Source organism: Paenibacillus sp. J31R98, from assembly GCF_056269245.1.
The window spans coordinates 576,715-634,385 of sequence record NZ_JBWDNO010000003.1 but is presented as its reverse complement, the minus strand read 5'-3'; the positions used below and the strand labels follow the sequence as shown (position 1 = coordinate 634,385).

Sequence of the window (57,671 nt, the reverse complement as noted above, 5' to 3'; positions counted from 1 at the left end):
GCTGCTACATCTTGAGCGGCTGCTGGATACAATTCCGGAAACACAGCGGCTCAAATTCGTGGAGCAGGCGCTTAAGCGAAAGGATGCTTTTCTCGAGCCGGAGATCCTTACGACGCTTGAAACATTCTTCTCGCTCGATTGCAATGTTAGTGAAACAGCGAAGAAACTCTATATTCACCGCAATACACTGCTGTATAGGCTGGATAAGCTTAAACAGGAGACAGAACTCGACGTCAGGCAGTTCCGCGATGCGGTTCTCGTCAAAATTATATTGCTATTGTACAAAGTGACGAAAAGGGCGTAGTTTTTTTGTAAAGTATGTGCATAGTCATTGTGAGGGCGCTGATATACACTAAGTGTATTGAAAGACTACTACCGTTTAGGGGGAAATACAAATGGCTGGTGTACGCTTAGAGCATGTTTACAAAAAATACGCGGGTACTGATCTCGCTTCCGTAAAAGATTTCAACCTTGACATTAAAGACAAAGAATTCTTGGTTCTTGTCGGCCCATCCGGTTGCGGTAAATCCACAACACTTCGTATGATTGCTGGTCTGGAAGAAATCTCTGAAGGTAAACTGTTCATCGGCGAGCGTCTTGTAAATGACGTAGCACCTAAAGATCGCGATATCGCGATGGTATTCCAATCCTACGCGTTGTACCCACATATGAACGTATACCAAAACATGGCTTTTGGTCTGAAACTTCGTAAATTCAAAAAAGCAGAGATCGACAAACGTGTTCGTGAAGCTGCTAAAATTCTTGATATCGAGCACTTGCTTGAGCGTAAACCGAAAGCACTTTCCGGTGGTCAACGTCAGCGTGTTGCCCTAGGCCGTGCGATCGTTCGTGAACCACAAGTATTCTTGATGGATGAGCCGCTTTCCAACTTGGATGCGAAACTCCGTGGCCAAATGCGCGCAGAGATCTCCAAGCTTGCTAAACGTCTTGAAACAACTGTTATCTACGTAACGCATGACCAAATCGAAGCTATGACAATGGGTGATCGTATCGTCGTTATGAAAGACGGTATCATTCAACAAGCTGCTTCCCCGGAAGAGCTGTACAACCACCCAGTAAACATCTTCGTAGCAGGCTTTATCGGTGCACCTTCGATGAACTTCATCACAGGTACAGTAGCTGAAGCTGGCGGCGTTGTTCGCTTCAAATCGACCAACATTGATGTTCTTGTTCCAGACGGCAAAGCAGCGCAATTGCGTGAAAAAGGCCTGATCGGCAAAGAAATCATCCTTGGTATTCGTCCAGAGGATCTGCACGAAGAGCCAGTATTCCACGAGGCTTCCCCGCAAACAATCGTGAATGCTCACGTTGAAGTTGCTGAGAACCTTGGTCACGAAATGTTCCTGTACCTGAACGGTCTTGGCAAAGACACTGTAATCGCACGTGTTGACGGCCGCTCCGGTGTTAAAGAAGGTACAAACGTGAAGCTTGCTCTTGATATGAACAAAGTTCATGTCTTCGACAAAGAGACAGAACTGAACGTATTCGAAGCATAATTGATAAGGCGCTGAGCCTTTACAGACAACCGCCCGATCACAAATCGGGCGGTTGTTTTTATTGCGTTTTTTCGTTACGATAACAATAGCTGAATGAGAAAGAAATTACATATTAAATTCGTAGCTGGCTGCGACTGTTGAGGAGGCCAACCGATGGCTAAAAAGGTAAAAGTATCTGAGCTAATCAGTCAATTCCAGCTCGAAATATTAAGCGGTGAAGATGGGCTGCGCCGCAGCATTAGTGTTGATGACTTATCACGCCCAGGCCTTGAGATGGCAGGCTATTTTGAGTATTATCCGAAAGAACGGGTGCAAATTCTCGGAAGAACCGAACTGACTTTCATCGATACGCTGAGCAAACAAGAGCGGATGGATCGCATGGAACGGCTATGTGATGAGGAAACGCCTTGTTTCATCATTACACGCGGTATGGAAGCGCCAGCTGAGCTGCTTGAGCTGTCGAATCAGAAGCAAATTCCGGTACTTCGCAGCAATGCGGCAACGACGATTTTCTTAAGCCGGATTACGAACTTCCTGGAGCGTAAGCTCGCACCATCCGCTACCATTCACGGCGTTCTTGTCGATGTGTACGGTGTTGGAATGCTTATCACCGGCGGCAGCGGCATTGGTAAGAGTGAAACAGCGCTTGAGCTTGTGAAACGGAGCCATCGCCTGGTTGCGGATGATGCGGTTGAAATCCGCCAAACTTCGGATGGTCAATTGCACGGAACAGCGCCTGAGCTCATTCGGCATTTGCTTGAAATTCGCGGTCTAGGCATCATTAACGTTATGACATTGTTCGGCGCTGGTGCTGTCCGTAATATGAAGCGAATTAGCGTTGTCATTAAGCTTGAGAACTGGCAGGCGGACAAGCAGTACGACCGCCTCGGACTTGATGAAGAAACGACACGCATCATTGACACAGATGTACCGATTGTTACCGTTCCCGTTCGCCCAGGTCGAAACTTAGCGGTCATTATTGAAGTGGCAGCGATGAACTTCCGTTTGAAGCGGATGGGCTACAACGCGGCGCTCCAATTTACGAACAAGCTGACGGAGACAATTGCGGAAGATGCGGACGACTTTGATTGACCTGCATAAGCGCTAATTGCCTTGCGTTCTGTATGATTATTCATGTGAGAGAAGGAGCCTGTGACGTATGTTTGGATTACGGTTAGATCCTATTGCTTTTTCCATTGGCGCTATTAGCGTGCACTGGTACGGTATCATTCTTGGAACCGCGGCGCTCGTAGGCTTGCTCCTTGCCGTTCGCGAAGGCAAGCGGTTCGGCTTGTCGCCTGACTTCTTTATGGACTTGCTGCTGCTTGGCGTTCCATCAGCAATTGTAGGCGCCCGAATATACTATGTTATGTTCACTTGGGATGAATATAAGAGCAACCCGCTGGACGTATTCAAGATTTGGCATGGCGGTATTGCGATCTATGGCGCGCTTATTGGCGCATTCGTCTGTGGTATTATTTATTTCCGCGTTAAAGGATACAGCTTCTGGCGTGTTGCTGATATCTGTGCGCCATCGCTTATTGCGGGTCAAATGATCGGCCGTTGGGGCAACTTCGTCAATCAGGAAGCGTTCGGCGGACCTGTAGAAGAATCTTTTCTACGTCACACACTTCACCTGCCGAACTGGATAGTCGACCAGATGTTAGTCGATACAGACAGCTTGTATCATCATCCGACATTCCTGTATGAGTCGCTGTGGAACCTGCTCGGCTTGATCCTGCTGCTCGTTATTCGCCGCCGTCCATTCTTGCGTGCCGGTGAATTGCTGTTCAGCTACTTTATCTGGTATTCAATCGGGCGCTTCTTCATCGAAGGCCTTCGTACAGATAGCCTTGCATTCCATGGCGCGGCATGGGCTGCGAATGTAATGGATGCACTTTGGTCGCCGATGAAACTGTTCGGATTCGATCCTGGTTTCTTGAATCCGGCTGAAGGCAATATTCGAATTTCTCAGCTTATTTCCGTTCTGCTTATCATTGCAGCAGTCATTCTCATTATTGGCCGTCGTACGACTGGCGAAGCGAGGGTGCGGTACAGCGATCCGATTATTAACTTCAAATCTGGCCTGCCTGCTGGTGCAGAAGTAACTGCGAAGCAGACAGCCGCTCCTGCTGTAAGCCGTGAAGACGTGAAAGATCAATCGGACGATGCGGGCAATGACTCATCAATAAAGGAGTAACACAATTAGCATGACAACAACGATTAAGACAATGCTGTTTGATCTGGACGGCACGATTATGGATACGAATGAACTGATTATTCAATCGTTCATTCACTCGCTGAAGGGAATCGTGCCTCCAGAGTTCGATCGTGAGCACATTATTCCGAGCATGGGACAGCCGCTGACGAAACAGATGCAGCTGTTCTCCGGCCGCGAAGATGTGACTGATTTGGTTGCCGCATATCGCGAGATCAATCTGAAGATGCACGATGATTATGTAACAGCCTTTCCCTATGTTCGGGAAGTGTTTGCCAAGCTGCATGAAGCGGGTATTAGAATCGGAATTGTGACGACGAAGATGCGGCTCACGACAGAGCGCGGACTGCGTTATGTCGGATTGTATGAATATGTGGAGCCAGGCGCAATCGTGACGATTGAAGATGTCGAGCATCCGAAACCACACCCTGAGCCGGTGCAGAAGGCGCTTGAGCTGCTTGGGGCTGATCCGAAGACGGCGATGATGGTCGGGGACAGCGGCGTAGACATCGAATCCGCTGAAGCCGCCGGTGTTGTGTCAGTCGGCGTTGCATGGTCGCTCAAGGGTGAAGCGAAGCTGAGGGAGAGCGGAGCGCGTCATATTATTCATGACATGCGCGATTTGTACGCATTCGTGGGATTGGAGTAAAGCTCCATGAGAAATGTTGAACGCTATCCGGTCGAAGGGCCGAACGCTTTATGGCAAGTGTATCGTACAGTCAGCCGGGTCAAAGCAATACGTAATTTCGTGTTTATACAAGTGGCGCGCTACTGTCCGTCTCTGCCGGTGAAAAATTGGATCTACCGGCATGTGCTCGGCATGCAGGTAGGGCGCCACTGCGCTTTTGCGCTCATGGTGATGGTGGACGTGTTCTTCCCCGAGAAGATATCTGTCGGAGAGAATTCAATCATAGGCTACAATACGACGATACTGACGCATGAGTATTTGATTAAGGAGTACCGGCTCGGTGAAGTGCGGATTGGCGCTAACGTGATGATCGGAGCGAATACGACGATTCTGCCCGGCGTGACCATTGGCGACGGTGCGATTGTAGCAGCAGGATCAGTCGTGCATAAAGATGTACCGGCAGGCGCTTTTGTCGGAGGCAATCCCATCAGAGACATTCGGAAGTCATAAGGAGTATGGTTTCATCATGAATCGTAAAATTATTGCCGTATCGGTATTGTTCATTGTTGCAGCGTTGTTTACAGGCGGCTATTACATGCATGTTAGAGGACGCAATCATTCGGCGAATACAACGAGTCAGGCTAACCAGGGCAGCGCTGCAAGAAGAGCAGAATCAGGGACAGCAAGGCGCAGAAGCGGTACGTCCACACAGCCGGGGGCGTACTACAGCAATAAGGTTATTGTGTTGATGTATCATGAGGTTGCTGCAGTGCCGAAGGACGACAAGGCGTTACCGCTGAAGAAGTTCGAGCAGCAACTGGTTATGATGAAAGCAGACGATTTCCACTGGATTACGATGAAACAGTATGAACAGTTTATTTTGCATGGAGCTCCTATTCCGAATAATGCCGTCCTGATGACCTTCGATGATGGTTATGAATCGTATTACACGGATACGTATCCGGTTCTGAAGAAGTATCATGTACCGGCGACGAATTTCTTGATTGTGAACACGATCGGCAATCCGCATCATATCGGCATCCCGAAGCTGAACTGGCAGCAGGTCGAGGAGATGCACAAGAACGGTTATGATTTCTTCAACCATACGTTTGATTCCCATCTCTACGTCGCCTATGACGCCACTGGCAAAAAGCAGAAGCCTGCGCTCGCGTCACCGATGTATCTGAAAGCCAAGCATCGCAAGGAAACGGCAAAGGAATATCGGAAGCGGGTCACGTCGGATTTGGCGGAAGCCAATACGATTCTGGCACAGAAGCTTGGGGATGATGAGGATAAAATTGTCGCATTCCCGTACGGAGCCTTCAACAAGCAGGTGCTGGGTATTTGTCGTAAGCTTGGCATTCGCATTACATTCACAGTGAAGAGCGGCATAAACGCGGAGGGCCAAACGAATGGTTATCGTGTCAACGCCGGAGGTATCGACGATAATCCGGACACCTTGATCCAAGTCATGAAACAGGGGGGTCACTCTTCGGAGACGGAGAAGGGGACGCCCCTTTTCCTTATCCAATTAGGGGTATTCGGAACGGGCATAATCGGCCTGGTGCTGATACGGATGCTAATTGGCGCATGGGAAGACAAGCATGGACGCCGGCTATTCAGGAAGCGTGCCAGCTAAAGCCAGCAATTGGGCATGGTATACAGGAAAATGCTGTATTGACGGATAGATGGGTGCATGGTATTATTACGACTAATCCTTTATTTTGGTAGTAAGGTAACATGGTAACACGTTAACAAACTAAAGTGTCGGTGGTGAATATCGTGTCCAAACCGAAGGTGTTTGAGAAACCGATTGGGGTTAAAGATTATTTGCCGCATGCGGTTGTGAAACTAAGACAAATCGAGAATCAGGTGCTGGCTTGCATGAGCTCATGGGGTTACGAGCAAATCATGACGCCTACGATGGAATATTACGATACAGTTGGCGTTGCGAGTTCGACGTCAGATCAGAAGCTGTTCAAGTTGCTTAATAACCGGGGTACAACACTCGTGCTCCGCTCCGATATGACGGCTCCGATTGCGCGGGTTGTCGCATCTGTATTGAAAGACGTGCAATTCCCGATCCGCTTGTCCTATCATTCGAATGTGTTTCGCGCGATTGAGGAGGAAGCGGGACGTGAGGCGGAGTTCTTCCAGACTGGCGTGGAGCTTGTCGGCGACGCCTCTGCGGAGGCGGATGCCGAGGTTGTCGCGCTTGCGATTGCTTCGCTTAAAGCAGCCGGTGTCAGCCGCTTCAAAATTGCAATTGGTCACGTTGGTTTCTTGAACGGGCTGTTCGAAGAGGCGCTCCCTGGGCAACCGGAAGCGCAGGAAGAGCTGAAAGCTTATCTGCTCGGCCGCGATTATGTGGGCTACAGAGAATGCTTGCGAGGCCTTACGCTGCCTTGGCAGATGCGCCTCGAGCTTGAAGGCATTATCCGCTTGCGCGGCGGGCAGGAGATCTGTGATCAAGCGATGGCGCTTAGCCTTGATGCAACGGCTCAGGCATCGATCAAGCATCTGTGCGAGATGTGGGATGTGCTCGATGCGTACGGCGTTCGCGAGCATGTGCTGATCGATCTGACGATGATTGGTGATTTTAAATACTATACAGGCATGACATTCGAAGGCTATGCGGCGGATCTTGGATTCCCGGTAGCAAGCGGCGGCCGTTATGATAATCTGCTGCAGCAGTTCGGACGTCCTGCGCCGGCAACAGGGTTCGCGCTTAAGACAACGCGCATTCTGGAGCTTATCGGAGATGCGGCTGGCGAAACGACAGAGCAGAAGATTCTCATTGGCTATGATGCAGAGGGACGTCAGGCTGCATTGGCAAAAGCACGTGAATTGCGTGAATCAACGGCTGCGTCGGAATCTGCAGCAGTCGTTGTCGTGACTGAACGTATGGATACAGCGGCTCAGCAAGCAACACAAGATGCCGTTAATGCGGCGGACGGCGGTCCATTGCAATATAAAGGCGTTACGTTTACGAAGCTGCTAACCTACTTTGGCGGCGCACAAGGAGGGACAGCGAAATGAGTACAAACGGAGAGCGCGAGCTGCTGAAGGTTGCGATGCCGAAGGGCCGCATCTATAAAGTGGCGTCAAAGCTGTTCCGCGAAGCGGGCGTGCCGATTCCGAGCGACTTCGACGATACGCGCAAGCTCATTATCGAGCTGCCGGAAGCGGGCATGTCGTTCATTATGGCGAAGCCGGTCGATGTTCCGACGTACGTGGAGTATGGCGTTGCCGATATCGGTATCGTCGGTAAGGACGTCTTGATGGAAGAGAACAAGGACGTCTACGAGCTGCTTGACCTTGGCATAGCCAAATGCCGCATGTCCGTTATTGGACTGCCGGATTGGAAGCCGGTCATTCATCCACGAGTGGCAACGAAGTATCCGAACGTAGCATCGCAATACTTCCGTGAGCTGGGGCAGCAGGTTGAAGTGATCAAGCTGAACGGCTCGATCGAGCTGGCGCCATTAATCGGGCTTGCTGATCGGATCGTCGATATGGTGGAGACTGGTCAGACGCTCCGCGAGAACGGACTTGTGGAGATGGAACAGATCTTCGGCATTACGAGCCGCCTCATCGCAAACCGGGTCAGCTACCGGATGAAGAACGATGCGATTCAGAGTTTATGCGATAAGCTGCAGCATGCGATTGCGGCGAATGCAGTTAGATAGCAGGGAAGCGTGAAGGGAGAGAATGCGTATGCGTAAGCTTCGTGCGGAGCAGTTTGGCTTAACGCGCAAGGTGGACTACGGGTCACCGGAGCAAAATGAATCGGTTCGCCAAATCGTCGAAGGGGTGCGAACCGAAGGAGATGCGGCACTGCTGCGCTATACGGAGCTGCATGACCGCGTAAGCTTGACCGCGGCGGAGCTGCGCGTAACGGATAGCGAAATCCAGGCCGCTTATGACCATGTCGATGCGGCGTTCCTGACCGCGATCCGTGAAGCTGCGGAGAACATCCGCAAGTTTCACGAGAAGCAGCTGCGCCAGTCATGGGTGGACGTTCAACCGGACGGCACGATGCTCGGTCAGCTGCTGAGACCGCTGAAGCGCGTCGGCGTCTATGTGCCTGGCGGCAAGGCGGCGTACCCTTCCTCGGTGCTGATGAATGTCATTCCAGCACAGGTTGCGGGCGTGCCTGAGATCGTCATGGTGACGCCTCCGGCAACAGGCGGCAAATCTGGTATTGACCCGTACATTCTCGTCGCGGCTGCGGAAGCGGGCGTGAAGGAGATGTACCGCGTTGGCGGCGCGCAAGCGGTGGCCGCGCTCGCATACGGCACGGACACGATTCCGCCGGTGGACAAGATCTGCGGTCCCGGCAACATCTATGTCGCGCTTGCGAAACGCTCGGTATACGGCGTTGTCGCAATCGACAGCATCGCCGGCCCGAGCGAAATCGTCGTGCTGGCGGATGAGACGGCTGACCCTGCGTACGTCGCAGCTGATCTGCTGTCGCAGGCGGAGCATGACGAGATGGCGTCGGCGATTCTCGTGACGACATCGGAGAAGCTCGGCGATGCCGTTGCTGCAGAAGTGGAGCGCCAGCTTGCGACGCTTCCTCGCGAAGGAACGGCTAGACAGTCCATTAACGACTACGGCGCGATTCTGATCGCCGAGTCGATGAATGAAGCGATCGACGCCGTCAACCGGATGGCTCCGGAGCATCTGGAGATTATGACGGCAGAGCCGATGGCGCTGCTTGGCCGAATCGAGAACGCGGGTGCGATCTTCGTTGGCCCGTACAGCTCGGAGCCGGTTGGGGATTATTTTGCCGGACCGAATCATATTCTGCCGACGAATGGTACAGCGCGGTTCTCCTCGCCGGTGAACGTGGACGATTTCGTCAAGAAGTCGAGTCTGATCTATTACAGCAAGGACGCGCTGCTTGCGAGCGGCGACCAAATCATGACCCTTGCCCGGCATGAAGGGCTCGAAGCGCATGCGAGAGCGATTGAAATTCGTTTGGAGCGGGAGCGTTAAGCGATAAGCTTGTGCGCCCCGTCAAAATATAGGCTATCTGGAAAGAAGGATGCATTCATGGCAGAGAACGTGATCCGTGCCTCCGAAGTGGCGCGCAAAACGAATGAAACGGATATTAAACTGGCGTTTGCAGTTGACGGCAGCGGCACAGCGAAGCTCGAAACGGACGTACCTTTCCTGAACCACATGCTGGATCTGTTCACGAAACACGGCCAATTCGACCTGACGGTTGAAGCGACAGGCGACGTGGATATCGACGATCACCATACGGTTGAGGATATCGGTATCTGCCTCGGCCAGACGATCCGCGAGGCGCTTGGCGACAAACGCGGCATCAAGCGGTATGCTTCGGTATTCGTGCCGATGGACGAGGCGCTTGCACAAGTCGTCATCGACATCAGCAACCGTCCGCATTTTGAGTACCGTGCGCAGTATCCGTCCCAGCAAGTGGGCAGCTTCCAAGTGGAGCTTGTGCATGAGTTTCTGTGGAAGCTTGCGCTTGAAGCGCGCATGACGCTGCACGTCATCGTGCACTACGGAGCGAACACGCATCACATGATCGAAGCGGTATTCAAGGCGCTTGGCCGCGCGCTCGATGAAGCGACAAGCATTGACCCGCGCGTGCAAGGAGTGCCTTCGACGAAAGGAGTGCTGTAGGATGATCGCGATCATCGATTACGGCATGGGGAACCTCCACAGCGTTAGCAAAGCGGTTGAACGGCTCGGCTACGAGACGATCATTACGGCGGACGCCAAAGAGATCATGGAGGCGGACGGAGCTATTCTGCCAGGCGTGGGCGCTTTCGGCGATGCGATGCAGAATTTGCAGAACACCGGTCTTGATGAAGTGACCAAGTTCTACGCTGCTTCCGGCAAGCCGCTGCTCGGCATTTGCCTCGGCATGCAGCTGCTGTTCAGCGAGAGCGAGGAGTATGGCCGCCACGAAGGGCTTAACCTGCTGCCTGGAACGGTCATCCGTTTCCAAGGTGATTTCAAGGTCCCTCATATGGGCTGGAACAAGCTCGACTTCAAGCAGCAACAAAGCCCATTGTTCGAGGATCTGGCTCCGGGCCATGTCTACTTCGTGCACTCGTTCCACGCAAAGCCAGAGCGTTCTTCGGACCTGCTCGCCACAACAGACTACAATGGTCAGGTGACGGCGATTGTCGGCCGCGGCAACGTGTACGGCATGCAGTTTCATCCGGAGAAAAGCGGCGAGCTCGGCATGAGCCTGCTGCGTAATTTTCTTGCATTAACGGTAGCGCGAGAAACGGTTCGTTAACGCGTGAAGGCTATTTTCCACTTTCGCGCAAACGAACCTGTAAGAGAAGGGAGGCGGCATATTCATGCTAGCCAAACGTATTATTCCATGTCTTGATGTCAAAGACGGTCGCGTCGTCAAAGGGGTTAATTTCGTCAATTTGCGCGATGCCGGCGATCCGGTGGAGCTTGCGGCGACTTATGACAAGGAAGGCGCGGACGAGCTTGTATTCCTTGATATTTCCGCATCGGTAGAAGGCCGGGCGACGATGATCGAAGTGGTCAAACGGACAGCCGGCGAAATTACGATTCCGTTCACCGTAGGCGGGGGCATCTCGCATGTTGATGACATGAAGCGGCTGCTTCGCGCAGGCGCTGATAAGATCGGCATTAACACGGCAGCTGTGAAGAACCGCGATCTCGTGAAGGACGGCGCACGCAAGTTCGGTTCGCAGTGCATCGTCGTTGCGATCGACGCGAAGTTCAATCCGGCGTGGGGCGAATGGGAAGTGTACACGCACGGCGGACGGACGGCGACGGGCATTAAGGCGCTTGCTTGGGCGAAGGAAGTCGAGTTGCTCGGAGCGGGAGAGATTCTGCTGACGAGCATGGATGCGGACGGTACGAAGGACGGCTTCGACATTAAGCTGACGCAGGCGGTGTCCGATTCGCTCAGCATTCCGGTTATCGCCTCAGGCGGTGCGGGTAAGGTCGAGCATTTCTATGATGTATTCCAGCAGGGGCACGCGGATGCAGGCCTTGCAGCAACGATATTCCACTACAAAGAGATGACGATCCGCGAAGTGAAGGATGATTTGCGGTTGAAAGGAGTCGAGATCCGGTGAGTACGAATACGAATTCGATTAAATGGAACGAAGCGGGACTGGTCCCAGCCATCGTGCAGGACGCAATCAGCAAAGAAGTGCTGATGATGGCTTATATGAATGAGGAATCCTATGCTCGTTCCATCGAGACAGGAGAGACGTGGTTCTGGAGCCGTTCACGCGGCGAGCTGTGGCACAAAGGCGCAACGAGTGGAAACACGCAGCGCATCGTATCGATGCATTATGATTGCGATGGTGATACACTGCTTGTACGCGTTGCACAGAACGGGCCGGCTTGCCATAACGGTACGTACAGCTGCTTCACGAATGCAGTGGAAGGCGTGAAAGACGCTGCTACTGCCGGTGGTGAGCCGCTGCAGACGGGCGATCGCTTCGCGATGCTGAACCAACTGGAAGCGACGATTGCGCAGCGTTATATCGAGCGTCCGGAAGGCGCTTATACGACGTATCTGTTCGAGAAAGGCGTCGATAAGATCCTGAAGAAGGTTGGCGAAGAGTCGGCGGAAGTTATTATTGCCGCGAAGAACAAAGATAATGACGAGCTGCGCTGCGAAGCCAGTGACCTTGTCTTCCATCTGATGGTTCTGCTCCGCGAACGCGGACTGTCGCTCGATGAAGTCATGGCCGAACTCAATCGTCGCCATAATAAATCAAAGCAGTCTTCCTAGGACAAGGACAGGCAGCTGCTTCTTATGAGACCGAGCCTCCATGACGAGCGCTCGGTTTTCTATGGCATTTGCCATACAATGTTCATACAATGCGGACAAACCGCGTGAGATGTTGCATGAGGTCGAGTGCAGGCAAATAGCGGAGATAAGCCCGTCTATAGTGCTTTTGTTCGTTTTTTGAATTATGAAGATTTCCATGTATAATGAAGGGTGTCGAAAGAAGCGGTTTTTGTTAGCATATAAATTAAAGTGGTCTAATCGCTCAGGAGGGTATAATTTTGTTTAGCGACAAGCTACGTATTTTCTCGGGTTCCTCGAATCCCAAACTAGCTGCACAGATCTGTGAGAATCTTGGTGTGCAGCTCGGTAAGATCAAACTGTCTCGTTTCAAAAGCGGTGAAATTTACGTTCACTATGAGGAAACGATCCGTAACTGTGACGTTTTCCTTGTACAGTCGTTCTCCCACCCGATCAATGATCATTTTGTCGAGCTGCTCGTGATGATCGATGCGGCGAAGCGTGCTTCCGCACGTACCGTCAACATCATCGTTCCGTATTACGGCTATGCACGTCAAGAGCGCAAGGCTGCTCCGCGTGAACCGATCTCGGCTAAAATGCTTGCGGACGTGCTTACGACTGTTGGTGCGAACCGCGTCATCACGATCGATCTACATGCACCTGCTATCCAAGGGTTCTTCAATATCCCTGTGGATCATCTGACGGGTCTTGATCTGATCAGTGACTATTTGAAAACGAAAAACATTAAAAATCCGGTTGTTGTTTCTCCGGATGCTGGCCGCGCCTCGACTGCCGAGAAGCTGGCTAACTATCTGGATGCACCGTTCGCTATCATGATTAAGAAACGTCCGGCGCATAACGAATCTGTCATCACGCACGTTATCGGTGATGTAACAGGTCAAACACCGATTATTATCGAGGACCTGATTGATACGGGCACAACGATCGTGAACGTCGTTGAAGGTCTGAAGGAACGCGGTGCTGAAGATGTGTATGTGTGCGCGACGCACCCTCTCTTCTCCGGCCCTGCACTGCAGCGATTGGATCACCCGAATATTAAAGAAGTCGTCGTAACGGACACGATTGCATTGCCAGAGGATCATTCCGATCGGTTTACCGTCCTTTCGGTAGCGCCGATTCTGGCAGAGACAACACGCATCATTCTTGAGGGCGGCTCAATCAGCACACTCTTCAAGAATGCTGGAATCTAGAACACATAGGGGCTCGCGTTCATCGCGGCCGATAATCGAAATCGCGGGCCTATGCCCGCGATTTCCACATATTCTTTCGTGTAAGGATAGGTCGCGCTATGGTATAATCGTAGAATCTTTGATGTACCGGGGAGGTGCCTTGTGCTATGAAGGAAAAGAAAATTGCGATAGCCAGCCACAGCACGAAAATTATTCCGATCCAATGGGACGCAACGTTCTTCTTCGAGCGAGCGGTCCGGTCAATGGATCGTTATCACTATGACAAGGCACTGAAATATTTCCGCCGCGCGGCCGAATACGAGCCGGAGAATCCAGTGAACCATTGCAATATGGCGGGAATTTTGTCGGAGATGGGGAATTACGAGGAATCCAATCGCATTCTGCTGTCGATTGTGAGCGAGCTCGATCCCGAGATGACAGAATGCCACTTCTATATGGCGAACAACTACGCCAACATGGAGAATTATGAAGCGGCCGAGGAGTCGCTCATTCGATATCTAGAGGAAGACCCCGATGGTCAATTCCTTGAAGAATCGGAAGAGATGATGGAACTGCTGCATTATGAGCTGGAGCGTCCGACGAAGCTTGCCTTTATTAAGGCACGCGAAGGATTCTTCGAGCATGACCAGGCGAGATCGATGCTGGAGGAAGGCAAATTTGTCGAAGCGGTAAGATTGCTTGAGAGCATTGTGGAGAAGAACGGCGAGTTTATGGCAGCACGCAATAACTTGGCGCTTGCCTACTACTATATGGGCATGTTCGAAAAGGCCATGGTAACGATCCAGCAGGTGCTGGAGCTCGAACCGGGCAATTTGCATGCGCTCTGCAACCTTGCGATCTTCTATCAGCATGCTGGAGATAATGAGCAGTTGAAGCCTCTTGTTGAGCTGCTTTGCAAGACAGTGCCTTTCCACCAGGAGCATGTGTTTAAGCTAGCGACCACTATGGGTATTCTAGGGGAACACGGGGAAGCTTACCGTCACTTTACTCGCTTGCTGAAGGATAACGGGCTGAAGTCCGATCCTTGCTTGTATCATTATGCAGCAGTCGCTGCTTGCAACATCGGGCGCTATGAAGAAGCGAGACGATTGTGGCAGCAAGTGAGCAAGCTGGACAGCGAATCGCATGTACCGGGCTACTACTTGGAGCAGCTGGCTCTGATGGAGAGCGGACAGCATACGGCTCCAACGAGCTACCATTATCATCTCCCGTTCGAAGAACAGTTCAAGCTGTGGGAGAAACGCTCTGAATCGCTGCCTGATCATATGAAGCGGGATCCGCTCGTCCGCTCGTCCTTCTTCTGGGCGCTGCGTCACGGCGATCGCCATACGAAGCTGCAAGTCATTCAAGCGCTTGGCATGATTGCGGACAACGAAGTGAAGGATGCCCTGCGCGATTTCATCGTGGAGCCGCAAGAAGATGACTATTTGAAACGGATTGCGATCTTCGTACTCCGTTCGATAGGCGTGCATGAATCGCTGAATGCCGTGCTTGAAGGCAAAGAGACGGTCATCGAGCATAGCCGGATGCCTTCGCGTCTGCCGGTTTGGGAAGATAAATGGCAGTCCGTGCTTGAAGCGGCGCTCGTTCGCATGAATAAGCATTACGACCTCGTGCAGCAGCATGATCTGCTAACGCTTTGGATTGAGTTTCTGTCGCGGATTTATCCGAACGTGCCGAAGCTCGGCAAAGTGGAAGGCTGGGCGGCTGCGCTTGAATATCTGACGGCGAAGATGCACCGCAGAGAAATCTCTTATCATGAAGTATCTCAGCGTTACGGTACTTCGATCGCGACCGTTAGTAAATGCGCGAAACGCATTGATGAGATTTGCGGTATTAAGGAAAAGATGCGTAATATTTTGCCATCACTCGAGGCTCCGGTTTAAGGTGCCAACTGTGCTCCTATTGGTGACTCCGCTGCAGTACCGGCTAATTCGATGATCACTCCCGTGGTGCTTCGCACCAAAGTCGTTCTCATTCGAATTGCCGGAGCTTCCGCTCCGAACCAAAGGTCGCAAAAATGGCAAAACCTACGCTATGCAGATAAGCATCAGAAGAAATTAATTGTAGGAGGCACCAAAAGTGTACAAAGCAATTATTATCGGAACAGGTCCTGCGGGACTGACAGCTGCGATTTACTTGGCACGCGCGAATATGAATCCGCTTGTGATTGAAGGTCCAGAGCCAGGCGGTCAATTGACTACAACGACAGAAGTCGAGAACTTCCCAGGCTTTCCTGAAGGCATTATGGGCCCAGATCTGATGGCTAATATGCGTAAGCAAGCAGAGCGTTTCGGCGCGGAATTCCGTACAGGCTGGGTGAACTCGGTCGATACGTCGAACCGTCCGTTCACGCTTCAAGTGGAAGGACAAGGCGAGCTGCAAGCAGAGTCGCTGATTATTTCTACTGGTGCATCCGCGAAGTATCTCGGCATTCCGAACGAGCGCGAGAACGTGGGCAAAGGCGTCAGCACATGTGCAACTTGCGACGGCTTCTTCTTCCGCGGCAAGAAAATCATCGTTGTTGGCGGTGGAGACTCCGCGATGGAAGAAGCGAACTTCTTGACTCGCTTCGCTACCGAGGTTGTGCTTGTGCACCGCCGCCCGGAGATGCGCGCTTCGAAGATCATGCAAGACCGCGCTCGCGAGAACAGCAAGATCAGCTGGGCGCTCGACCGTACGCCGCTTGAAGTCGTTGCGACTGGCATGGGCGTAACCGGCCTTAAAGTGCGCAACAACGCAACGGGCGAAGAAGAAGTCATTGAGACGAATGGGATCTTCGTCGCAATCGGTCACACGCCGAACACGAAGTTCCTTGGCGGCCAGTTGGAAACAGACGAGACAGGCTATCTGCTCGTGAAGCCGGGTACGTCCGAGACGAACATTCCAGGCATCTTCGCTTGTGGCGACGTACAGGACAACAAGTACCGCCAGGCGATTACAGCTGCGGGAAGCGGTTGTATGGCAGCTCTCGATTGCGAGAAATTCCTTGAAGGTCATGCGGTGCATGACTGGAGCAAGACGCTCTAGTATGACCGCCATATAAGCGGTGCATTTATAGCAATTGCCGCATGGATGACGCTGTCCGTAACTATCGGACAGCGTCGCTTCATGTACAAGCGGCAAGCATTGCTGCCCTATGACTAGTGTAGTTTTTCGCTGGAATTGGCTGAGGCGGGTTTGTCCTTGACCAGTTGGAAGCGTTCGCTTATAGTTTTAGTTGCAAGCAAATGAACGAAAGTAATACTAACTCCCTATATTATAGAGGTGGCCTAATATGTCAGAGAAAATTGTCGTAGGTGTAGATATCGGCGGTACTGCAATTAAAGTGGGAATTTGCAGCATGGAAGGCGAATTGCTGCATACATTTGAAGGACCGACAGAAGTTGAGAAGGGCTCAGACGTCGTTTGCGAGAACATTGCAAAATACGCGAAGCAAATCGTTGAGGACTCCTCGTACACTTGGGAGCAAGTTGAAGGCGTAGGTATCGGCATTGCTGGTTTCTTGGACATCCCGAACGGTATTGTCAAGAAATCGGTCAACCTGTTCTTCGACAATGTGCCATTGAAGGCGATTCTTGAAGAAAAACTCGGCAAACATGTTCTAGTAAACAATGACGCGAACGTTGCGGCGCTTGGCGAAGCATGGGCTGGCGCAGGTCGCGGCATCAATGATTGCGTATGCTACACGCTTGGTACAGGCGTTGGCGGCGGCGTAATCGTTAGCGGCAAAATCGTAGAAGGCTTCGCTGGCATGGCTGGTGAGCTTGGACATATGGTTACGGTTCCTGATCTGGAAGCTATTCAATGTAACTGCGGCCAAATGGGCTGCCTTGAGACGGTATCGTCTGCGACAGGCATCATTCGCATGGCGAAGGATGCAGTTGCTCGTGGTGACCGTACATCGCTATCCTTCGTTGAAGAAATTACAGCGAAAGACGTTATCGATGCGGCAAAAGCCGGCGACGAAGTTGCAGCTCGCATCGTAACACGTGCCGCATTCTACTTGGGCAAATCGCTCGGTACGATGGCGGTTGTTCTGAACCCGCAGCGCTTCATCATCGGCGGCGGCGTATCCAAAGCAGGCGAGTTCCTGTTTGAACAAATCCGTGAAGCATTCAAAAAATCGGCTCCAGCAATGGCGCAAGAGGGCGTTGAGATCGTCCCTGCAATTCTCGGCAATGATGCCGGTGTTGTTGGCGCAGCTGGCCTTATTATTCGTTCATAGATGAATGGTTGCTGGTAGGGAGGGATAGACGATGGACGTGGGAACAGCGATGGCAAGGCTGGTCATTATTACAGGCATGTCCGGAGCGGGTAAGACGATTGCAGTTCAGAGCCTCGAGGATCTTGGGTTCTTCTGCGTCGATAATTTGCCTCCGGTGCTTATACCGAAGTTTGCCGAGCTGATTGAGCAGTCGAATGGCAAAATCGGCAAAGTAGCGCTCGTAATCGACCTGCGTGGGCGCGAGTTTTTCACCGCATTGTCGGAGTCTCTAGCCTACGTGAAAGAGCATTATACGATCGGGTACGAAATTCTGTTCCTCGATGCGACGGACGGCGTGCTCGTTCAGCGTTACAAGGAGAGCCGTCGTCTGCACCCGCTGGCGGCGGAAGGTCTTCCGCTTGAAGGCATTAAGCTGGAGCGGCGGTTGCTCGAAGACTTGAAGGGCTGGGCGACACAGGTTATTGATACCAGCAGCTTGAAGCCGGCGCAGCTCAAGGAACGAATTATAGCCCGTTTCACCAACTCCGATGTGAGCAAAATATCCGTTAATGTCATTTCATTCGGGTTTAAATACGGCATTCCAATTGATGCCGATTTGATTTATGATGTTAGATTCCTGCCTAATCCGCATTATATTGATCATCTTAGGCCGAATACGGGGCAAGACGCTGAAGTATACGAGTATGTCATGAAATGGCCGGAGACGCAGACCTTTCTGACAAAGCTGCTTGATATGCTCCAGTTCCTTATTCCGCTGTATCACAAGGAAGGCAAGAGCCAGGTTGTTATTGGCATTGGCTGCACCGGGGGCAAACACCGTTCGGTTGCGATTGCCGAATATTTAGGCCGTATCCTGGGAAGCAGCGATACGGAGCATGTTCGTGTCAGCCATCGAGATTCAGAGCGTGATCGGAGCTGAGGCGTAAATGACAGAACGTCGTAAGGAACAATTGCCCCGTATCGTCGTCATTGGCGGCGGTACGGGTCTTTCCGTCATGTTGCGCGGATTGAAGGAGAAGCCACTCGATATCACAGCCATTGTTACAGTGGCGGATGACGGTGGCAGCTCCGGCATTCTGCGTAATGAACTGCAGATGCCGCCTCCGGGCGATATTCGCAACGTGCTCATCGCACTTGCGGATGTGGAGCCGCTGCTGTCAGACATGCTGCAATATCGGTTTAACTCAGGCACAGGTCTTGCAGGCCACAGCTTGGGCAACTTGATGCTTGCAGCGATGACGGACATCTCGGGTGATTTCGTCTCTGGCGTACGTATGCTGAGCAAAGTATTGGCGGTACGCGGGCGTGTGCTCCCGGCTGCTGGGGAAGCGATTGTGCTCAAAGCAGAAACGGAAGACGGAATGATTATTACCGGAGAATCGAACATTCCCAAGGCAGGCAAAGCAATCAAGCGGGTCTTCATTGAGCCGCCCGATGTGGAGCCGCTGGAGGAAGCGGTGGAAGCCATCAAACAGGCTGACGCCATTCTCATTGGACCAGGTAGCTTATACACCAGCATTATTCCGAATTTGCTCGTGCCGAAGCTGGCGGAGAGCATCGTGGATTCGAATGCGGTCAAGATGTTCGTCTGCAACGTGATGACACAGCCAGGCGAAACGGACAATTATTCGGTCGGCGATCATCTAGCCGCTGTGCATGCGCATATTGGACATCATCTGTTCGACTATGTCATCGTCAACGATGGCGAGATACCGGAGCAGGTGCAGATGAAATATGCTGAACGTGGTGCGAAGGCGGTCCATCTCGATTTAGAAGAAGTGAAACGGCGCGGCTATGAAGTCATTGCCGACCGGCTCGTGCTGTTCCGAACGTATCTGCGTCATGATGCGGTGCGGCTCAGCCATCATATTTATCAGCTTGTGGAAAACTGGATGGAACGAAAGAGGTGAGTTACATTGTCTTTTGCGGGACAAACCAAAAAAGAATTGACGCTCATCGAAGCGGATCCGTGCTGTGAGAAAGCGGAACTATCGGCGCTCATCCGAATGAACGGTTCGGTATCGCTGTCTAGCCGTAAAGTCATCCTCGATATCTCCACCGAGAATGCCGCGATTGCACGTCGAATCTATTCGCTCATCAAGAAGCAGTTTGCCGTTCATACGGAGCTGCTCGTGCGCAAGAAGATGAGACTGAAGAAGAACAACGTCTATATCGTACGGATTCCGACAAAGGTGCAGGAAATATTGGCTGATCTCAAGATCGTTTCCGAAGGCTTTATGTTCAATCAAGGCATCGACAAAGAGATCATTCGCAAGTCCTGCTGCAAACGCTCGTATTTGCGCGGCGCGTTTCTAGCTGGCGGTTCGGTCAACAATCCGGAAGGGTCGTCTTATCACCTTGAAATTGCGACCATGTATGAAGAACACTGTCAGTCACTTGTAGAGCTGGCGAACAAGTTCGATTTGAATGCCCGCTGTATCGAGCGCAAGAAGGGGTTCATCTTCTACATGAAAGAGGGCGAGAAGATTATCGAGCTCCTCAGCATCATCGGCGCGCATCAAGCATTGTTCAAGTTCGAGGATGTCCGCATCATGCGGGATATGCGCAACTCCGTGAACCGGATTGTCAACTGCGAGACGGCCAATCTGAACAAGACGATTGGCGCGGCAGTACGGCAGATTGATAATATTAAGCTGCTCGATCGGGAAGTGGGCCTCAATTCCTTGCCAGATAAGCTTCGGGAAGTCGCGCAAGTTCGGCTTACGCATCCTGATTTGAATCTGACGGAAGTCGGCGAAATGCTTAGCGGTAAAGTGAGCAAGTCCGGTGTGAACCACCGATTGCGCAAAATCGATGAGCTTGCCGAAAAAATAAGGAACGCTGTAGCGGAAGGCTAGTGTAGACTTAATTAAAGTGTTATAATGGTGAGTAAGTGTAAACGGCTGTTGCCGTCTATTGGCGGTCAAAGCTTACGTTTCGCGAAAGACATTATAGAAATTCATACAGATGCAGTATATAAATTCTATAATGTAATAAACGACGTTAGTAAATGTCTCAATCGTTGGATTGAATTTCGTATAGGGGGTAAGGTTTCCATGACAAGACACCCGGTTGTCGTTCGACTGAAGACGGGTCTTCATGCAAGACCAGCCGCACTTTTTGTTCAGGAAGCGAACAAGTTTTCTTCTGAGGTGTTCGTAGAGAAGGATGATAAAAAAGTGAATGCTAAATCGATTATGGGCATTATGAGCCTCGCAATCAGTTCCGGTACTGAGGTTACAATTAGTGCAGAAGGTTCGGACGCCGATCAGGCTGTAACCGCTTTAGTCAATTTGGTAAGCAAGGAAGAGTTAGAGAACCAATAAGATCGGCTGCGATCACATGAAGAAGCTCCCTTGCGGGGGTTTTTTCTTTTTTCGGAACAATTTTCCGTTCAGCCCGCAACAAACATTCAGCTCGCAGCGTCTGAATAGACAGAATCGCATTTAAGAAGAAAAGGGGCTGCGAGAATCATGATGTGGAATCGGAAATGGGTGCTTGTGCCTGTGTTGGCACTGGCAGTAGGAGTTGGAACGGTGTTTGGAGCAGCGGGACACAATGGCAATGAAGTGTATGCAGTAGACAACGCAGCAATTGTACAGAAGAGCACGATTACGGTAGCGGGTACAGGCAAGCTGCAGGTTACACCTGACGTTGCTTATGTAAACGTTGCCGTGGAGACGCGTGCAACAGCGGCGAAGGATGCGCAAGCGCAGAACGCGAATCAGTTTGCCGGCTTAAAGAAAGTGCTGTTCACAACGTACAAGATGGCAGAGAAAGATGTGAAGACGACAGGCTTCTACGTTCAACCGGAATATACCTACGACCAGAAGACAGGCGAAAGCAAAGTCAAAGGTTATGTAGCGACGCACAGCGTTCAAATTACGACGCGTAATCTGGATGGCATCGGCCAGCTGCTGGATGCACTGTCTACATCGGGCGCTAACCGTGTAGATGGCGTTCAGTTCGATACGGAGAAACAAGACCAGTACGAGCTTGGGGCGCTGGATAAAGCAATGGCGAATGCGAGAGCGAAGGCAGATACGCTTGCGAAGGCAGCAGGCAAGCAAGTGAAGGAAGTTATCTCGATCTCGCAAAACAATGTGAATTCCGGCCCGATCTACTACGGTCAAGGCGGAATGGCGTCGGCAGACAGCGCGATGTCGAACGCAAAAGCGCCAACGAGTGTAGAAACAGGCGTTATTAATGTCTCGACCGACATTACTGTCGTGTATGAGATGCAATAAGCGGATATGAAACAGAAAAGGCAGGCCATTCTCCTTAAGGAGAGCGGCCTGCCTTTATTAAGTTGAATTACGCTTATGCCAGCGTCTTGTGTTCGTTGTTGGTCGTCAAGCCTCGCTGCTCGATGGCATGTTCAATAAGGGCAATGAATTCTTCGGACAAGCGCATTGCAATGGCTTCGTGGTAGACTTCAATCAGATGGGTATCGCTAAGCGGTCGCAGCAGGAGTGACTTGTCCTGTATCGGCAAGAATAGATTCTGTGTATCTCCAGCAGTCGAATGTGCAAAGCCCGGCTCATAGGCAGGTGTGTACTGTGCGTATGCGCTTACCGCATCGCCTGACCGAATAAAATTTCGCACGCTTGCGAATGGATTCGTAAGTTTCATGCGTGTGCAACTCCGATATTATAGATTTCCAAAGCATAGCCTAAGGGACGGTGGATATGGAATCATTTAGTACATAGTAACATGATTTTTAGAGCCAGTCCGCACCGATTCAGCGCGTTAAATGACTGTTGACATAACTACTAATTTATGATAATTAATAGCAATTGCATCAACGAATGTAATGAAATTAACGGACTTAATGAACGTAATGAACCTAATGAATAAAGCAAAGAGCGAACTTCCCTGGTGAGGGAAGTTCGCTCTTTCACATGGTACATCATTAAGTTGGTTAGACTTTCTGGATTACATCTTCTCAATTACTTTATCAACGAGGCCGTATGCAGCAGCTTCAGCAGCTGACATGAAGTAATCGCGGTCTGTATCGCGCTCGATCTTCTCAAGCGGCTGACCTGTGTTCGCGGATAGAATTCCGTTCAGCGTATCGCGAGTCTTCAAGATATGCTTCGCGCGAATCTCGATATCGCTTGCTTGGCCTTGCGCACCGCCGAGCGGTTGATGAATCATCACTTCGCTGTTAGGCAGTGCATAACGCTTGCCTTTGGCGCCTGCCGCGAGCAGGAACGCGCCCATCGAAGCGGCCATACCGACACAGATCGTCGACACTTGCGGTTTAATGAAGTGCATTGTATCAAAAATAGCGAGACCAGCGGATACCGAACCGCCAGGGCTGTTAATGTAAAGTGAGATGTCCTTGTCCGGATCATCGGCTGCTAGGAACAACAGCTGTGCGATAATGGAGTTTGCGACCATATCGTTGACCGGTGTGCCGAGGAAAACAATTCGATCCTTCAGCAAACGGGAGTAGATGTCGTAAGCACGTTCGCCGCGGTTGTTCTGTTCAATAACCATTGGTACGAAATTCATCATTTCCATCGTAAGACCTCCTTAGGGAACATGGATTAAAATTGGTGAGCTGTGTATTCATCATAACGGATAGATCAGGAAAAGTCAAAGATGGTCAGAGTGGCGCAAAAGTCAGTCAATTTCGCGAGGAAACAAGGTTACTTTGCTGCAGAATTGGAGATGCTGTATGAGGTGCAGGGCAGGGCGTACGTGCAAGTACAATGCAAGAAGGACCCTCCGATTATCGGAAGGTCCTTTGTTATGAAAGCATATGTTGCGTATTTGTAAATGGCGCGCCCGCGAGGAATTGAACCTCGATCTCAGGCTCCGGAGGCCTACGTCATATCCATTGGACCACGGGCGCGAATTGTGACAGCGAAGATAAGTATATGTGATTGCACATAGAAATGCAAGTGCTTGCAGGAAATTAAATTTTCAGAAATCGTCACAGTAAACGTTTTCACCGGGCAAAGTGATCTTGCCCCTGCCTGAAGTTTGGAGTACAATAAACGTGGGACTTAAAAAGTGCAGCCGGGACATAACGCGTCCACGTACTTGTCCCCGTGAATCGCGCTCTACTCGTAACAGGAGTTGATGTTGAAGGATGCAATCTCTCATCGAAATACAGCAGCAACTTCTGCCGGACTTGCTCGTTGTGATGAGAAAACGGTACCTCATACTCCGCCAGGTAATGCTCTCGGATATGATCGGCCGGCGCACATTAGCAGCATCATTGGATATGACAGAGCGTGTGCTCCGAGCGGAGACCGATTTCTTGAAAGCCCAAGGGCTTCTTATGATTGATACGGCAGGCATGCGCATCAGCGAAGCCGGGAAGCGACTGCTGGAGGATATGGAGCCGTTCTACAAAGCGATGTTTGGCTTGTCGGAGCTGGAAGAGCGAATCCGCCATTATTTTGGGCTGAAACAAGTTGTTATTGTCTCCGGCGATTCCGATTCATCCCCGCATACGAAGCGGGAGCTTGGCAAAGCCGGCTGTGCCGTGCTAAGTAAGGCGATGAAGCAGAATGACGTCATAGCTGTAACAGGCGGCTCGACGATGGCGCAGGTTGCGAATCAGCTGACGACACAAACGCCGTTCAAGGGTAATTGGTTCGTACCGGCTAGAGGCGGACTTGGCGAAAGCCTTGATTATCAAGCGAACACCATCGCCTCGACAATGGCGAAACGAACCGGCGCACAGTACCGAATGCTCCATGTACCGGACCATCTAGGCGAGGATGCTTATACATCCTTGATGCAAGAACCGAACGTGAGGGAGATTGTGGAAGTGATCCGCAGTAGCCGCATCGTCATACACGGGATCGGGGACGCTATGGTTATGGCGCGGCGCAGACGCGTAGACGCTACTGTAGTGGAAGCCATGCATGCGGAAGGCGCGCTTGCGGAATCGTTCGGCTACTATTTCGATAGAAATGGTGCCGTTGTTCACAAGATGCTAACCGCTGGCCTCAGACTTGAGGATATTATGGCAACAGAAGTCGTCATCGCTATCGCAGGCGGCCGCAGCAAAGGCGAAGCTATCGCAGCGGTCATGCATTTCGGGAACGACGATGTGCTCGTCACGGATGAAGCTGCAGCGCTTGAGATTGCTGCAATCATCGACAAGGAACAACAAGAAGCGAAGTGAATCACAAGCAAGTGATCTTGACGAAAGCGGCTTGCTTCAAGCGGCTGATACTCGTCTTGAGATAAATGAAATTATGTCTAGGAGGAATTTACAATGGTAAAAGTTGGTATTAACGGATTTGGTCGTATCGGTCGTAACGTGTTCCGCGCAGCTCTGAATAACCCGAATGTTGAAGTGGTGGCTGTTAACGATTTGACAGACACAAACACACTGGCTCACCTGCTGAAGTACGACACGACTCACGGTCAACTGGACGGTACAGTTGAAGCAAAAGAAGGCGCGCTGATCGTGAACGGCCGCGAAATCAAAGTTTTTGCTGAACGCAACCCAGAGAACCTTCCTTGGGCATCTGTAGGCGCTGAAATCGTTGTTGAATCCACTGGTATTTTCACAGCGAAAGAAAAAGCTGAGCTTCACTTGAAAGGCGGCGCGAAGAAAGTTATCATCTCCGCACCAGCTTCCAATGAAGACATCACAATCGTTATGGGCGTTAACGAAGACAAATACGATGCAGCAGCTCACACTGTTATCTCCAATGCATCTTGTACGACGAACTGCCTAGCTCCATTCGCAAAAGTTCTTAACGACAAATTCGGTATCGTTAAAGGTATGATGACTACAATTCACTCGTACACTAACGACCAATCCGTTCTTGACGTTCCACATAAAGACCTGCGCCGTGCTCGTGCTGCTGCAGAAAACATCATTCCTTCTTCGACAGGCGCTGCTAAAGCAGTATCCCTTGTACTGCCTGAGCTGAAAGGCAAATTGAACGGTATGGCTATGCGTGTTCCTACACCTAACGTTTCTGTAACTGACCTGGTTGCTGAACTGAAAGTGAACGTAACCGTTGAAGAAGTTAACGCAGCTCTGAAAGACGCTGCTAACACTTCCCTTAAAGGCATCTTGAACTACTCCGATGAGCCGCTTGTATCGAGCGACTACAATGGTGACCCAGCTTCCTCCACAATCGACGCACTGTCGACTATGGTTGTTGAAGGCAACATGGTAAAAGTAATTTCCTGGTACGACAACGAGTGGGGCTACTCCAACCGTGTAGTTGACCTGGCTGCTTACATCGCATCCAAAGGCCTGTAAGACATAGATAAGACCCTTACTAAACGTGAAGGAGCTGCTTGCTGCAGCTCCTTCTCGATAGTTTTCGGGACACTATAGCATCATCTAAACCTATAAATATAAACCTGCAGCGGGACTGTGGGATGGATAGCAAGTGGAGAATTTTTAATATACTTAGACCTTTATCCTGGGATGAACGGATTAGCAGCATTCATCTTAGTGAACTTAGGTACCCCGGGAGGATTTCTACTTATGAACAAGAAGAGTGTACGTGACGTTGAAGTAGCCGGCAAACGCGTATTTGTCCGCGTAGATTTTAACGTGCCAATGGAAAACGGTGCAATTACCGATGATACACGGATCCGCGAAACACTTCCAACCATTAAGTATTTGATCGAGAACGGCGCGAAAGTTATTTTGGCGAGCCACCTGGGACGTCCAAAAGGTCAAGTTGTTGAGAGCATGCGTCTGACAGAAGCTGGCGTGCGTCTGTCCCAATTGCTCGGCAAGCCTGTTGTAAAAACCGACGAAGCGATCGGAGACTCCGTGAAGGCGCAAGTAGCTGCTCTGCAAGAGGGCGACGTGCTTCTTCTGGAGAACGTGCGGTTCTACGAAGGCGAAGAGAAGAACGATCCGGAACTGGCGAAAGCTTTTGCCGAGCTGGCTGATCTGTTCGTCAACGATGCATTCGGTGCAGCTCACCGTGCACATGCATCCACAGAGGGCATTGCTCACCACCTGCCGGCTGTTTCAGGCCTCTTGATGGAGAAGGAGCTTGACGTGCTTGGTCGTGCGCTGCTGAAGCCAGAGCGTCCATTCACAGCAATCGTCGGCGGTTCCAAAGTTAAAGACAAGATCGACGTTATCAACAAAATGATCGAAATCGCAGACAACATCATCATCGGTGGCGGTCTGTCCTATACATTCTTCAAAGCGCAAGGCCACGAAATCGGCCAATCGCTGTGCGACAACTCCAAGCTGGATCTGGCACTCGAGTTCATCGAGAAAGCGAAGTCCCTTGGCAAGCAATTCCTGCTGCCGGTTGATATCGTTGTAACAGACGAATTCAGCGCGAAAGCAAACACGAATATCGTTGACGTTGACGGCATCCCTGCTGACTGGGAAGGCATCGACATCGGACCGAAGACTCGTGAAATCTATGCAAATGTGATCAAAGAATCTAAATTGGTTGTTTGGAACGGACCAATGGGCGTATTCGAGATCGAGCCGTTCTCCCATGGCACACGTGCTGTAGCACAAGCTTGCGCAGAGACTTCCGCTTACACCGTAATCGGCGGCGGCGACTCGGCTGCAGCTGCTGAGAAATTCGGCCTCGCTGACAAGATGGACCACATCTCCACTGGTGGCGGCGCATCGCTTGAATTTATGGAAGGCAAAGCGCTCCCGGGCGTTGTTGCACTGAACGATAAGTAAGATCGTAAGACAAGTTAAAGGTTAAGGAGCGATATCGACATGCGTACACCGATTATTGCAGGCAACTGGAAAATGTTCAAAACGGTTTCGGAAGCGACTGCTTTCTTCTCTGAAGTAAAAGGTAAAGCAGAAGTAAGCGGCGTAGAAGCGGTTATCTGCGCACCATTTACGACACTGCCAGCGCTTGTAGAAGCGGCACAAGGCACAAGCATCGCAATTGGCGCACAGAACCTTCACTTCGAAGACAACGGTGCATTCACAGGCGAAATCAGCGGCGTTATGCTGAAGGACCTGGGCGTGAAATATGTGATTATCGGCCACTCGGAGCGCCGCGCATATTTTGCAGAAACGGATGAAATCGTAAATAAGAAAGTGCAAGCAGCGTTCAAGCACGGTCTTACACCAATCGTATGTGTTGGCGAGAAGCTCGAAGAGCGCGAAGCAGAACAAACGAAGAGCGTTTGCCAAGTGCAAACAGAAGCGGCTTTCGCTGGCCTTTCCGCGGCTCAAGCCGTTGAAGTGGTTGTTGCTTATGAGCCGATCTGGGCAATTGGAACAGGCAAATCGTCGACAGCGGCAGATGCAGAGGACGTTATCGCGTTCATCCGCGGCGTTATTGCTGGCTTGTACGATGCAGCTACAGCGAACGCGGTTCGTATTCAATACGGCGGCAGCGTGAAGCCAAACAACGTAAGCGAATATCTTGGTCAATCCAATATCGACGGCGCTTTGGTCGGCGGTGCAAGCCTTGAGCCTGCATCCTTCATCGCATTGGTCGAGGGGGCGAAGTAAGATATGACAGCACCTGTAGCGCTTATTATCTTGGACGGATTCGGCCTTCGTAACGATGTGACGGGCAACGCCGTGGCACAAGCGAATAAGCCGAATTACGACCGTTACTGGGCGACTTACCCGCATACGACGCTGACAGCTTGCGGCGAAGCGGTTGGCTTGCCGGAAGGTCAAATGGGCAACTCCGAAGTTGGCCACTTGAACATCGGTGCAGGTCGGGTTGTCTATCAGGATCTGACTCGCATCAGCAAGTCAATCCGTGATCTGGATTTCTTCGACAACCAAACACTCCATGGCGCAATTAAGCATGTGAAAGAGAAAGGCACGAAGCTGCACCTGTACGGACTGCTGTCCGACGGCGGCGTACACAGCCATATCGCTCACTTGTTCGCGCTGCTTGAGCTGGCGAAGAAAGAAAATCTCGAAGAAGTGTACATTCACGCGTTCCTCGATGGACGCGACGTATCGCCTGACAGCGCGAAAGGTTATCTGGAGCAGCTTACAGCGAAGATCGCAGAAGTTGGCGTAGGCAAGATCGCGACTGTACAAGGCCGCTACTACGCAATGGATCGCGATAAGCGTTGGGAGCGTACGGAGAAGTCGTACCGCGCGATGGTGTACGGAGAAGGTCCTCAGTATACAGACCCGATCCAAGCGGTTGTAGAATCGTACGAGAAATCGGTATACGACGAGTTCGTCATGCCGACGGTAATCGTGAAGGAAGACGGCAGCCCAGTCGGCGTTGTGGAGTCGGATGATGCCGTTATCTTCTTTAACTTCCGTCCTGACCGTGCGATCCAGCTGTCACAGGTGTTCACGAACACAGACTTCCGCGGATTCGATCGTGGCCCGAAAGCGCCAGAGAACCTTTACTTCGTCTGCTTGACGCTGTTCAGTGAAACGGTAGGCGGATTCGTAGCGTATAAGCCTAAGAATCTCGATAACACGCTCGGTGAAGTGCTTGTACAGAACAACAAGCGCCAGCTGCGTATTGCCGAGACGGAGAAGTACCCGCACGTGACGTTCTTCTTCAGCGGCGGACGTGATGCAGAGCTGCCAGGCGAGACACGTATTCTGATCCCTTCGCCGAAGGTTGCGACTTATGACCTTCAGCCGGAGATGAGCGCGTATGAAGTGGCGGCAGCTGCGGTGAAAGAAATCGAAGCGGATCGTCAAGATGTCATCATCTTGAACTTCGCGAATCCGGACATGGTCGGTCACTCCGGCATGCTGGAGCCGACGATCAAAGCGGTAGAAGCAACAGACGAGTGCCTTGGCAAGGTCGTTGAAGCGGTTCTTGCAAAAGGCGGCGTATGCCTTATTACAGCGGATCACGGAAATGCCGATATGGTTATTGATGAGAATGGTCGTCCGTTCACAGCGCATACGACAAACCCGGTTCCGTTCATCGTAACGAGACAGGTTGGCCCACTGCGCGAAGACGGCATTCTCGCTGATATCGCACCGACGATTCTTGCGCTCTCGGGACTGCAAAAGCCTGAAGAGATGACAGGAACATCGCTTGTCCAAGGTTAAGCGGCGCAATTTTAAGAAATACCTTAAGTAGGTTTAATTTTATCCTTAATGCGGTGAATGATTGAGGTCGTTTAGGTTTGATGATCGCCGCATGAGGGATGCAACTTTTACACAAAACATATTGAAGGAGTGTTTCGTACATGTCTATCATTACTGACGTTTATGCACGCGAAGTGCTTGATTCCCGCGGTAACCCTACCGTTGAAGTTGAAGTTATGCTGGAGTCCGGCGGCAAAGGCCGTGCAATCGTTCCATCCGGCGCATCCACTGGCGCATACGAAGCCGTTGAGCTTCGCGACGGCGACAAATCCCGTTACCTCGGCAAAGGCGTTCTGACAGCTGTCGATAACGTTAACACAATCATCGCTCCTGAGATCATCGGTCTGGACGCGCTTGATCAAGTATTGATCGACCGCAAAATGATCCAACTTGACGGAACACACAACAAAGGCAAACTCGGTGCAAACGCAATTCTTGCGGTTTCGATGGCTTGCGCACGTGCAGCTGCAGACGCGCTTGACGTACCTTTGTACACATACCTTGGCGGATTCAACGCTAAGACGCTTCCAGTTCCAATGATGAACATCGTTAATGGCGGCGAGCACGCTGACAACAACATCGACGTTCAAGAGTTCATGGTTCTGCCAGTTGGCGCAGAGAGCTTCAAAGAAGCGCTTCGCATCGGCGCAGAAATCTTCCACAACCTGAAATCGGTTCTGAAAGATAAAGGCCTGAACACAGCAGTTGGCGACGAAGGCGGCTTCGCACCGAACCTTGGTTCCAATGAAGAAGCAATCACAACAATCATCTCCGCTATCGAGCGCGCAGGCTACAAGCCAGGCGTTGACGTATTCCTCGGTATGGACGTTGCTTCCACTGAGTTCTACAAAGACGGCAAGTACCACCTTGAAGGCGAAGGCCGTTCCTTCACTTCCGCAGAATTCGTTGACCTGCTTGCTTCGTGGGTTGAGAAGTACCCAATCATCACAATCGAAGACGGCTGCTCCGAAGACGACTGGGAAGGTTGGAAATTGCTCACTGACAAATTGGGCGGCAAAGTACAACTCGTTGGTGACGACCTGTTCGTAACGAACACAGAGCGTCTGTCTGATGGTATCGACAAAGGCGTAGGTAACTCGATCCTGGTTAAAGTAAACCAAATCGGTTCCCTGACTGAAACATTCGATGCGATCGAAATGGCAAAACGCGCGGGTTACACAGCAGTTATCTCTCACCGTTCCGGTGAGTCCGAAGACAGCACAATCGCAGACATCGCTGTTGCGACAAACGCTGGCCAAATCAAAACAGGCGCTCCGTCCCGTACGGACCGCGTTGCGAAATACAACCAATTGCTTCGTATCGAAGATCAATTGGGCTCGACTGCTCAATACGCAGGCAAGAGCGCGTTCTACAACTTGAAGAACTTTAGCAAGTAATTCGAGTTTGCTGGATCGTAATACCAAAATGACAAAAGAATGTCCCAAAAGCTGAGGTAGTTTAAGCTTGGGCGTTCGCTATAATTAGGGAGAGATGACATGGCGCAAGGACATGTCGCTCTCCCTTTTTTGCATCGTTATCCAATAATCCGATTATGAGGTGGAAGCAGTGGCAAAACCAGTAGTCGCTCTACAGTTGTATACGCTCCGTGACCAAACGGAAAAGGATTTTCTCGGTACGATTCGCAAGGTAGCGGAAATGGGCTATCAAGCGGTTGAGTTTGCAGGTTACTTCAACACACCGGCGAAAGAATTGAAAGCACTTCTGGATGAGCTCGGCTTGCAGGCGCCATCTGCGCATGTCGGTTTGAACTTCGGCGAGCCGGAGAAGATTGAAGCGGATCTCGAGAAGCAAATCGAATATGCAAAGGAGCTTGGCCTCCAATATATCATTACGCCTTGGGCGCCATTGCCTGAGAATCCGACGATCGACGATGTAACGAGACTGGCAGGCATCCTCGAAGCAGCGGGCAAGCAAGTGAAGGAAGCGGGCCTGATCTACGGCTATCATAACCATGATTTTGAATTCAAGCTCGTTGACGGCAAGCCGATCATGGATCTGCTGCTCGAGAAGGTTCCGGCTGAATATCTGCAGGCGGAATTCGATTTCGGCTGGGTGCATATGGGCGGACAGAATCCGGTTGATTATGCAACTCGTTATGCAGGCCGCGTGCCTCTCGCGCACTTCAAAGACTTCGGCGTTGGCCGCAGCGACACGGAAGTGGGCAAAGGCGTTGTCGATCTGAAGGGTGTGCTTGATGTAGCGGAGCAAGTCGGCATCCAGTACGTCATCGTGGAACAAGAGCAGTTCGCGAACTCTTCGCTGGAAAGCGCGAAGCTGAGCCTGGAGTTCTTCCGCGAGAACGGCTATCTATAGGAAATAATAGATAACGAACCGCCATCTGACAGTCAGATGGCGGTTCGTTTATTTGTGATTCAGTTGTTGCTTATTCGCCTTTCTGAAATCCCCGGGAGTCAGCCCCTCGTACCTTTTGAAAAAGCGTATGAAGCTATTTGCGTTGTTATAGCCTATATTAGCAGCTATCTCATTAATCGTTTGCTCCGTTTCCATGAGCAGCGCCTTGCTCGCTTCAATCCGCTTAATCGTTAAATACTCCAACATGGTCTTGCCTACGTCTTGTTTAAACATACGGCTTAAATAGGCATGATGCAGATTCACCTGCTCCGATATCGTCTCTACGGATAGATCCAAATAATAATATTGATCCATGTACGCCATAACGGTCTCGATATAGCTGTTCTTCTTGGGCTGCTGCTGCAGCGCTTCGCTAATTTTGTTCACCATAGCGGAAATCCAATGATGAATCGCATGAATCGTCTCTTTGGAGGCTAGCTCTCGGAACAGATTATGGTTGTGTCCAAATATATGTTCCGTATTAACGTTCAAATCGTGTAGATTTCTCAGCATATCTTCAACAATAAGACTATACGTACGGAAAATAACTTCTTCGTTTAACTTCGAGCGCGATCTCATTTGCTGATACAGCTCGTTCAAGCTACTAAGCGCTTCTTCAAGCTGCCCAGCCTTCAAGAAATTGATCATATGCGTTGAGAAATAAGGCGGCAATTCAAATTGATAATCAGCTTCCTTGACCAGATCTTCATAGAAGAGCACGATATTCATGCCAGCCACGATTTTGGCCCGAATAACCTCACTGGCTTCTTTAAAGGAGTAATAGGTTTGCATCATTTGCGAATATGCGCTTCCGATACCGATCGTAACGGAGATGTTAAGCAGCTGATAGATCACATTTTTAATTTCCTCGCCAAGTACGGCCAACTTTTCTTTGGTCTCTTCGTTCGTTGTAGGATCGCCTTCCAGATTGATCAGGAGGACAAGCTGGTTCTCATCCGACTCCGCCGCCAAGCAGGTGTAATTCTTCGCAGCCAGCTCCTCGGCAATATTCATCATGGCGTACTTGTACAAGTTCTGATCTTTGGAAGAATAGCTGTCCACCAGCAAGCTGTATTCGTCAATTTCAATGATGAAAACAACAAAATTAGGATCTGGAAAGTGAATATGCAAAAATTCAAGCTTAGCGTTTAATTCGTGAAGGTCGCTGTATTTGTTGTTAATCAGCGCGAGTAGAAATCTTTCGCGAAGGACGGGCAGATTCATGCGGAATTGCTTTTCCCATGCGTCGTTTTTGCTAAAAACATGGTCTAGTATATGAGAAATGGTTTCCAATTCATTCTTTCGCCTAACAAGTTGCGAAGCCTCGCCTCTGTTATTATAAGGCAACGTTTTGTCGATTAACGATTTGATGGGCGTATACATTCTTCTGGACATGAAATAGGACAAAATAATGCCCAGCAAGACAAGCAGGATGCAAGTGATCCAAGCAACATTGCGTATATATGAAAACTTGGAAACCACATATTGCAGGGGAGTTTCGGAAACGATGCTCCACTTGTTGCTAAACGTCTTTACATAAGTGATGAGTTCCTTATCTCCATCTTCTTTCATGATCTGATAGCCAACCTCTGACGGATCGCCGCTGCTTTCCGTAAATAGTCGATGGACATGATCGGGGTTAGGTTCTTCCGGCGCGGAAGAAGAAACGATGTTGCCTTGCGGATCCAGAATAAAGGTCGTGGTATACGGATTTCCTTCCATCTTCTTCAGCATGTTCATGAGCGCCGATTCGTGCATGTGAATGGCCAGTAATCCAGTAAAGCTGCTTTTCCGCAGTACAGGGATCTTGATGACGTACGTAACGATTTTGTCCATTTCGTAATCGCCAGCACGGGAGCTTAGCCAAAATCCCGCTTTTGACGATGTAAGTCCTTCACTAATCCAGATATCCTTAGGCGAATTCGCGTATTGCCTTGTATAGCCGTTCGAAGCAATAATTTGATGCGATTCTATCGAATATAAATCGATGGATTCAACGGCTTCATTCTCCGTGGCCGTTGTCTTTAATATATCTCGCGTGTCATTGAGAAGAAATTGATTGCCCGGATCATTCAAATAGCTAGTCATTCTTCCGTCCATGCCAATGCGCACGCCAATGGATTGCATATCCACAATTATTTTCTCAATGGAAGCGCTTTTCTGTTTGGATGCATGAAGAGTTGCTTGACTTAATTCGTCCTCAAGCGTTGAAACGGTAAAGCTATAAGCAGCATAGCTCAGCAAAACAATAGGAAGAAGAATCACGATTAAGTAAGAAAGAAAATAGGTCCAAAATACCCGTGGCAATTCTTTAACGTATCTCTTTACCGAGCTGAATGGAGTCAGCGTCATCACCTGCTTGAGATTATAGTGATTTCATTATGCCATAAATGAATAGTTTCCGATGCAATAATAGGGATGAAAGTCATAAAAACGAGATGAATGTCACAACTTGATGATCCCGAAGTCACGAATTATGAACAACTGTCTTGGATTGGAGATATTCATTACCGTTCTATTTTTACATAATGAAGGTGTGAAAGAGACAATCTGCCACACCATACTAGGGAGGATGTCAACATGAAGAAAATGAATAAAGCCGCTTATCTCGTTCTAACAACTGTAATGCTTGCAAGCATGCTTACTGCATGTGGGGGGAACAACGCAAACACAAGCGGCAACAATGCGAAAGACGGAGCTGCAAACACCAAGGCTGCTGATACAGGAGCCAAGGAACCAATTAAATTAACATTTGCCTCATGGAGTATCAGCGAGGAAGCAACCAAGCCTGCACTTGAAGAAATGGTAAAAAACTATGAAGCGAAGAACCCGAATGTAAGTATTGAGTTTGTCCCGATTCCGTTCTCGGACATTAAACAGCAAACCTTCGTTATGGCCTCGACGGACAATGCGCCGGATGTCATCCAGACATTCCCGGCATGGTTCGGCTCTTACGCAGCTTCCGATATCGTTGCACCGCTTGACGATTTGATGGGCAAAGATTATGTAGACGATTTGCTGCCAAGCTTCAAAGAGGACTTCTCCTACGACGGCAAGCTGATGGGCGTGCCTTGGGCGGCCACACCGTATATCCTGTACTACAATAAAGAGCTATTTAAGAAAGCCGGACTGGCTGATAAAGCCCCTGCGACAATTGATGAATTGTTGAAGGATGCCGAGGCGCTGTCCAAATTGAAAACCGACAGCGGGGAGCAAATTTACGGCTTCGGCGAGCCAACAGATAAACTCGCCATCAATGGCGAAATTGCTCTACGGAACTTGTACGGAAACGGCGGCTCGATCTTGGATAAAGACGGCAATGTCAACGCCAATACTCCTGAAATGGTTAAAACATTGGAATTCTATAAAAACATCGTAAGCAGCGGCGTTTCCCCATCCGGTGCGAAGCTGAAAGATTTGCGTAACCTCTTCTCTATCGGCCGTCTGGGTATGTATGTGGACGGCTACTATGGAAAAGCCGCATTCCGCAGCATGAGCGGCAAAGGCGCCGACTTTGACAAGGTATGGGGGACTGCCATGATTCCTGCAGGCGCCACAGGCAAAAGCGTATCGATCGGTGAAGCGCATGGCCTTGTCATCTCTGCAGGTTCCAAGCATAAAGAAGCTGCTGCAGACTTCATCAAATACTTGACGGACAAAGACGCAATGACGATCTATAACAAAAATAACTTTGTCCTTTCTGCGCGCAAATCGCTCAGCAGCCTGTTCACTTCAAGTGATTTCGAGAAAGTGATGATGGAGCAAATGAACAATCTTCAGCCTCTGCCGAAGAATGATCCTGGTATGGAACAAGCATACATCGATATCGCTGACGCCCTGCTCAAGGTAGCCTCAAATGCCGCTACACCGGCCAAAGCAGCGGAAGAACTAGATGCAGCGCTTAAAACTTCGTTGAAATAACAATGAGACGATTCGGAAGGACGCCTTGCTGCAAGAAGGCGTCCTCGACCGAAAGAGAGATAGGAGTGGAGAACATATGAATGGTAAACGATTATCAGAACTGGCGAAGGATCGTATGTTTCTTCTTGTCTTAGTTCTGCCTGCCTTGGCGATGTTGGCGTTTTCCATCGGCATTCCGATTGTCAAATCGCTTTCTATGAGCTTCTTCAACGTATCGTTGCTGAGTATGAAGCATCAGCCGTGGAATGATTTTGCGAATTATAAGAGCATTTTGCAGGACGGGGAGTTTTTCGGAGCGCTTCGTGTAACGCTGACGTATGTAGTCTGCATTGTCAGCGTCCAATTCGTGCTTGGCATGTTTCTGGCGTTGCTGCTTAACTCCGGCATTCGATTCAAAAGAATATTCCGTACTTTAATTCTCATCCCGTGGATCGTGCCAACGATTGTTTCCGCTTTGCTATGGATGTGGTTATTCCAACCGCAATACGGGTTGGTTAACTATATTCTTCAACAATTGCATATTATCAGCGGACCGCAGGAGTGGCTCACCAGTCTCGACCTGGCGCTGCCAGCCGTTATCGTTACCGCGTTATGGCGCCAACTGCCGTTTATGAGCACCATGCTGCTTGCCGGCATGCAGGGCATATCCGAGGATATGTACGAAGCTGCCAGAATCGATGGCGCAAGCAAGGCGCAAATTCTGCTGTACATTACATTACCAATGCTCAAAAGCAACATTAAAACGGTTACGCTGATTTCAATCATTGAGAATTTCAAAATGTTCCCGCTCTTCTGGATTATGACGGGCGGAGGACCGCTCGATAAGACGACAACACTAGCCATTTACAGCTATAAAGCTGCGTTTGTTCAGATGGACCTAGGCAAGGGAGCCGCAATTGGAGCGTTATGGCTCATCATTATGATTCTGATCTCCGGCCTATACAACAAGTTGTTCTCCATTGGCGAAGACGAATCCGGAAAGGGGAAAAACCATGCAAAGTCAAAGCCAGCCAAACAACAAGCTGCTGCCTAACCTTGGGCTATATGCGGGCTTGCTCGTATTTCTCCTCTTTCTTATATTTCCGCTTTACTGGATGCTTGTAACGTCTTTCAAAGATAATTCGGTGTTGTTCAATATACCGCCCCAGTGGATTCCGGCTAAGCCTGTCATTTCCCACTATACGAAACTGTTCTCGGACAACTACTTCCTGATCTACTACAAGAACAGCTTGCTGGTCAGTGGCTGCACAACGCTAATTACACTGTTGTTCGCCATGTTTGCCGGATACGGGTTCTCCAGATTTCATTTCAGATTCAAAAATTTCCTGTTGTTCTCGATCTTGTCGACACAAATGCTGCCGGTCGTGTCACTGCTTATCGCGCTATACTCGCTTTATAAGTCTACTGGACTGATTAATACCCAGCTAGGTCTAATCATTGCTTTAACTACGGCTTCCCTGCCATTCTCAATCTGGATGATCAAAGTGTTTTTTGACAACATTCCAGGGACGCTTGAAGAAGCGGCAAAAATTGACGGATCCAGCCGATTCGGCATCTTGTTTCGTATTATCTTCCCGCTCTCCAAACCAGGGATTTTCTCAGTAGGCATCTATACGTTCATACTCTCATGGGATGATCTGCTTTATTCCTTAACGCTCATTAACAAGGATAACCTCCGTACACTGAATCCGGGGATTTCCATCCGATACATGGGAGAGGTCTCCTATGATTGGGCGAACATAATGACGGTATGCGTAACGGCAACAGTCCCAATTGTTATCTTGTTCTTGTTCTTCCAGAAATACATGGTGGCTGGTTTGACAGCAGGTGCCGTGAAAGAATAATGCTCCAGAAGCAAATTAACCGCCTCCAGATTACTTATTCCTTTTCTATTGCTTATATAAAGCGAGACTGCTTGCGGAACCTGCCGGGCGGCAAGCCGGCGTGCTGCTTGAACCATTTGGTGAAATTGTGGATGGTGCCTGAATGAAGCTCATCAGCGATGGAGAGCAGAGACAGCTCCGAATGCGCGAGCAGCTCCTTGGCGAGCCTCAGCTTGCAGGACATGAAGTAGTCGTGAGGGGTAGTGCCGAGCTCGGAGCGAAACAATCTAGCGATATGGTCTGGGTGGTAGGCGCTCCACTCGCCAAGCCAGCTATGGTTGTACCGTTCGCGTGCATGCTCGGCCAGCCTACTCGATATGGAACTAATCAGCGGAGAAGCCAATTTTCTCGATCGTTCGCGCTCCTCATGCTGTTTGATGGCAGCGATTAGCTCAAGCAGCAGGCCGTTCAGAAGCGGTTGCTTGAATGCCCGCTCTTCCATGCCATACGCTTCCGCAAGCCGAATGAAGCGGGGCTCGAACCGATGCGTCGGCAGTTGTCTGACATCGTCTATGAGCAGATTATCAGGAGAAGGCGATTCATCCACGTCGCCGATCAGCATCCGGTTGTCTTTCTTCCTATCAATGGCGGGGTCGAACTTGGCATCGCGGATAAGAAGTCCCGAACCATGGCGCTCTTGCACCTCGCTTGGTATCCAGCTGAAGTGTAGGCCATATAGCAGGAAAGGCTCCGCTTCATCCGCAATAAAGTGATGTACGGTATCCGGGCCGTAATAGAACAGGCAACCGGGAGAGCCATCATAGCGCTCGCCTTGAATCCATGCAGTCCCTTTGCCTGCTGCCACGAATATAAATTGATGTTCTTCAATGATACGCGGTCCAAAAGCAAAACCAGGCAAGCATTGCAGTCTATTCGCGTAATGTACGTGAGGCTGCAACGACTGCCAAGGGAGCGATTCCGGAATACGGTCAGGCATAGGAATAGACGCCTCCTGCCACTGTAATAGGTCGGTTAAAGTTAAAAACTCGTCGAGCTCTCATAAATACAGCTATTCAACAAGAGCATACAATGAGAATAGAAGGTCGGCAATCGACAATTCGCTTGAGAGGGGACTTTAGCGTATGGATCCTGCAATCAAACCGGCAACACGAGATTTCGAGGATGCGACGCCGCTGCTTGCGGCACCGGAGGAGCTGCGCCTTGAAGCGGCGCGGAAAGGCTACCTGTTCTTCAAGCATTTCTTCACGCGAGAGGAAATTATGGCTCTGCGCCTTGAGATTCTGAATGTGCTGCATGAAGAGAATCTGCTTGATCCGTCTAAGCCTCTCATGGATGGCTACGGCAATCAGCCGCTCATCGACGGGATGACGATGGAGGAGCTGAACTGGAACGGGATTGGAACGACGCAGCAGGTGTATCACAAGGTGCAGAAGCTGGAGTCATTTCACGCTTTCGCCCATCATCCGAAGCTGATTGGCTTGTTCGATACGCTGTTCGGCGAGCGGACATTCCCACATCCGCGCAATATCGCGCGCATCATGCTGCCGAGCGACAAGCTGAACGTAACGCCGCCGCATCAGGATTTTCTCCATATTCAAGGCAGCAGTAATACGTGGACCTGCTGGGCGCCGATCGGTGACGTGCCGCTTACGCTCGGTACGCTCTCGATGCTCGAAGGCAGCCATGACGGGGGACTGCTCCAAGTAACAGGCAACCCCGGTGCCGGCGGACTTGAGTCCATTCTGTGCGGGCTTGGCTACGAGTGGGCCGAGGGTGATTATGAAGCGGGAGATATCGTTATTTTTCACAGCATGATGGTGCATAAGGCGCTTCCGAATAAGCAGCCCGGACGTGTGCGCTTGTCATTAGACCTTCGTTTCCAGCCGGCTAGCCAGCCGATCGAGAATGCTTCGCTGCTGCCGCATGGCCCTTTTGAATGGGATGAATTGTACGAGGGATGGACGCGGGAGGAGCTGCAGTATTACTGGAAGAAAGAGCAGTTCACATTCCTTCCTTTCGACGAGAGCATTCGCTGGCAGAAGGACAAAATTTGCTAATGGAGCTTGGCCTGTTCCCCTTCTGCAGTGTCTTGTATTCGCTTCCTTGCTATGCTACAATGATAATGCTGTTTCTAGGTCTTGTCTCCTTGTATGCGACAAGGCAGCGAACAAAGTACAAATTTGCTCCTTGTGCAGGAGGTGGAACTTTTGGCAATTACGTTTAAAATTTTGCTTATGATTTTTGCGCTTGCTCTAATCTCTGTTGTTCTATTGCAGAAAGGTAAGAGCGCAGGCTTGTCTGGTGCGATTTCCGGTGGCGCTGAGCATTTGTTCGGTAAGACGAAGGCACGCGGACTTGATCTGTTCTTGCAGCGTCTAACAATTGGGGTTGCTGCGGGCTTCTTTATTACAGCACTCATTTGTGCATACTTGGTTAAAGTATAGTAACAAACGCAGGAAGCGGGCTTATAGCTCGCTTTTTTTGTTGCATGCTTTTTATGGTACAATATGGCAGATTTGATACCGCAGGTGAAAAATGTTAATTTTGCGGGGTTGTCCGCGGATGCTGACTGCCCCTTTCGTGTATACTATATAGTATATGAGAATCTATCAACCGACGGCTGTACATGGGATTGACGGCAACGCGGTACATGAGGTGAGAAAGTTATGGTAACAGAGCAGCAGCTGCTGGCTTACATGCGTGAACCGGCGTACAAGCCGATGACCTACCAAGAGCTTGATAAGCAGCTGGGCGGGGGAGGCAATGCGGAGTCGTTCCGCAATTTCCTTGTGGTCTTAAATGAGCTGGAGAATGAGGGCAAGATTGTACGGAATTCCAGTGACCGCTATGGCCTTCCAGAACGGATGAATTTGGTGCGCGGGCGCATTCAGGCGCATGCAAAAGGCTTTGCTTTCCTCATTCCAGAGGACAAAGCACATGGAGATGTATATATTGGCGCACATGATCTGACAAGCGCGATGAACGGAGATATCGTACTTGTGCGCGTGACATCCCGCAGCGAGCACGGCGGCCGTATGGAAGGCGAAGTGATCCGCATCGTGGAGCGGGCGGTCACGCAGATCGTCGGGACCTTCCAGAATCACGAGTCGTATGGCTTCGTGTTGCCGGATGATAAACGGATTAATCGGGATATTTTCATAGCGAAGGATCACTTTCTCGGTGCGGTGACAGGACAGAAGGTTGTCGTGAAGATTCTGACCTATCCGGAAGGACGCTCGGCCGCTGAGGGCGAGATTGTTGAGGTGCTTGGACATAAGGATGATCCAGGCATTGATATTCTGTCGATTATCCGCAAGCATCAGTTGCCGGAGAGCTTCCCGGTTGATGTGATGGCTGAAGCTGAGGCGGCTCCGGACTCCATCACGGAGGACGAGATTGTACGCCAAGGGCGGCGCGATCTGCGCGACAAAGTGATCGTCACTATTGACGGCGAAGATGCGAAGGACCTCGACGATGCGGTCAATATTGAACGCTTGGAGAATGGCAACTATGTGCTGGGAGTCCATATCGCAGACGTTAGCTACTATGTGAAAGAGAACTCTGCGCTGGATCAAGAAGCGTACCGCCGCGGTTGCAGCGTGTACTTGGTCGATCGGGTTATTCCGATGCTGCCGCACCGTCTGTCGAACGGAATCTGCTCGCTCAATCCGAAGGTTGACCGGCTGACGATGTCCTGCGAGATGGAGTTTGACGGGGAGACGCTGAAGCGTGTCCGGCACGATGTGTTCACGAGTGTCATTCGAACGACAGAGCGGATGACGTATACGAATGTGCGCAAAATCCTTCAAGGCGAAGATGAGGAAGTGACCGAGCGTTACGCGGACCTTGTCGATACGTTCAAACTCATGGAGGAACTTGCAACAAGACTGCGTGGAATGCGGATGAAGCGCGGCGCAATTGACTTTGACTTCGTAGAGTCGAAGGTCATCGTCGATGAAACGGGCAAAGCGGTTGATATCGTGAAACGCGAGCGTTCCATCGCGGAATCCATCATTGAGGAATTTATGCTTGTAGCTAACGAGACGGTTGCCGAGCATTTCTATTGGCTGAAGGTGCCGTTCCTGTACCGGACGCATGACAATCCGGACCAAGAGAAGCTGCTAAACTTCGTGCAGTTCGCGGCCAATTTCGGTTATACGATCAAAGGCAAAGGCGGCAGCGTCATTCACCCTCGTGCACTGCAAACATTGCTTGAGGATGTGCGCGGTTCGAAGGAGCAGACCGTTATCTCGACGGTGATGCTGCGTTCGATGAAGCAGGCGAAGTACGATGCCGAGAGCTTAGGGCACTTCGGACTTGCAGCAGAGTTCTATTCGCACTTTACCTCGCCAATTCGGCGTTATCCCGATCTTATCATCCACCGCGTGATGCGCGAGGTGCTTGAGAATGGCGGAACGTTGCCAGACGCGCGACAAGAGTCGCTAGCGGCGCGGATGCCGGATATTGCTCAGCAGTCTTCGGAACGCGAGCGCGTTGCTGTCGATGCGGAGCGGGACACGGAGAAGCTGAAGAAATGCGAGTATATGCTCGACAAGGTCGGCGAGGAGTTCGACGGCATTGTCAGCAGCGTAACAGGCTTCGGCATCTTCGTGGAACTGCCGACTACGGTTGAAGGATTGATTCGTCTGAGCGAGCTATCAGACGATTATTATCACTTCCACGAGCAGCACATGCTGCTCATCGGCGAGCGGACGTCCAAGACGTACCGGATCGGCGATGAGGTGCGCGTGCGCGTGGAGCGGGTGAATATGGAAGAGCATACGATTGATTTCACGATGCTCGAGAATTTGAGCGCGAACGATGCGGACCGTGCACGCGAGTACGGTTTGGTCGGCCGCGGCGGCGGCGGCCGTGGCGGTTCGCGCGGCGGCGGCGGTGGCCGCGAGCGTGGCGGCGCAGCCGCATCGGCGCGCAGCGCTGGCGGGCGCGGCGAGCGCGGAGGCAATGGCGCTCGCGGCGGCGAGCGTGCGGGCCGCGGCGGTGCGCGTGGCGGAGCAGCAGCGCCGACAGCAGCTGCGCGGGAAGCGAGCGCGGCTGTGGGCCCGCGCGGCCGCGGCAAGCGGCGCGGCGGAGGAGCGCAGAGCGCGGGCGAAGCCGCGCGGGGCGTGAGCGGCAGCGTAGGCGCGGCGGGTGCAGCGGCGCCTGCGGAGCAGCGCAGCGGGCGCAGGCGCAAGGGCCGCGGTGGCAGCGGCGGCGAGAATGGCGCAGCCGGCGCGAGCGTGCCGGCGCAGCCAGCGCGCGAGCGCGATTCGCGTGCGTGGAAGCCGGAAGACGATTTCAATCTCGACCGGCTTATGGGCAATGACCGCAGTGGCGGTGAAGGTGGTGCCACGTCCGGTGGTGGCGTTCGTAAAGTTCGCACCGATATGTGGGGACTGCCGATCACGAATGCTGGCTCCTTGAAGGATTACGGCGAAGATCCAGATTCAAACTGGTCCTCCCGTAGTCGCGGGGAAGGCGGCAGACGCGGCGGCGGTCGAGGCGGTCGTCCAGGCGGCAGCGGCAATAATGCCGGCCGTAATGGCGAAAGCGCCGGAACTGGCACACGCCGCAAGAAGAAAAGCGGCGGCGCAGGCGCAAGCGCTGGCGGTGGTGCTTCGGCTTCGAAGCCTGCAGCAGCTGCAGGATCTGAGGGCGCAGGCGGCAACGGCGGAGGCAATGGCCTTGGCCAGCGCAAAAAGAAGAAAAAGAGCAATTCCACCGCAGCATTCGTGCGTAAGAATCGTTTGTAATTCGCGGTTCGGGGCTGCTTTTACCAAATCTTGATTTCACCATGTAAAGTTGCTACAATGGACTCCTAGCCTAGGTTAGGAGTCCGTTCATTTACGCTTTTGGGGAGAGGTGATAGGCGTGGCAAGCAAGAAAAGTGATGGCAAACAGCTCGCACAGAATAAGAAGGCTTCCCATGACTATTTCATCGAGGAGACCTTCGAGGCAGGCATGGTGCTGATGGGGACGGAGATTAAGTCGCTGCGGACAGGCAGAGCGAACATTGGTGATGCATTCGCGACTATTCGTAACGGCGAGATTTTCATTCACAACCTGCACATTAGCCCATTCGATCAAGGGAACCGAAGCAACCCGGAGGATCCGACGCGGACGCGCAAGCTGCTCATGCATAAGTCGCAGATTCATAAGCTGCTCGGCCAGTCGAAGCAAGAAGGCTACACGATTGTGCCCCTTAAGATCTATGTTCGCAACGGTTATGCGAAGTTACTGCTCGGCCTTGGTAAAGGTAAGAAGCAGTACGACAAGCGCGAATCGGCGGCGAAGAAGGACGCGCAGCGTGATATCCAGCGTGCATTGCGTGAGAAGCAGAAGGTCGCTCGCTAAGGCAATTTAGTCCGCTTGGGATGTAAGGCGATCGTCGCCAAGACTTCCAACAAGACATTGTCTCATGATGGCTGTACCTGTGTTATACTAAGTAAGCAACGAACGAAGTAGTAACATGCTCACCTGATGCAGATGCCTTACTGTTGGCAACTGCAGTCGACAGAGCGTTCTTACCTGCTAAACGGAACGTATGGAGCCGTTTATGCGATATTGGGGGCGTTTATGGATTCGACGGGGATAGTTCGAGCATGGGTTGCGGGTAGTGGGGACGCGTCCACTTCATCAACGCTAAAGCCTATTAAATGGCAAACAACAACAAACTTACGCTTTAGCAGCTTAATAACCTGTTAGCGTGCTCCTACCTAGCATCGCCCATGTGACTAGACTAGGGGCTAACATGTAGTGGGATACGCCGTTCGGTCTCCGCCTGGGGTCGACGGAAGAAGATAATCAGGCTGACCCAACGCGTAGTCGGTTACGGGACGACGCTCGGGTGACATCAATACCGTGACTACACCCGTAGAAGCCTGTGTGGCGTTGTCTTCGGACAGGGGTTCAAATCCCCTCGCCTCCACCATCATTAACCACATCCGCATGAGGATGTGGTTTTTGCTTTTCCAAGGGTACCAATCTATTAAATTCTCAGGAACCTTTTAGCTAGTTTTAAGCTTCCTTTTAGGATCGTCCCTCATAATGAAGTCATCAAGAGCACAGGAGGCTGATCCTAATGGATGAGAATAAAGAAATGAACAATGAACTCGATAACGCAAACGAAGGTCCAACCATATATCGCTATGATTCCTCGAAGAAGATGACAACTTTACAGCGGGTGTATGACGAAACGCTCGCGGAGAATGAGGGGCAAGGTGCTTCAGCAGGCGGCGGTGCGAAACGACGCAGACGAACGTCTTCTCGGTCGATTCTGGCGGCTTTTCTAGTCGGCGCCGTTGTGGTTGGGGGAATGACCTACATGTCCGATCGAATGAACTTGTTCAGCGGAGGGACAGCAAGTGTCGTCCAGACCGGTTCGAACGGTGGCTCTAATTCAGCTGACGCCGGATTAAAGACTGCTTCGCTCAATTCCTCTACGGAGAACTTTGCTTCGGTGTTCAAGCAAGCGAACCCTGCAGTCGTGGAGATTGCGAATTATGGGGTGGAGAACAACCAGTCGAATCCGAACCTCTTCGGCAGGGACGGCGCATGGTCCGGCGGTCGGCAGCAGTCGGAGCAAAGCAGTCAAGATCCGGTGCTAATGGGTACCGGGTCCGGATTCTTCTTCAATAAAGACGGTTATATCCTGACGAACCAGCACGTTATTGCAGATGCCACAGAGCTTAAAGTAACCGTGCCTGGATATGATGAGCCGCTTATCGCCAAGGTCGTTAATGCGAATAAAGATCTGGATTTAGCGGTGCTCAAGGTGGAGAGCCCTGACGGCAAATCGTTTCCGGCTCTAAGCTTCGGTGACTCGAATCAAGCGAATGTCGGCGACTGGGTTGTCGCGATCGGCAATCCATACGGCTTGGATCACACGATGACGATTGGCGTGCTTAGCGCGAAGGAGCGTCCGATTACGGTCACGGAGGAAGACGGTTCCGAGCATCAATACAAACATCTTCTGCAAACTGACGCTTCGATTAACCCCGGCAATTCGGGAGGACCGCTGCTGAACGCTAAAGGCGAAGTAATCGGAGTGAATACCGCAGTTAATGCCGAAGCTCAAGGCATGGGTTTCGCTATTTCGTCCAGTACGATCAAGGATGCTGTGAAGGAGATGATGGCGGCAACGTCGGAAAAATCTTTCTAACTGGACGCTGCCAAATAAATCCACAACCGCGTAGGGTTGTGGATTTGTGCATCTGAGGGCACGATCGCAGCGGATAATCGCGCCTTTCTTGTGCAATCCTATTCTTCAGATGCCTTCATACCATAAATCACGGGTTTTCGTCGTAATTTTACATCTGTACGAAACGGTCACAATGAGCTAAAATAATGATATTCAAAATTACTTGTGAATAATTTCACAGTATGGTCGGAAACGACCTGCAGCTTAGACTGACGGATTTATTAATTTCATCTGAGGGAGGAAACAAAATGTCTGAAACAACAGCAGTACTTGAGCAAGGAGCAGCAGCAGTTACGGATGCGGCGGCGAAGCTCGACGTGTTGGACCAGCTTTTGAAACCGGAAGTGCAGCAAGCAATCACCGCATTGGTGGATCAACTGCCGAAATTGGCAGAAATGATGACCGTTATGACGGGTATCTACGATCTCGCGCAAAAAGTGTCCAAGGACAGAGTCCTCATTCAGGATACACTCGGCGGATTCCAAGAGGTATTGAAGCCGCTTGGAGAAAAAGTGAAAGATTACGCTTCTGCGGCAATTGAAGCGAATGACCGTGCGGATCAAGGCGGAGCTTCGATCGGCGTATTCGGTATGATCAAATTGCTGAAGGATCCTGAGCTGCAGCGTATGCTCCGCTTCGGGCAAGCCTATCTAGATATTCTTGGCGAAAGAAAATCACAATAATAGCGACCGTCATAAGGCGACGAATGGAGGAACACAGATGAGCAAGGAAATTCTGATTCTCGGCGGCGGTTACGGCGGTCTGCTGGCAGCGCAATCCGTAAGAAATCATCTTACAGCCGGCGAAGCGAACGTGACGATCATCAACCGCTCGAGCACACACCAAATCATCACTGAACTGCACCGTCTGGCTGCAGGCAATGTGGCTGAGAAAGCAGTAGCGCTCCCACTGGAGAAGCTTCTTAAGAAGAAGAGCGTTAACGTTGTCGTTGGCGAAATTGCGGCGATCGACGTCCAAGGCAAGAAGGTTGATCTGAGCAATGGTTCTTCTTACCGTTACGATGCACTGGTGCTTGCACTAGGCAGCGAAACGAACTATTTCGGCATTCCTGGACTGCAAGAAAACAGCTTGATCCTGAAGTCCGTTAACGATGCGAACAAGATCTTCGCGCATGTTGTGGATCGGGTAAAAGCATATGCTAAGTCGAAAGCTCCTGAGGACGCTACGTTCGTTATCGGCGGCGGCGGTCTGACTGGCACTGAGCTTGTCGGCGAACTCGCTGATGAATTGCCGGCAATCTGCCGTGCGAACGGCGTAGACTTCTCGGACATCAAGCTGAAGCTGATTGAAGCAATGCCTACGATTCTGCCAATGTTCTCGCCAGACCTGATCAACCGCGCGGTAACGAGCCTGCAAGCTCGCGGCGTAGAATTCCTGACGAGCCTTCCGATCACGGAAGTGAAGGGCAATGTGGTTACGTTGAAAGACGGCCAAACGATTACGTCCAACACGATCGTATGGACTGGCGGCGTACAAGGCAACACGCTCGTAGCGAACTGCGGTATCGAAGTAAACCGTGGCCGCGCAACAGTCAACAGCGCAATGCAATCGACATCGCACCCTGATGTCTACCTGGCTGGCGACTGCGCAGTTGTCTTCGCACCGGAAGGTCGCCCGTATCCGCCGACAGCACAACTCGCTTGGCAAATGGGCGAGCTGGTTGGCATCAATATCGCGGCAGCTTTCAAAGGCACACAGCCTGAAGAGTTCAAACCGGTATTCTCCGGTACGCTTGCGAGCCTTGGCCGCAAGGACGGTATCGGTGCGATCGGCGAGACGGGCATCGAGCTGCGCGGTACGCCTGCATCGCTCATGAAGAAAGCGAGCAATGCGCGTTACCTGTCGCACATCGAAGGCCTCTACACGCTGGCTTACTAAGAGCTGCGTTAGCGCACACCTAAGCAACATCACAGAATGACAACCAGCAGTCTCGGTTCGGCACTAGGATGCCGAATCGGGGCTGCTTTTATTTTTCACTTTATTTTTTACCGTGTTCAAGTCAGATGTCTCCACCAACTCTAACCACATCCGCAAGAGGATGTGGTTACTTTTGTAAGTTCCTCATTGGTACTATTATTTTAGAAATAACTTGCCGTTAACGTTACGTCACCTGTTATGGTTATCATAGAAAGACGAAATGAAAGAAAGGAGGCTACACGAGGTGAAGGGGGATGCGTCCTTTTATCGTACGGGACAATTTGCTGAGACGGCGGGAGTTACCAAGCGAACGCTCAGGTATTATGACCGGATCGGCCTGCTCAAGCCAAGTGGAATCTCAGATTCCGGGCAGCGTCTGTATGCAGTGAAGGACTTCATACGGCTACAGCAGATCGTCACGTTGAAATATGTTGGTTTCTCGCTTGAGCAGATAAGAAGCATTATGGAGATGGAAGATGCGGTTCACTTGCCCGCGCTTTTGTCGATGCAGCGAGAGTGGCTGGAAGATAAGGTTCGCAATATGCAATCCGCCATTCAGGCCATCAAGGAAGCCGAGAGAGTCATAGAGAACGGTAACGAAAGAAGCGTTGAAAAAATCCAATCCATTATCGGAGTGATTGAAATGGAAGCAAACCGCAACTGGGAGCATGAATTATTGGAAGCCGTTATTCTTGGACGTGAAGATAAGGCAAGGACGATCCTGGCAGCGAACAAGCATTTATCCGTTTCAAGCATCTATGTGGCAGCTGCGCTCGGTGAAGTGGACCATGTCCGTAGCCTACTGGCGAGCGACTCATTAGCAGCGCGCAAGCCCGGGGGACCAGAACAGTGGGAGCCTCTGTTATATATGAGTTTCTCCTGCTTTCTTAAACATCATGAATCTAGTGATCGGTTTGCGCAGACGGCTGCTGTGCTGCTGGAGCATGGTGCGGATGCTAATGCATACTGCCTACAGAAGGATGATCCGTATAGAAGGAAGCTCAGCGCCTTATACGGAGTTGTTGGCGTCGCGGGTAATATTCCTGTAGCCAAAGTGCTGCTTGATGCGGGCGCCAATCCTAACGATGGCGAATCGTTGTACCATGCGGTGGAATGGCCTACTCTTGATGGTCTGGAATTGCTTTACCAGTATGGTGGCGATATTGGAGCGACGCCGGCTATATTCTTTCATAAACTAGACTTTGACGACGAGCCGGGAGTGAAGTGGTTTCTGGAGCATGGCACGGATCCGAACCAGACTTTCTGTGATTATGGGACGACCCTGCACTGGGCAGTCTACAGGGGCAGATCTGCTTCCACCATCGAGCTTCTGCTCAAATACGGTGCCGAAGCCGATGCACAGAGACCCGACGGGAAAACGGCATATATGCTGGCCGTGCGCTATGGTTTAACCGAGATTGTCGATTTGCTAAGCAAGCATGGGGCATCAACGGAAGTGGATGACACGGATAGACTCTTCGGCGCGTATGCGGGAGTTAATGAACAGGTTGTTCGAAGCATTCTGGAAAAGCAGCCCGCGCTGCTCTCATCATTATCCGAGCAAGACAGGATGATGATTATCGAATATGCAGAATTGAACAAGGCGGATTCCGTAAAGCTGATGCTGGAGTCGGGATTCGATAGCTCCGTGAAGAAGGAGCCGGGTACAGCGCTGCATTTTGCAACTTGGCATGGAAACGTTGAGACGGTGCAGGTGTTGATTGAGCATGGAGCATCGTTGACGGCGATCAATGCATATGGCGGAACGCCGCTCGGAAGCGCGATTCATGGCTCGATTCATCGCCTTAACTCAAGGCCAGGTGCACATGCCGAAGTTGTGGAAGCCTTGATAAGGGCAGGTGCTGTCGTGCCCGAAGTGGCTGGGGGAAGCAAGGAAGTAAATGAAGTGTTGTGTAAATATGGCGCGAGGTATTATTGAGTCTATAGGGTTGTGTAGCAGTGTTGTAGCAGTGTTTTGTAGAGTTACGGTTCACAGCCGTCAAAAAACGACCTTATGAGGTCGTTTTTTTGTTCTTTCTTTACAGCACACCATAAAGCTCCAATATTAGTTCACATAAATCACTTTACCAATGATTCCTTACAGTATTGCTGTTGTAGAGCGGCGGGGCAAAGGCATTCTCAAAGTTTTAGGGATCCCTAATGAATTTATTTAAAAAGTCTAGCCCACAGTATCTCGCCAGGTGATTCAGGATATCCCAGGTCTTTGGGACGGCAGGTCTTTTGAAATATTTATTATGATTATACCTTCCCAAAAACTTCTAATACTTGTATCTTATTTATTTATAATGCATTAAAATGGTGAAAAGAGAAGGGGTGGAAGACAATTCGCAGTAATATTTTTAATGTATTTATGATGTTTTCAACTTTAATTCATAGTTTTTTAATTAGGTTTCCGCAGGAATGGAATGCCCATAAACTACTTAGGTTTGTGTTTAACTTACTCTACAGTATTATTTTCTCATTGGTAACTGGCTTACTCCCAACCATATTCGTATCAATAATTTTTAATAAATACATCAATCAAGAAATAATAAACTCATCCGCAATATATCTTTTTTTTCCTTCAGTTATATTTATCTGCATGTTGTTACTCTCCTTAATTAATTTCCATGAGCGGTTCAGTTTGCCACGCGTAATCTATGTATTCTTTATAGCAGTTGTCTTGTCGAATCCGAGAATAATTTATTTTAAGGCCTCTGTATTTCTACTCGTGGTGTTTTTAACTCTCTTTATGGTAACTTCAAGCATTGTTATTTTCTTCTTGAGTCCATCAATTACTTTAGGAAAAAGTGCAATTAATGTGCTATTCTATAGTGCTACGTTTTCGTTGATTTTGACAGTTGTTCTTTATAGTTATGGCGGAAAAAACCCTGTTCTCAGGCTTTACAGAAAATTTGTTTTATGGTCAATTCTCTTGCTAATTATAGTTTGTTTAACTGCTATTCAAATTTATGATAAGCTTACTCAACCTTTTAGCCAACAATTACAAATAGAACTGAGTCTTTTACTTGGTGGATTGATTTTTACGTTAACTGGAGTACTTGATAAGGGAGAGGAATTATTGTCGAAGTTAACGATAATGCATTCTAAAGAAATCAGAATGTTTTGGCGTCATTTCTACAAAGAGAATTCAATTACTGTTTATGTTAATAAACTCAAAGCTCGCTTCAATAGTATAGGGATTACTTGGACAAATAATAATAAGTTTAAATTAATGATTCATCTAAACATATCATTAGTTTTATTAATTTCCTTATGGTATGTAATTTGGAAGGTTGATGAACTTAATGTATTTTCTGGAGTGCATCCAGGAACTTGGTTGAGAAATTATTTAAGTAATAATCAACTGAATTACATAGATAAATTAAAACCAATACTAATAATGCTTGGAGTTATGGCATACTTTGGTTATAATTTTTGGAAGAAGTATGCGCAACTAAATTTTGTGCTAAAGTTTATCGGTGCTTGTTTTTTAATGAGTATGGTATTGATAAACCTTTTGATGATTAATGGATCTTTTATACAATCGTATTTCGTTAATATTGCAATTCATTTCATGTTTAAGTTAGTTGCATGTGGTTTTGTAATTGCAAGTATTATTGATATTCTTTTAAGAGCACATAACTGGCTTAGAAAATAAGGTGTTAAGCAATAATCAAAAAATCTTTGATTATTAATCAGATTGGATTGAAATCTAAAACTATCTGATCCTCCCGGTGAATTGTGGATTGTAAGACATGATTTGCCGCTATCATGAAGCCCGGTCCGCTTTGAGGACTGGGCTTTGTTTTTTTATTACACATGTTCATCGTTGCATGCTTCGTTCTCCAACGGATATGAAGCTTAGAAGGAAATGGAAAGCAAGCAGCGAATAAGCGAATAGTCGTAGAGATCACGAACAAATGTTATGCGTAACTGGGGGCAAGTCATTACTAGTTGGGAAGTGTGGGGGAGAAACATGAAGAATAGAGGGATCGGAATCAGCCTGAATGCCGATATGGTGAACGGAGATTTGGCTGCGTTAGAGCAGCATTTGGGCTATATTGCCGATTCTGGCTGCGATTATGCCGAATTGATCATGCACGGACTTGATGTCGTCATTAACGGAGCCATTCACCCGAAGCGTCTTGAACGCGTCCGCAGCGTACTGAGCAAATTCCGCCTTGGCTATACGCTGCATCTGCCTTACGAATTGAATCTCATGCATCTCGAGAAGGGGGAAGATTACTTCCGCTGCTTCGAAGCGGGGATTGAATTGTCGGCAGCGATAGGCTGCGACACGATCGTGTATCATAGCTCCTATGCCCGTCTGACGGATGAAGCTCTCGTGGATTACTATGAGAAGTATGGGGAAATGTATCGTGAGAAGCTGTACGCCATCCTTCTGGAGGAAGATGTGGAGCGGTTGCGTTCGCTTGGGAATCAAGCGAGCCGCTATGGCATTCAAATCGGCATCGAGAACAATATTTGGTATGATTTGAAGTGCGATTATACCTATGGGCTGCGGCCGCAGGATGTCGCCTTGCACGTTCGGCGGATTGGTCTCGATAATGTGGGGATGACGCTGGATGTCGGCCATTGCTACCTGACCTCCATTGCACACGGTTATGATTTCGAGCAGGCTATCGTGGACGCATTGCCTTATGTAAAGCACCTGCATGTGCATGATAACTTCGGCAAGCTGAAGGATGCCGGCTCCTATATGAGCAACCTGCCTTATGGCTATGGAGATCTGCATCTGCCAGTCGGCTGGGGATCCATTCCGTACGCGGATGTGTTCCGCTGGATGGACAGCTACGAGGGGATTGTGAATATGGAGATCGAGTTCAGGTTGTATCCGCATTTTGGAGAAGCGGTAGAGGATATGAAGCTCCTTATTGCCGGGATTCAAGTTGATGATATCGCAAAATGCTGATTGCCGAGCTTAAATATCAATGCAGTTAAAGACCGTCCCCGAGGGGGTCGGTCTTTTCGTATACATACTACACGACAACCAAACATTATAATGTTTGTTGACGATCCTATTGAATCCATTTAGAGTAACATTATAACGTTATAATTTTAAGGTGGACTTACGATGACAGACAATTTGGTGTTGCGAGGGGCAGCGCTCACGGACGGCCGGAAGGTGGATATCGTAATCGTGGATGGCGTCATAGCCGAAGTTGCGGCAATGGGGGCATGCAGTATCGCTGGCGGCCGCGAGCTGGATTGCTCCGGCTTATTCGTATCGAGCGGGTGGATTGACCTTCATGTTCACGCGTTTCCGGAACTCCAACCCTATGGGGACGAGATCGACGAGATTGGCGTGAAGCAGGGCGTTGCAGTGATCGTAGATGCGGGCAGCTGTGGCGCGGACCGAATAGGAGATTTGGCGGCAAGCCGCGAGGGAGCGCTAACGACTGTGTATGCGCTGCTCAACGTATCCAAGATTGGGCTGGAGCGAATCGACGAGCTGTCTGACCTCGTTTGGCTTGATCGGGAGCTCGCTAGGAAAGCCGTTCAAGAGTACCCGGATTTCATCGTCGGATGGAAGGCCAGAATGAGTGGCAGCGTCGTTCGCGAGAATGGCATTCAGCCATTGCGGATAGCTAGGGAGCTGGCCGAAGCGACTGGCTTGCCGCTCATGGTCCATATCGGCTCGGCTCCGCCGAAGGTCGAGGAGATCCTTCCTTTGCTCGCGGGAGGCGATGTCGTGACGCATTATTTGAACGGGAAAAGCAACCGCCTCTTCCAAGAGGACGGCAAGCCGATTCCCGAATTAACCGAAGCCATTGCAAGGGGCGTGCGGATGGATGTCGGGCACGGCACGGCGAGTTTCTCCTTCGAGACGGCGGAGGCTGCGAAGCAGAGCGGCATCCGGTTCGATACGATCAGCTCGGATATTTATCGAGGGAACCGGCAGAATGGTCCTGTTTACAGCTTGGTGCATGTCATGTCGAAATTTCTAGCCTTGGGCTACTCGCTCAGCGAGGTGATCGGCTCCGTGACGGCGAGTGCGGCGCAGTGGCTAGGCAAGCCGGAGCTGGGTCGCATTCAAGCAGGCGATCGGGCGAATCTGACGCTATTCTCCGTCACCGGAGAGCGCGTGACATTCGTCGATTCCGAGGGAGCGACACGCATAGGCGAACATCAAATTATAGCGAGAGGGGTATATACGAATGGGCAGTTCATTGAATGCTAAATATGGATTGAAGCGCGTCATCAACGCAAGCGGGCGCATGAGTATTCTTGGGGTGTCGGCACCTACGGATACAGTCATGGAGGCGATGAGGCATGGCGGGCAAAATTATGTTGAGATCGCTGATCTGGTAGACAAGGCAGGCGACTACATCGCAAGCGTGCTCGGTTCCGAAGCCGCGGTGATTGTCAATTCGGCATCAAGCGGCATTGCTTTGTCGGTAGCGGGCATTGTTACGCAAGGGAACCGGCGTCTGAGCGAACGGCTTCATCAAGAGCCAATCTCGAAGAACGAGATCATTATCCTCAAGGGACATAATGTCCAATATGGGGCGCCTGTTGAAACGATGGTATACCTCGGAGGAGGCAAGCTCGTTGAAGTGGGTTACGCGAACGAAGGCAAGGCCGAGCATATCGAGGATGCCATCGGCGAGCGGACAGCTGCGATCCTGTACGTCAAATCCCACCATGCCGTGCAGAAGAACATGATCGGCGTGGAGGAAGCCTGGGCAGTCGCGCAGCGCAGCGGGATTCCGCTTATTGTGGACGCGGCGGCGGAAGAGAATATCTATAAGTACGTGAAGTTCTCGGACCTTGCGATTTATAGCGGTTCCAAGGCAATCGAAGGACCGACCTCCGGTATTGTCGCAGGTAAGCGTAATTACATCGAGATGGTCAAAATGCAGCTGCACGGGATTGGCCGAAGCATGAAAGTCGGCAAAGAAGCCTCATTCGGGCTGCTTCAAGCGCTCGACGAGTATACGGTGAAGAAGGATAACAGCGAGCAGGAGAAAGCATCCTTGCAAGTGCTTATGCCGCTGAACGAGCAGCCAGGTGTCAAAGTGACGATCGTTCAAGACGAAGCTGGCCGCGCGATATTCCGCGCGCGCATCCAGATTGATCCGGAGCTTGCCGGGACAACGGCCAAAGCTGTCGTCGAAGGGCTTCAAACCGGCGATATCGCGATATACACACGCGACTACGGCGTGAAGCAAGGTTATTTCGATATCGATCCGCGTCCGCTTCTTGGCGATGACATCGATGTGATTGCGGCAACAATTCGTTCACTTACGGGAGGCAAATGATGATGTCTAATATGACTAAACGATTATATAAGGGCCGCGCGGCTTTGAATGTACTGGCAAATAGCTTGGAGAATGCAAAAGAAGTATTCGATGCCGCAGAAGGCTTCGTGCTCGTCGGCGTCCTCTCGAAGGACTATCCGACCGTCGAATCTGCTGTTACCGCGATGAAACGGATTGGAGAAGCGATCGACGACGCGGTGTCGATTGGGCTTGGCGCCGGCGACAATCGGCAGGCAGCCGTAGTTGCTGAGATTGCGAAGCATTACCCCGGCACGCATATCAACCAGGTCTTCCCTGCTGTGGGCGCGACCCGGGCGAATCTGGGAGAGCGGGACAGCTGGATTAACAGCCTTGTTTCTCCGACGGGAAAGGCTGGATTCGTGAATATCTCGACGGGGCCCTTCAGCGCGGCGCAGCCGGAGCAGGCTATTGTGCCCGTGAAGACGGCGATTGCGCTTGTGCGTGATATGGGCGGCAATGCGCTCAAGTATTTCCCGATGAACGGTCTGGCTCGCGAGGATGAGCTGCGTGCTGTGGCAAAAGCCTGCGGGGAAGAAGGCTTCGCCCTGGAGCCGACGGGCGGAATCGACATGGACAATTTCGAAGCGATTCTTCGCATCTCACTTGAAGCAGGTGTGCCGCAAGTTATCCCGCATGTCTATTCGTCTATCGTCGATAAGGTAACTGGCAAGACGAATGTCCATGACGTGCGCGTGTTGCTGGAAATTATGAAGAAGCTGGTCGACCGCCATGGCTAACCGCCGCATACGCGTCGCCGCATTCGGTGAAGTCATGATGCGTCTACAGGTGCCAGGCTACGAACTATTGTCGCAGGCAGACAGCTTGCGCTATTCGTTCTCCGGCACAGGCGTGAATGTAGGCGCGGCGCTTGCCCGTTTCGGATACGACAGCCATCTTATCACAAGGCTGCCGGAGAACTCACTCGGAGATGCTGCAGCGGCCAATCTGCGGAAACTGGGGCTATCGCTGGACTCAGCGGTCCGGGGTGGCAATTATATGGGCATGTACTTTCTCGAGAATGGCTTTGGCGCTAGACCGAGCCGGGTCACGTATTCTAACAGGCAGGAGAGCAGCTTTAACACGGCTCCATCCGATGCATACGATTATGAAGCAATTGCCGCTGGCATTGATCTGATTCATTTTTGCGGGATTACTTTGGCGATGAACGATGCCGTCAGAGAGCATATGCTGCGGCTGGCGAACGCGGTCAAAGCAAGAGGCGGCACAGTTGCCTTCGACTGCAATTATCGGCCGGGCCATTGGGGCGAGGATGGGTACGCGAAAGCGAAACGCCACTATGAGCAGATGCTTGAGCTCGCGGACATCGTCATGATGAACGAGCGGGATATGATCCACACGCTCGGCATGACGACGGACAAGACGGACCGCCTCGAACAGCTCACGGAGCTGCTCCCGGCAGTTGCCAGCCGATACGGGATTTCCGTAATCGCGGGCACGCATCGCACCATTCATGGCGATAACAACCACTCGCTGCTCGGGTTCTTGTATAAGAACGGCGTCGCTTCTTTCTCCGAGCCTCGCGCATTCGCGGTCCACGATCGAATCGGAGCGGGAGATGCTTTTGCCAGTGGCATAATACACGGTGAGCTCTCTTCCTTCGAGCCGGAACGGACGGTTCGATTCGCGGTTGCCGCAGCGATGCTTGCTCATACGGTGTCAGGAGACACGCCGATGTCGGGTGAAGGCGACATTCTGCGGGCCATGACGGATGCGAACGGAGACGTGATTCGTTAATGAAGCTAACGCGCAGCAAGAAACCGCTGTACGCGCAAATCGCGAGCATCGTCAAGGACCGGATCCTGCACGGCGTCTATCCGGTCGGAACGAACATACCGACGGAGCCGCAGCTTGAGCAAGAGTTTAACGTCAGCAAAGTCACGATCCGCAACGCCATTAAGGAGCTCGCGGGTGACGGCTATGTGGAGACGGGGAGCGGGAAAGGCACGAAGGTCATCCGCAATACTTCCACGTCCAAGCTGTCCAAGCTGAAGCGGTTTACGGAAGTGCTGGTGGAAGAAGGCTATCGGATTCGCAAGCAGTTACTCTCCGCAGAGAACGCCCCGAACGAAGCGGATTCGGTGGCGTATCGATTGTTCGGCGAACGCTGCCTGCACATCGAGAGAATGTACTATTTGAACGACGAGCCATACATTCATTACACGCACTACCTGTCGAGCCGGGCTGCGGGCCTTGAGCTGCCAGACCTGAGCGAGCAGTCGCTGTATGATTTGCTGGAAGAACAGGATGTGTCGCTTGGCAAGTACCGGGATGAATTCTCCGTCTCTGCCACAGCGCCGGCTCCCGTCATGGCGGCTTTGCGAATCGAGGCAGGTACGCCGCTTCTCAAACGTTCGCGTTATGCGTACGACGAGAGCGGGGAGTTGATCGAGTACAGTGAAGGCTACTACCATACCGAACGTCATCCATACGTCGTCAATTATGACGTCT

Annotated in this window: 52 protein-coding genes, 1 tRNA gene and 1 other RNA gene (2 of these 54 only partly in view); 49 read left to right on the top strand and 5 right to left on the bottom strand. The window is 50.8% G+C overall.

Annotation, left to right across the window (positions count from 1 at the left end):
- The 23 genes from AC0YNX_RS16430 to AC0YNX_RS16320 form a co-directional block, all read left to right on the top strand.
- Positions 1 to 304, top strand: the 3' end of a protein-coding gene (locus AC0YNX_RS16430; RefSeq protein WP_475816742.1) for a PucR family transcriptional regulator. 833 nt of this gene lie to the left of the window's left edge; the window shows 304 of its 1,137 coding nt (coding positions 834-1,137); its start codon lies off the left edge, out of view; it ends in the stop codon at positions 302 to 304.
- Positions 305 to 395: 91 nt separating this feature from the next.
- Positions 396 to 1,517 carry an ABC transporter ATP-binding protein gene (locus tag AC0YNX_RS16425; protein ID WP_475816741.1) on the top strand — a complete coding sequence of 374 codons (1,122 nt, stop codon included), beginning with the start codon at positions 396 to 398 and terminating at the stop codon, positions 1,515 to 1,517.
- A 153-nt stretch (positions 1,518 to 1,670) separates the two neighbouring features.
- Positions 1,671 to 2,609, top strand: a complete 939-nt coding sequence (gene hprK / locus AC0YNX_RS16420; RefSeq protein WP_475816740.1) for an HPr(Ser) kinase/phosphatase — start codon at positions 1,671 to 1,673, stop codon at positions 2,607 to 2,609.
- 67 nt (positions 2,610 to 2,676) lie between these two features.
- Positions 2,677 to 3,717 (top strand): prolipoprotein diacylglyceryl transferase, encoded by a 1,041-nt coding sequence (lgt, locus tag AC0YNX_RS16415; protein WP_475816739.1) that lies wholly within the window; start codon positions 2,677 to 2,679, stop codon positions 3,715 to 3,717.
- Positions 3,718 to 3,727: 10 nt separating this feature from the next.
- Positions 3,728 to 4,384: a pyrophosphatase PpaX gene (gene ppaX, locus AC0YNX_RS16410; RefSeq protein WP_475816738.1), complete on the top strand. Its 657-nt coding sequence runs from the start codon at positions 3,728 to 3,730 to the stop codon at positions 4,382 to 4,384.
- Between the two features lie 6 nt (positions 4,385 to 4,390).
- The gene (locus AC0YNX_RS16405; RefSeq protein WP_475816737.1) at positions 4,391 to 4,873 is read left to right on the top strand and encodes an acyltransferase; all 483 of its coding nucleotides are present in this window, start codon (positions 4,391 to 4,393) and stop codon (positions 4,871 to 4,873) included.
- A 16-nt stretch (positions 4,874 to 4,889) separates the two neighbouring features.
- The gene (locus AC0YNX_RS16400) at positions 4,890 to 6,002 is read left to right on the top strand and encodes a polysaccharide deacetylase family protein (protein ID WP_475816736.1); all 1,113 of its coding nucleotides are present in this window, start codon (positions 4,890 to 4,892) and stop codon (positions 6,000 to 6,002) included.
- Positions 6,003 to 6,145: 143 nt separating this feature from the next.
- Entirely contained in the window at positions 6,146 to 7,402 is a 1,257-nt protein-coding gene (locus tag AC0YNX_RS16395; protein ID WP_475816735.1) for an ATP phosphoribosyltransferase regulatory subunit, read from the top strand.
- Positions 7,399 to 8,052: an ATP phosphoribosyltransferase gene (hisG, locus tag AC0YNX_RS16390; RefSeq protein WP_475816734.1), complete on the top strand. Its 654-nt coding sequence runs from the start codon at positions 7,399 to 7,401 to the stop codon at positions 8,050 to 8,052. Before AC0YNX_RS16395 ends, hisG begins: the two co-directional genes overlap by 4 nt.
- A gap of 28 nt (positions 8,053 to 8,080) precedes the next feature.
- Positions 8,081 to 9,364, top strand: coding sequence for a histidinol dehydrogenase (hisD, locus tag AC0YNX_RS16385; protein WP_475816733.1), 1,284 nt, complete (start codon positions 8,081 to 8,083; stop codon positions 9,362 to 9,364).
- A 57-nt stretch (positions 9,365 to 9,421) separates the two neighbouring features.
- Complete coding sequence (gene hisB / locus AC0YNX_RS16380; protein WP_475816732.1) at positions 9,422 to 10,021, top strand: imidazoleglycerol-phosphate dehydratase HisB; 600 nt, start codon at positions 9,422 to 9,424, stop codon at positions 10,019 to 10,021.
- A 1-nt stretch (position 10,022) separates the two neighbouring features.
- Complete coding sequence (hisH, locus tag AC0YNX_RS16375; protein WP_475816731.1) at positions 10,023 to 10,646, top strand: imidazole glycerol phosphate synthase subunit HisH; 624 nt, start codon at positions 10,023 to 10,025, stop codon at positions 10,644 to 10,646.
- A 64-nt stretch (positions 10,647 to 10,710) separates the two neighbouring features.
- Positions 10,711 to 11,469 carry an imidazole glycerol phosphate synthase subunit HisF gene (gene hisF, locus AC0YNX_RS16370; protein WP_475816730.1) on the top strand — a complete coding sequence of 253 codons (759 nt, stop codon included), beginning with the start codon at positions 10,711 to 10,713 and terminating at the stop codon, positions 11,467 to 11,469.
- A complete protein-coding gene (hisIE, locus tag AC0YNX_RS16365; protein ID WP_475816729.1) occupies positions 11,466 to 12,137 on the top strand; it encodes a bifunctional phosphoribosyl-AMP cyclohydrolase/phosphoribosyl-ATP diphosphatase HisIE in 672 nt (223 codons plus the stop codon). The genes hisF and hisIE overlap by 4 nt, the downstream gene beginning before the upstream one ends.
- Positions 12,138 to 12,415: 278 nt before the next feature.
- Positions 12,416 to 13,366, top strand: coding sequence for a ribose-phosphate diphosphokinase (locus tag AC0YNX_RS16360; protein ID WP_475816728.1), 951 nt, complete (start codon positions 12,416 to 12,418; stop codon positions 13,364 to 13,366).
- Between the two features lie 146 nt (positions 13,367 to 13,512).
- Positions 13,513 to 15,252, top strand: coding sequence for a tetratricopeptide repeat protein (locus AC0YNX_RS16355; RefSeq protein ID WP_475816727.1), 1,740 nt, complete (start codon positions 13,513 to 13,515; stop codon positions 15,250 to 15,252).
- Between the two features lie 196 nt (positions 15,253 to 15,448).
- The gene (trxB, locus tag AC0YNX_RS16350; protein WP_475816726.1) at positions 15,449 to 16,396 is read left to right on the top strand and encodes a thioredoxin-disulfide reductase; all 948 of its coding nucleotides are present in this window, start codon (positions 15,449 to 15,451) and stop codon (positions 16,394 to 16,396) included.
- 247 nt (positions 16,397 to 16,643) lie between these two features.
- Positions 16,644 to 17,594, top strand: coding sequence for an ROK family glucokinase (locus AC0YNX_RS16345; RefSeq protein ID WP_475816725.1), 951 nt, complete (start codon positions 16,644 to 16,646; stop codon positions 17,592 to 17,594).
- Between the two features lie 31 nt (positions 17,595 to 17,625).
- A complete protein-coding gene (rapZ, locus tag AC0YNX_RS16340) occupies positions 17,626 to 18,513 on the top strand; it encodes an RNase adapter RapZ (protein ID WP_475816724.1) in 888 nt (295 codons plus the stop codon).
- A 7-nt stretch (positions 18,514 to 18,520) separates the two neighbouring features.
- Positions 18,521 to 19,504: a gluconeogenesis factor YvcK family protein gene (locus AC0YNX_RS16335; RefSeq protein WP_475816723.1), complete on the top strand. Its 984-nt coding sequence runs from the start codon at positions 18,521 to 18,523 to the stop codon at positions 19,502 to 19,504.
- 6 nt (positions 19,505 to 19,510) lie between these two features.
- Positions 19,511 to 20,452, top strand: a complete 942-nt coding sequence (gene whiA, locus AC0YNX_RS16330) for a DNA-binding protein WhiA (RefSeq protein WP_475816722.1) — start codon at positions 19,511 to 19,513, stop codon at positions 20,450 to 20,452.
- A gap of 198 nt (positions 20,453 to 20,650) precedes the next feature.
- Entirely contained in the window at positions 20,651 to 20,920 is a 270-nt protein-coding gene (locus AC0YNX_RS16325; protein ID WP_090583454.1) for an HPr family phosphocarrier protein, read from the top strand.
- Between the two features lie 147 nt (positions 20,921 to 21,067).
- Positions 21,068 to 21,841: an SIMPL domain-containing protein gene (locus tag AC0YNX_RS16320; protein ID WP_475816721.1), complete on the top strand. Its 774-nt coding sequence runs from the start codon at positions 21,068 to 21,070 to the stop codon at positions 21,839 to 21,841.
- Between the two features lie 73 nt (positions 21,842 to 21,914).
- Here AC0YNX_RS16320 and sda read toward each other — a convergent pair whose 3' ends face one another.
- From sda to AC0YNX_RS16305, 3 genes are all read right to left on the bottom strand, one after another.
- Positions 21,915 to 22,226 (bottom strand): sporulation histidine kinase inhibitor Sda, encoded by a 312-nt coding sequence (sda, locus tag AC0YNX_RS16315; protein WP_475816720.1) that lies wholly within the window; start codon positions 22,224 to 22,226, stop codon positions 21,915 to 21,917.
- Positions 22,227 to 22,529: 303 nt separating this feature from the next.
- Positions 22,530 to 23,111 (bottom strand): ATP-dependent Clp endopeptidase proteolytic subunit ClpP, encoded by a 582-nt coding sequence (gene clpP, locus AC0YNX_RS16310; RefSeq protein WP_475816788.1) that lies wholly within the window; start codon positions 23,109 to 23,111, stop codon positions 22,530 to 22,532.
- Positions 23,112 to 23,379: 268 nt separating this feature from the next.
- Positions 23,380 to 23,454 (bottom strand) — tRNA-Arg (locus tag AC0YNX_RS16305).
- Between the two features lie 240 nt (positions 23,455 to 23,694).
- On the opposite strand from AC0YNX_RS16305, the gene AC0YNX_RS16300 reads away from it, so the two are divergent.
- From AC0YNX_RS16300 to AC0YNX_RS16270, 7 genes are all read left to right on the top strand, one after another.
- A complete protein-coding gene (locus AC0YNX_RS16300; protein WP_475816719.1) occupies positions 23,695 to 24,741 on the top strand; it encodes a sugar-binding transcriptional regulator in 1,047 nt (348 codons plus the stop codon).
- Positions 24,742 to 24,834: 93 nt separating this feature from the next.
- Positions 24,835 to 25,839, top strand: coding sequence for a type I glyceraldehyde-3-phosphate dehydrogenase (gap, locus tag AC0YNX_RS16295; protein WP_090583465.1), 1,005 nt, complete (start codon positions 24,835 to 24,837; stop codon positions 25,837 to 25,839).
- 231 nt (positions 25,840 to 26,070) lie between these two features.
- Positions 26,071 to 27,252, top strand: coding sequence for a phosphoglycerate kinase (locus AC0YNX_RS16290; protein ID WP_475816718.1), 1,182 nt, complete (start codon positions 26,071 to 26,073; stop codon positions 27,250 to 27,252).
- Positions 27,253 to 27,291: 39 nt separating this feature from the next.
- Positions 27,292 to 28,044 (top strand): triose-phosphate isomerase, encoded by a 753-nt coding sequence (gene tpiA, locus AC0YNX_RS16285; RefSeq protein WP_475816717.1) that lies wholly within the window; start codon positions 27,292 to 27,294, stop codon positions 28,042 to 28,044.
- A 3-nt stretch (positions 28,045 to 28,047) separates the two neighbouring features.
- Positions 28,048 to 29,580, top strand: a complete 1,533-nt coding sequence (gene gpmI, locus AC0YNX_RS16280; protein WP_475816716.1) for a 2,3-bisphosphoglycerate-independent phosphoglycerate mutase — start codon at positions 28,048 to 28,050, stop codon at positions 29,578 to 29,580.
- A 140-nt stretch (positions 29,581 to 29,720) separates the two neighbouring features.
- The gene (gene eno / locus AC0YNX_RS16275; RefSeq protein ID WP_126013318.1) at positions 29,721 to 31,016 is read left to right on the top strand and encodes a phosphopyruvate hydratase; all 1,296 of its coding nucleotides are present in this window, start codon (positions 29,721 to 29,723) and stop codon (positions 31,014 to 31,016) included.
- Between the two features lie 169 nt (positions 31,017 to 31,185).
- Positions 31,186 to 31,953 (top strand): sugar phosphate isomerase/epimerase family protein, encoded by a 768-nt coding sequence (locus AC0YNX_RS16270; protein WP_475816715.1) that lies wholly within the window; start codon positions 31,186 to 31,188, stop codon positions 31,951 to 31,953.
- Between the two features lie 48 nt (positions 31,954 to 32,001).
- Here the strand turns inward: AC0YNX_RS16270 and AC0YNX_RS16265 are convergent, their stop codons facing one another.
- A complete protein-coding gene (locus AC0YNX_RS16265; RefSeq protein ID WP_475816787.1) occupies positions 32,002 to 34,119 on the bottom strand; it encodes a helix-turn-helix domain-containing protein in 2,118 nt (705 codons plus the stop codon).
- Between the two features lie 453 nt (positions 34,120 to 34,572).
- On the opposite strand from AC0YNX_RS16265, the gene AC0YNX_RS16260 reads away from it, so the two are divergent.
- The 3 genes from AC0YNX_RS16260 (at position 34,573) to AC0YNX_RS16250 (ending at position 37,757) form a co-directional block, all read left to right on the top strand.
- On the top strand, positions 34,573 to 35,913 hold the full coding sequence (locus AC0YNX_RS16260; RefSeq protein WP_475816714.1) for an ABC transporter substrate-binding protein: 1,341 nt from the start codon (positions 34,573 to 34,575) through the stop codon (positions 35,911 to 35,913).
- 76 nt (positions 35,914 to 35,989) lie between these two features.
- Positions 35,990 to 36,946, top strand: coding sequence for a carbohydrate ABC transporter permease (locus AC0YNX_RS16255; RefSeq protein ID WP_475816713.1), 957 nt, complete (start codon positions 35,990 to 35,992; stop codon positions 36,944 to 36,946).
- Complete coding sequence (locus AC0YNX_RS16250; protein WP_475816712.1) at positions 36,906 to 37,757, top strand: carbohydrate ABC transporter permease; 852 nt, start codon at positions 36,906 to 36,908, stop codon at positions 37,755 to 37,757. Before AC0YNX_RS16255 ends, AC0YNX_RS16250 begins: the two co-directional genes overlap by 41 nt.
- Positions 37,758 to 37,809: 52 nt before the next feature.
- On the opposite strand, the gene AC0YNX_RS16245 is transcribed toward AC0YNX_RS16250, so the two are convergent.
- Complete coding sequence (locus AC0YNX_RS16245) at positions 37,810 to 38,733, bottom strand: helix-turn-helix transcriptional regulator (RefSeq protein ID WP_475816711.1); 924 nt, start codon at positions 38,731 to 38,733, stop codon at positions 37,810 to 37,812.
- A 145-nt stretch (positions 38,734 to 38,878) separates the two neighbouring features.
- Between AC0YNX_RS16245 and AC0YNX_RS16240 the strand changes: the two genes are divergently transcribed.
- The 16 genes from AC0YNX_RS16240 to AC0YNX_RS16165 form a co-directional block, all read left to right on the top strand.
- Entirely contained in the window at positions 38,879 to 39,814 is a 936-nt protein-coding gene (locus tag AC0YNX_RS16240) for a phytanoyl-CoA dioxygenase family protein (RefSeq protein WP_475816710.1), read from the top strand.
- 150 nt (positions 39,815 to 39,964) lie between these two features.
- Complete coding sequence (gene secG, locus AC0YNX_RS16235) at positions 39,965 to 40,201, top strand: preprotein translocase subunit SecG (protein ID WP_475816709.1); 237 nt, start codon at positions 39,965 to 39,967, stop codon at positions 40,199 to 40,201.
- Between the two features lie 222 nt (positions 40,202 to 40,423).
- Positions 40,424 to 43,510: a ribonuclease R gene (gene rnr, locus AC0YNX_RS16230; protein ID WP_475816708.1), complete on the top strand. Its 3,087-nt coding sequence runs from the start codon at positions 40,424 to 40,426 to the stop codon at positions 43,508 to 43,510.
- A gap of 118 nt (positions 43,511 to 43,628) precedes the next feature.
- On the top strand, positions 43,629 to 44,111 hold the full coding sequence (gene smpB, locus AC0YNX_RS16225) for an SsrA-binding protein SmpB (protein ID WP_475816707.1): 483 nt from the start codon (positions 43,629 to 43,631) through the stop codon (positions 44,109 to 44,111).
- A gap of 212 nt (positions 44,112 to 44,323) precedes the next feature.
- Positions 44,324 to 44,688, top strand: a transfer-messenger RNA (tmRNA) gene (ssrA, locus tag AC0YNX_RS16220).
- A 150-nt stretch (positions 44,689 to 44,838) separates the two neighbouring features.
- Positions 44,839 to 45,918 (top strand): S1C family serine protease, encoded by a 1,080-nt coding sequence (locus tag AC0YNX_RS16215; protein WP_475816706.1) that lies wholly within the window; start codon positions 44,839 to 44,841, stop codon positions 45,916 to 45,918.
- 287 nt (positions 45,919 to 46,205) lie between these two features.
- Positions 46,206 to 46,640: a helical membrane plugin domain-containing protein gene (locus tag AC0YNX_RS16210; RefSeq protein WP_475816705.1), complete on the top strand. Its 435-nt coding sequence runs from the start codon at positions 46,206 to 46,208 to the stop codon at positions 46,638 to 46,640.
- Between the two features lie 37 nt (positions 46,641 to 46,677).
- Positions 46,678 to 47,856, top strand: coding sequence for an NAD(P)/FAD-dependent oxidoreductase (locus AC0YNX_RS16205; protein WP_475816704.1), 1,179 nt, complete (start codon positions 46,678 to 46,680; stop codon positions 47,854 to 47,856).
- A gap of 283 nt (positions 47,857 to 48,139) precedes the next feature.
- Positions 48,140 to 49,834 carry an ankyrin repeat domain-containing protein gene (locus AC0YNX_RS16200; RefSeq protein WP_475816703.1) on the top strand — a complete coding sequence of 565 codons (1,695 nt, stop codon included), beginning with the start codon at positions 48,140 to 48,142 and terminating at the stop codon, positions 49,832 to 49,834.
- A gap of 843 nt (positions 49,835 to 50,677) precedes the next feature.
- Entirely contained in the window at positions 50,678 to 51,556 is an 879-nt protein-coding gene (locus AC0YNX_RS16195) for a hypothetical protein (RefSeq protein WP_475816702.1), read from the top strand.
- Positions 51,557 to 51,874: 318 nt separating this feature from the next.
- Positions 51,875 to 52,831, top strand: a complete 957-nt coding sequence (locus AC0YNX_RS16190) for a sugar phosphate isomerase/epimerase family protein (RefSeq protein WP_475816701.1) — start codon at positions 51,875 to 51,877, stop codon at positions 52,829 to 52,831.
- A gap of 162 nt (positions 52,832 to 52,993) precedes the next feature.
- Entirely contained in the window at positions 52,994 to 54,100 is a 1,107-nt protein-coding gene (locus AC0YNX_RS16185; protein WP_475816700.1) for an amidohydrolase/deacetylase family metallohydrolase, read from the top strand.
- Positions 54,078 to 55,181, top strand: a complete 1,104-nt coding sequence (locus AC0YNX_RS16180; protein ID WP_475816699.1) for a DgaE family pyridoxal phosphate-dependent ammonia lyase — start codon at positions 54,078 to 54,080, stop codon at positions 55,179 to 55,181. Before AC0YNX_RS16185 ends, AC0YNX_RS16180 begins: the two co-directional genes overlap by 23 nt.
- A gap of 2 nt (positions 55,182 to 55,183) precedes the next feature.
- The gene (gene dagF / locus AC0YNX_RS16175; protein WP_475816786.1) at positions 55,184 to 55,939 is read left to right on the top strand and encodes a 2-dehydro-3-deoxy-phosphogluconate aldolase; all 756 of its coding nucleotides are present in this window, start codon (positions 55,184 to 55,186) and stop codon (positions 55,937 to 55,939) included.
- Positions 55,932 to 56,957 (top strand): sugar kinase, encoded by a 1,026-nt coding sequence (locus AC0YNX_RS16170; RefSeq protein ID WP_475816698.1) that lies wholly within the window; start codon positions 55,932 to 55,934, stop codon positions 56,955 to 56,957. Before dagF ends, AC0YNX_RS16170 begins: the two co-directional genes overlap by 8 nt.
- Positions 56,957 to 57,671, top strand: partial view of a GntR family transcriptional regulator gene (locus AC0YNX_RS16165; protein WP_475816697.1) — the 5' portion only. The gene runs 2 nt beyond the window's last position; 715 of the gene's 717 nt are visible here — the first part of the coding sequence; its start codon is at positions 56,957 to 56,959; its stop codon straddles the right edge of the window (only 1 of its three bases is visible, at position 57,671). The genes AC0YNX_RS16170 and AC0YNX_RS16165 overlap by 1 nt, the downstream gene beginning before the upstream one ends.

What these genes read in the sequence shown, in the direction of transcription:
- AC0YNX_RS16325 (WP_090583454.1), top strand. Translation starts at nt 20,651, where the DNA reads ATGACAAGACACCCGGTTGTCGTTCGACTGAAGACGGGTCTTCATGCA.
- dagF (WP_475816786.1), top strand. Translation starts at nt 55,184, where the DNA reads ATGTCTAATATGACTAAACGATTATATAAGGGCCGCGCGGCTTTGAAT.
- AC0YNX_RS16240 (WP_475816710.1), top strand. Translation starts at nt 38,879, where the DNA reads ATGGATCCTGCAATCAAACCGGCAACACGAGATTTCGAGGATGCGACG.
- AC0YNX_RS16355 (WP_475816727.1), top strand. Translation starts at nt 13,513, where the DNA reads ATGAAGGAAAAGAAAATTGCGATAGCCAGCCACAGCACGAAAATTATT.
- gpmI (WP_475816716.1), top strand. Translation starts at nt 28,048, where the DNA reads ATGACAGCACCTGTAGCGCTTATTATCTTGGACGGATTCGGCCTTCGT.
- AC0YNX_RS16215 (WP_475816706.1), top strand. Translation starts at nt 44,839, where the DNA reads ATGGATGAGAATAAAGAAATGAACAATGAACTCGATAACGCAAACGAA.
- AC0YNX_RS16255 (WP_475816713.1), top strand. Translation starts at nt 35,990, where the DNA reads ATGAATGGTAAACGATTATCAGAACTGGCGAAGGATCGTATGTTTCTT.
- AC0YNX_RS16400 (WP_475816736.1), top strand. Translation starts at nt 4,890, where the DNA reads ATGAATCGTAAAATTATTGCCGTATCGGTATTGTTCATTGTTGCAGCG.
- rapZ (WP_475816724.1), top strand. Translation starts at nt 17,626, where the DNA reads ATGGACGTGGGAACAGCGATGGCAAGGCTGGTCATTATTACAGGCATG.
- eno (WP_126013318.1), top strand. Translation starts at nt 29,721, where the DNA reads ATGTCTATCATTACTGACGTTTATGCACGCGAAGTGCTTGATTCCCGC.
- sda (WP_475816720.1), bottom strand. Translation starts at nt 22,226, where the DNA reads ATGAAACTTACGAATCCATTCGCAAGCGTGCGAAATTTTATTCGGTCA.
- AC0YNX_RS16405 (WP_475816737.1), top strand. Translation starts at nt 4,391, where the DNA reads ATGAGAAATGTTGAACGCTATCCGGTCGAAGGGCCGAACGCTTTATGG.
- AC0YNX_RS16290 (WP_475816718.1), top strand. Translation starts at nt 26,071, where the DNA reads ATGAACAAGAAGAGTGTACGTGACGTTGAAGTAGCCGGCAAACGCGTA.
- hisG (WP_475816734.1), top strand. Translation starts at nt 7,399, where the DNA reads ATGAGTACAAACGGAGAGCGCGAGCTGCTGAAGGTTGCGATGCCGAAG.
- AC0YNX_RS16210 (WP_475816705.1), top strand. Translation starts at nt 46,206, where the DNA reads ATGTCTGAAACAACAGCAGTACTTGAGCAAGGAGCAGCAGCAGTTACG.
- tpiA (WP_475816717.1), top strand. Translation starts at nt 27,292, where the DNA reads ATGCGTACACCGATTATTGCAGGCAACTGGAAAATGTTCAAAACGGTT.
- AC0YNX_RS16250 (WP_475816712.1), top strand. Translation starts at nt 36,906, where the DNA reads ATGCAAAGTCAAAGCCAGCCAAACAACAAGCTGCTGCCTAACCTTGGG.
- clpP (WP_475816788.1), bottom strand. Translation starts at nt 23,111, where the DNA reads ATGAATTTCGTACCAATGGTTATTGAACAGAACAACCGCGGCGAACGT.
- hisD (WP_475816733.1), top strand. Translation starts at nt 8,081, where the DNA reads ATGCGTAAGCTTCGTGCGGAGCAGTTTGGCTTAACGCGCAAGGTGGAC.
- AC0YNX_RS16245 (WP_475816711.1), bottom strand. Translation starts at nt 38,733, where the DNA reads ATGCCTGACCGTATTCCGGAATCGCTCCCTTGGCAGTCGTTGCAGCCT.
- hprK (WP_475816740.1), top strand. Translation starts at nt 1,671, where the DNA reads ATGGCTAAAAAGGTAAAAGTATCTGAGCTAATCAGTCAATTCCAGCTC.
- rnr (WP_475816708.1), top strand. Translation starts at nt 40,424, where the DNA reads ATGGTAACAGAGCAGCAGCTGCTGGCTTACATGCGTGAACCGGCGTAC.
- AC0YNX_RS16180 (WP_475816699.1), top strand. Translation starts at nt 54,078, where the DNA reads ATGGGCAGTTCATTGAATGCTAAATATGGATTGAAGCGCGTCATCAAC.
- AC0YNX_RS16260 (WP_475816714.1), top strand. Translation starts at nt 34,573, where the DNA reads ATGAAGAAAATGAATAAAGCCGCTTATCTCGTTCTAACAACTGTAATG.
- AC0YNX_RS16190 (WP_475816701.1), top strand. Translation starts at nt 51,875, where the DNA reads ATGAAGAATAGAGGGATCGGAATCAGCCTGAATGCCGATATGGTGAAC.
- AC0YNX_RS16345 (WP_475816725.1), top strand. Translation starts at nt 16,644, where the DNA reads ATGTCAGAGAAAATTGTCGTAGGTGTAGATATCGGCGGTACTGCAATT.
- hisH (WP_475816731.1), top strand. Translation starts at nt 10,023, where the DNA reads ATGATCGCGATCATCGATTACGGCATGGGGAACCTCCACAGCGTTAGC.
- AC0YNX_RS16300 (WP_475816719.1), top strand. Translation starts at nt 23,695, where the DNA reads ATGCAATCTCTCATCGAAATACAGCAGCAACTTCTGCCGGACTTGCTC.
- hisB (WP_475816732.1), top strand. Translation starts at nt 9,422, where the DNA reads ATGGCAGAGAACGTGATCCGTGCCTCCGAAGTGGCGCGCAAAACGAAT.
- AC0YNX_RS16265 (WP_475816787.1), bottom strand. Translation starts at nt 34,119, where the DNA reads ATGCAATCCATTGGCGTGCGCATTGGCATGGACGGAAGAATGACTAGC.
- gap (WP_090583465.1), top strand. Translation starts at nt 24,835, where the DNA reads ATGGTAAAAGTTGGTATTAACGGATTTGGTCGTATCGGTCGTAACGTG.
- ppaX (WP_475816738.1), top strand. Translation starts at nt 3,728, where the DNA reads ATGACAACAACGATTAAGACAATGCTGTTTGATCTGGACGGCACGATT.
- AC0YNX_RS16425 (WP_475816741.1), top strand. Translation starts at nt 396, where the DNA reads ATGGCTGGTGTACGCTTAGAGCATGTTTACAAAAAATACGCGGGTACT.
- AC0YNX_RS16335 (WP_475816723.1), top strand. Translation starts at nt 18,521, where the DNA reads ATGACAGAACGTCGTAAGGAACAATTGCCCCGTATCGTCGTCATTGGC.
- lgt (WP_475816739.1), top strand. Translation starts at nt 2,677, where the DNA reads ATGTTTGGATTACGGTTAGATCCTATTGCTTTTTCCATTGGCGCTATT.
- AC0YNX_RS16320 (WP_475816721.1), top strand. Translation starts at nt 21,068, where the DNA reads ATGATGTGGAATCGGAAATGGGTGCTTGTGCCTGTGTTGGCACTGGCA.
- AC0YNX_RS16170 (WP_475816698.1), top strand. Translation starts at nt 55,932, where the DNA reads ATGGCTAACCGCCGCATACGCGTCGCCGCATTCGGTGAAGTCATGATG.
- hisF (WP_475816730.1), top strand. Translation starts at nt 10,711, where the DNA reads ATGCTAGCCAAACGTATTATTCCATGTCTTGATGTCAAAGACGGTCGC.
- AC0YNX_RS16185 (WP_475816700.1), top strand. Translation starts at nt 52,994, where the DNA reads ATGACAGACAATTTGGTGTTGCGAGGGGCAGCGCTCACGGACGGCCGG.
- AC0YNX_RS16205 (WP_475816704.1), top strand. Translation starts at nt 46,678, where the DNA reads ATGAGCAAGGAAATTCTGATTCTCGGCGGCGGTTACGGCGGTCTGCTG.